The organism is Lihuaxuella thermophila (genome assembly GCF_900110165.1).
In the GTDB taxonomy this organism is placed as follows: Bacteria; Bacillota; Bacilli; order Thermoactinomycetales; family Thermoactinomycetaceae; genus Lihuaxuella; species Lihuaxuella thermophila.
The window spans coordinates 288,358-346,028 of record NZ_FOCQ01000003.1 but is presented as its reverse complement, the minus strand read 5'-3'; the positions used below and the strand labels follow the sequence as shown (position 1 = coordinate 346,028).

The following is a 57,671-nucleotide window of genomic DNA, read 5'->3' as shown; positions in this document are numbered from 1 at the left end:
CAAGAAACATCATTTAGCCCCTCATGCAAAAGCAGCGTGTGTCCAGCAGGCGATCTCCAGCTTAGTTGGGCTACACGCTGCCCGTATCTCTACACCTTTTGTTTCACTTTTTACAAGAATCGAAGGGTTCCAACCTATAGACTTAGAGCAACAAATGAGATCATCTTTAATAAAGCTTCGCTGTATGAGAAAAACGTTACATATTGTCCCGATTCAAGTAGCCCCTATTGTACATCAAGCAACATTAAAACAGCGATTACCCATTTGCACAAGATCTTATAAGAAGATAGGTGTCAATGAACGCGATATTGCCCTATGTAAAGAATATCTCATTGAACTAGTTAGATTAAAACCATATTCGGCTGAAGACATGATACATAACATTCTTGAACAACCGTTTTTTGAACGTATTAAGAAGCAGTTATCAAATCCAATTTATTTACTAAGGAGAATTATTAAGCACTGTTGGGAAGAAGGGACTTTCTGTTACATAAATGATAGTAGCCAGTGGACAAAGGAATCTCGAACCTATGGGTATACCCCAAATATCTATCCTGAACTGAATTTGAGTTCGGTAGAGAAAGAAGAGGCTGAAGAGAAGCTAATTGATCTTTATATTAAACACTATGGACCCGTTTCATTTAAGGATATATGCTGGTGGACTGGTTTGGATAAACGGGTTGTTCAAAAACATCTTTCTGCAAAGGGATATCAAAAGATTCTAATCGATTCTTTCGGTTCTGAACTTTACATCACAAAGGAAAATGCTGAGGAGCTGATTTTGACTAAACCTTTTGATTACCCGTTTTTTTCAATTTGTGCGTATGATGACCCAACATTAAAAGGATATTATGAGTCACGATGGCGTTATGCTGATCAAAAAGCCAAAGAAGTATTTTTGAAAAATGGAGAAATTTCCTCCTGCATCCTTTTAAATGGTAGGATCATTGGAAAGTGGTTATGGAGGAAAGAAGACAAGCGGGTTGAATACAAGATTTTTGAACAGGTAGAAACTCAATTAGTGAATAAGATTGATGAACAACTTATGAGGTTAGAAGCATTTTGGAGAAAGGGGTAACTCCCAATGGAATTAAAAGAGAATGAAATAATGGAGAAAATTATTCGCGATATAGAGTGGAAATTTGAAATACGAGTTTATTCAACGATCCCGGTCTATAGAGGCTGGAAGAATTTCAAGTGGGTATTGGAGACGAATGTTGGAAAATTATTTGCAAAACAATATTCACCTATGCGGTATTCATTGGAGCGGTTGTCTTTAATTGAAGTTTCTTTAACTATTCAAGATAGACTCAACAAAAACGGAATCCCATGTCCGAAGCTTTACCGATTCCGAGATCGGTTTGTTTTACAAACAAACGATGGGATTAACTATACATTAATGGATTACATTGAAGGGGTTTTAGTTAAGCCCGGAGAGGTAAACATTGAACAGATTTATGACTTGGGAAAAGCTATTGGATATATGCATACCCTTTTAAAAAAGATACCAGCTACAAAAACATCATGGTCATTGGATAAAGAAAAAATATTGAAAAGCTGGAGAGATCAATGGGAAAGGGCACAAATATTACAACCGTCAAGCCGCGTTATTCGAGCATTAGAAAATCAGTGGAAGATCGTAAACCAAATACAATTAGATGACTTAAGAAAATGTCATCCTCATTGGATTCATTGGGATTTGTGGGTTGATAATTTCTTGTTTTCTCCTACGAAGTGTATGGCCATATTGGATTTTGATCGGGTAAAAGTAGGTTATTGTGAATTAGACATTGCTCGTGCTCTCTTGTCTTGTACCTTTGATTCCTATTCATCGCAATTGAATTTAGAAACAGTTTCATCATTTGTATCTGGATATAATGAGCATCTTCCATTATCGAAAGAGGATCTAATTCGCTCTTTAAGACTCTTGTGGTGTTATGAATCTCCTAAATGGTGTTGGGCCGATGTTGAGGAGTGGAATCATGAATCGGTTCGCTTTTTTGAGGAGATATTGTGGATAAGTGATTATTGGAATGAGCTAAAGGATGTTGTGGATTTAGTGGTAACAAAGGTTATTGATTAGAGATCCAAGACAGAAATCCCCGATAAGGTACTTCAGACATTAGAAAAAACTATCGATCTTATTGTAGAACCTGATGTAAGGGCGATGGTTAAGTTCAAAAAATGTTCAATAAAAATGGCGCTGTGAAGCAAAAATGGGGGCTCATTTTTGAGGGAATTTGGCCTAATCAGACCTTGATCACATTTTGATCACGCACTACTGATAACTAGGGTGAACCAGAGTAGATTTGGGCTGCGAAGATTCCCGATTTCATGCGGGTTTTTCAACTGAAGTACACTAAAATTCACCAGGATTATCGGGCGGTGTCACACTGGCAGTGTAGAGGTCAGCGGTTCGAGCCCGCTATGCTCCACCAACCAACTCCCTCTCGATAGTTCGAGGGGGTTTTTGTATTATATATTTCAGTATCAAGAGGGGGTAACAAGAATACGTTCTTTTTTGAGCCACTCGTGGAGAGGGCTTTTTTTATGCTTGTTTTTTTTACCGAGCTTGATTCAATTTGCTTGTTCTCAGAATACTTGTAGTACTCTAATTTATGTTGTATAATTTTACTTAGATAAAAACAATTGGATATAACAAAAAGAGTTTACCTCATGCAAAATGAACAGTAAGGCTTTGAGTATGTCTAATTCCATGCCCATATTAGGTACAAGGAGGAGAAATGATGAATGAGGACAGAGATTCAAAAGTTTTACCTGACTATAGTTTAATTCAACCGCTATCCATCCCGGCTGATTCTAAAGTTCCTGATGATATTCATGGATCTTCCACACCAACAGAATATGACTTATACTTTCGTTTGTTGAGAAGCTCGCCAGATCTCATAGAATGGTCAAGGGCTTGCCTCAGCTTATATGAGAAACAAACCAGGGATTTAGATAAGACAAGTCTTGAGGATAAGGATAAATACGAGATTCTTTTGGGATGGTTAGTCGTCTTTCAGGTCACGTTGGAGAGATGGGTGAAGATTTGCGAGGCTTCTGGAAAGGGGACATAAGAATTGAAAGCAGATGCCACCTCGATCCCTTCTGCTTATCAACAGGCAGTACTTCGTTGGAAGCAGGGTCACCAAATTTTTCATGTGCTTTTGGTGGTAATGAATACGGCACTGGAAGTCAGTCTGGACTCGGTAAGACATCGTGATTGGTCTTGTGTATCTTCTTCACTTCAACGTCTTACCGTACTTTTCAACGCTTCTACCGCCGTCATGAAGTATTCAGCAGATTTTCCTCGGCATCTTTACGAAGATTTAATCCGCCCCTCCATGATGCCGCCTTTTCTTAGCCCTGGTTTTAGCGGCCAGTTGAATACCGAGCACCATGTCATGTTGGAAAACTTCCGGAATCTTCGTACCATGCTAATGAAAGAATTAGGAGAAGTACAACAATGGCCTGCTGACTTAGCGAAAGCTTGGACATCTCTTGTAAAGTCCCAGGTTTACAATCGCAAGCATCATGGGTTGGTCTGTCAAAAGTTTGTGGATGGAGGAACCTCACTACTTCGTGAATTTTACGCGAACAAACCGGATTTAAGCAAAGAATAGAGATCTACTGAAAGGAGATTGCCTGTGAATCAACAAGCAGACTTGGGTGATTGGAGTCCCTGGGAGTTTGAAAGAAATGGTCAGAAACTTATGAAACTGATTCGGGGACATTTTGAACAGATTCGTAATATTCCTATTACCACTCATATTTCTCCACAGGAATTAATGAACTTGCTTGACAAACCTCTACCAGAAAAACCTGTACCGTTCGAAGTTACTCTGAATGAGACTTGGAACAAGGTTATCCCTCACTTAACTCATTGGAATCATCCCTCATTTCACGCATACTTCAGTAACTCAGCTAGTTTTCCTGGAATCTTAGCAGATCTTCTGATTTCAGCGTTAAATGTAAATGCAATGGTTTGGAAATCCGCTCCAGCAGCCTCTGCATTGGAAACGATCGTTCTCCGCTGGTTAGCAGAAATGATTGGATACAATCATGAAGCAGATGGAGTACTGGTAAACGGAGCATCCTTAGCTACCTTCTATGCACTGGTAGCTGCACGGGATTCCCTCTCAGATCTCAATGTACGTACAAAGGGATTAACTGGACATTTTGTACCTCGGCTACGGCTTTATACTTCTGATCAGGCTCACAGTTCCGTAGATAAGGCAGCCATTTCCCTGGGGATCGGTACTGATAATGTGGTGCGATTGCCAACAGATGAAAGCTATCGCTTAATTCCAACGAAGCTGGAGGAAGCAATTTGTTTAGACTTAGAAAACGGGTATCGTCCAATGGCAGTTGTTGCAACTGTGGGTACCACCGCTACCGGAGCAGTAGATCCCATCTCTTCTATTTCGGAAATCTGTAAGAAGTACGGGATCTGGTTACACATTGATGCAGCATACGGTGGATTCTGGTATCTGGTACCAGAAGTTAAAGAAAATGCAGAGGATCTGCAATTAGGTGATTCCATTGTGGTGAACCCCCACAAATGTCTTTACACACCACTCGAAGTTACAGCACTCTTCTGTCGCCAAAAAGGGGTTCTTGCGAACAGTTTTCGTCTGATCCCAGAATATCTTAATACGCAAAAGGAAGATGGTAGTGTCGACTATATGGATTATACGTTGCAACTGGGACGTAGCTTTCGTTCTCTTAAGATATGGTGGGTAATTCAAAGTTTTGGTCGTGAGGGACTAGCTAACCGTTTAGGTGAGAGCATTCGTCTTACTCGTTGGTTGACCAAGGAAATTTCTGCTCATCCAAATTTTGTTTGTGCTGCCTCTTCTCCGTTTGCACTAGTCTGTCTGCGGTATGTACCTCAAACTATTCGGACTATATGGCAAAAAGCAGCTCCTGAAAAACAAAGAGTTCTCAGTGAATATTTGAATCGGTTGAACGACGAACTATTGAGACAATTAAATCAGTCTGGAACGGCTTATGCCTCACATGCAGTTATTCGGGGTCGTTATGTGATCCGAATCTCAATCGGAAACATTCATACTACATTCGAGGACATTAAGAGCTTATGGAATAAACTGCAGGAATTGGGACCCAGGGTCGGGGTTTCCATGTCTTCTCCCACGATAGACGGATAAAAAATAGCAGGATCGTTGAGACTTCATTCGACGGAAAGTTGTGTGAAGTCTCAACTATTTGCATTGTATATAAGGAGTGATCTAACTATTTTCGTTCATTTCACTTTTCAACTACACGAATTTTCTGCACAAGCTCCGTCCTTCACCCATTTCCATCTAATAGAAAATTTCCGCGGAATGGTTAACAATATGTATAACTTTTCTAAATATCAAAGAACAGGATATGATCCATGGTTTTCATTTTGTGCAAATCAACACGCCCGTCAGATCGTACCGCAAGTGAGGCCTATAGCTATCTATTGTATCATCAGAATATCGAACCGGTGATCCTCAAAGATTTTGAGGATGAACCTTTATACCAAGAGATCCTGGAGAGAGATTATATCGAAGACAAGAAAAAAGGGGATCAAGCCAGGGAAAAACATAGAAAATATCATTCTGCCGTGCAAACGAAAATCAATGGAAAAATTCCTCTGGATATTGCGATTGAAGCAATAGATGCGCAAAAAAATGAGGATTATAAATGATTAGCTCAATTCATCACTGCTGATTATAAAAAATATATCACGAAAAAAGGAGAGGAAAGTTGGTCAGAAGTAGACTGGAATGATTCCGGGGATGGCAGACTTTACAAGGTAAAGGAAGCGAGAAAGAAAAGGGAGTTATCCATTGAAGAAGCAAAAAAGGGTGAAGATTGTTACATATATGTGATTGGTGGAGCTGGAGTCAATGAAGCAATCACTGTAAAAAGAACCCCACTAGGTTGGAAAGTCGATGTAACTTCCGAACAAGACTGGAATCAATGGAAGGGATGGCGAGAAGGATTAGAAGCGAAAAAGATTCTATACTATTAAGGTGGCTAGGAAACAGCTATGGGAAAGAAGGAAGCTCATGATTGGAGCTTCCTTTCTTTGCAGGTGGGGCGTTGTGGTATGTGATTTTAGATGGTTCAATACTGATATCGTTTTGAACTAACGTGCACTTATCGTTAACAGCGACATATGGGCGATTTCGGGAAACGAGATTGGTTAAACTATCTCCATATTTGGAGGTAGGTTAAAAAATGCTAAAAAGTCTAACTGTGTTGGTAGCTCTCATCTTATCGTATACGGGAACGATTGAGGCACAATCTCTCTCACAAGGATCGAATCTGATCGCCTATGAGCGATTTATTTTATAAAACAAGCCCGGTCCTGCGATAAGAAGAACCGGGCTGCGCTTATTTTTTTACTTGTTTTGACTGAGGTTTTTCCACCCCAGCGGTTCGGCGGTGGAGAACTTTGTTTTGTCAACACCTTGGTCGAATTTGATGTCAGTTACATGGATGCTGTAGACTTCCTTGCCGTTCGCGTCTTTCCCGGACAATTTCAACAATACCCCTGTTTTCGTATCGACCCACATTTTATAGGTTACTGCACCTAATTTTTTGCTCATGTAAGCATCGTGTTTTCCTTCGATAACAGTTACATTGCGTTGCAGGAGCTTTTCATGGCCGACGACTTTATTTTCCGGATTCTTTAACCAGAAAGCATAGTTTTGGGGGAATGTAACCTTGGAAGCGGCATGGGCATCAGCGGGATCTTGACGGTGAACATAGACAGGTTCTCCATGTTGGTTAGTAAAGTGACGCGGACCTTGAACCTTTTGAACGGGGGCTAATGTTTGTTTCCTTAAAGTTTTCGTTTCATGATTTAATTGAATCAATGTCTTTCCATTCGATTTATGTTCCTTCACTGTTCCGTTCTTTGGAGTGATCTTTACATAGCTTCCTGGGGCATGATCTTCAGAAACCATAAAATCAACCCGTTCATCCTGATTGATGTTGGCAAATTTGATTCGAAAACTGCCTTGAATATCCTTATAGTTGTCGATCGCATTCAGCATTTTCTTTTGAATGGATGCCACTTCCGGGTTTGAATGGTAAGCTTTTTCCTGGGTCGTTGATAAAGTTGAAGCTTGTATGATCCTGACTAAGTCTGCACCTGTACCTGACGAAGAAGACGGGGCATTAAAGGCGTTCACTTCTACAAGCGGACTCCCATAAGTAATAAACTTGTTCCAAATGCTATTCCATCCCCATGCGGCACTGTTCTGATCAAAGCATGAATGTATCGCGTCCGTATTTGCGGCATATTCGGCACATGTGTTGGTGAACCGATAGTTTGCTAACCATACATTCAGATTATACTCGCCGGATTGTATATTCCAAAATCTCCAGAAATACTGAGCCCCACTATTTCCTTTGGTTAAACGACTGTCTCTGTTCGCATCCCCGCTGTAGCCAAGGAGTTTTTCCCAAGCTCCATCATAGGTATTATCACAGTAGGGGTACATACTCGCTGCACGATCATTATCACAATAGTAAGTGGCGGCAAATGTATCCCCCGCGGCAAATCCCAAAGACCCTATAGATAACAAAGTAGCGATGAGCAGAACAGCGGAAATTTTCTTGAACATTCCTTGTTCCCCTTTCAATAATAAAGATTTTACAACTCGGATCCGCTTGAGCACCCCCATGCGTGACACTGGTTTTCTTGGGCACCTCATTCCACCGCGGAGATAATGATCAAGGTGGACCGGGATTCTTGATCCTACTCTCCCTTCTTGTATGGTTGTTCAGACCTCTCCTGACTTACATAATAATTATAATTTACAAAGTGTTACCCATGTTTTTAAAAATTCGACAAAATTCGACACGGAAATGCTTGTGAATTCTTGGATTTGCTGTGTCTCGCATTAAATATTTAATCTCACTCTGGGACATGAAAATGAGCGCAAGGGGTTATTTATGTGTCCTTCGCAGCGGCCTGTTTTTCGGCCGTCTCGAGCCACTCTCATCGATTCCGCTTGTTTTCCCGTTCGCTCTGGTTGCTGTACCTATACGAAGATCGCTTCTAGCAAGTGGAGCGCGATGATCGATTGTTCCGTAACCCCGCTTGTATTGTAAATTTTTGAATTATTTTCATTATGGTCATTGACAATCTGTTTCCACTCGCGGATAATAGGAACGTATGTTTTGCTCTTTTTTTTTTTGTTGAAACTACAATGGAAATGATGCTTATACCTTTGATAAAAGGAGGAAGTTTTAAGTGGGGGATACACATCAAAAGATTACTACCTTTTTAATGTTCGATGGTCAGGCGGAAGAAGCGATGAATTTTTACACTTCGTTGTTTAAGAATTCGGGGATCATAAGTATAACCCGGTATGGTCCCGATGAGGGCGGTATGGAGGGAAAAGTGGTGCATGCCACATTTTCACTCAACGGTCAAGTGTTTATGTGTATAGATAGTAACGTTAAGCATGATTTTACGTTTACTCCGGCCATGTCGCTGTACGTAACGTGTGATACAGAAGAAGAAATTGATGACCTTTTTGAGAAGTTATCTCAAGGTGGAGGAGTTCTGATGCCGTTGGCTTCTTATCCATTTAGTGAAAAGTTCGGCTGGGTGAACGACAAATATGGTGTTTCGTGGCAATTAAACCTTGCAAAGAGCTAACTTCACCTCATTACGACCGGTTTAACGTCATCCAGTCAAAAAAGCACCTAACAGACCCGTTAGGTGCTTAAAAATTGCAAAGGGAAATCCATCTCCTTTCGATCAATCAAATCGGAAATTATTGATAGAAATCGAGAGCTGTCAAAAAATCAACATTCTCTGAACAACAACAGCTCATTTAATTTATCGGTGGAATTCCAGCTCTCAGTAAATGAACAAATACAAGCAGACAAATAACTAATATATAAATAAAATATCTAAATTAACATATAATTTTCTTGATTCATTCAAATTTGTTTATTATGATTAAAATAGTCCGAACTTTAATTTTTGTAATGATATTGGTTCAGTACCAGAACGAATGGTTCCGGATCTCTTCATGCGGTGTGGAGGTCAGGACGGGAATGACAGCTTTATTTCGCGGTGACGAATGAGTTTTCCGGAAGACGCATGTGAGGAGGTTGGTATACAAAATTAAGCAACTCCAAAAAAGTTTTGATGAAATGATCGTTTCATCACTGAAGTCGCTTCTGCGCCTCAATGAGAAAAGACTACAGGTGGTTGTGCTGGGAGATCAACGAATTTGAAAACATTCAGCTCCTTGTGTAACTCAGCGGAACCGCTAGGAGGCTGTTAAATGGGAGAGTTATTGCATACGCAACTGCTGCGGCGGGCCGACCTGGTTGCCGGGAAGATCCCGTCGTGGGGGTTGACGGCGTTCAAGGCTTTTGAGCGCGATCTCCTGTCTAAAGAGACTCCATTCCCTTGCATCTTCGGTGTGGAAGCTCTTAAAAAGGACGGTTTGCGCTATCTGTTTGTGGAAGACCACAGCGAATCGGGATGGATGCAACTGAGAAACGGTTTGCTTCAATACACGGAAATCTTCCGCCGGTTGGGGCGGATGACATCCCTGGCCGTCTTTTTTAAGCCGTACCATCAAGAGTTGACAGTGGAACAATATCAGCGGAAATTCTGGAGTGTGCTTCAATTCTTGCATGAACATGATCCGAAGCCGTGGCCGGAAGAAATTCCGGCGGACTGGGACGATCCGCTATGGGAGTTTTGCTTCAACGGGGAACCGATCTTTGTCGTCTGTAATACACCGGCCCACATCAAACGCAGAAGCCGGCACAGTGCCACATTCATGATCACATTTCAACCACGCTGGGTGTTTGAAGAACTTCAGGGTCCAAAAGGAGAAAAAGGGCGTGAAGCGGTTCGCCGACGCTTAGTCAAGTACGACGAGGTAGATGTTCACCCGGCGATGGGTGTTTACGGTGACCCGAAAAACAGAGAATGGAAGCAATACTACATTACAGACAGCAATGAATCCCCCTCCAGATGTCCGTTCCGCTTCCTTCATGGTTTGCTGCGATCAAAAGATAAAAATCTTCATGACGGGGGAAAGGAGTCGAACAGTGATGAATACGATTTTTGATAGACCGAGAGTGCTTCGCGGCGAAGAGGTTACGCTCGAACAGGCGGTGATGGAACTGCTGCCGGTAACCGGTTCGGTGGAGGTACAACGGGATACACCGGGGAGAGAGCATCCGACGCACACACACCCGACGCACGAGACGCTGTTGATTGTCTCGGGCTCGATCACTTTTACGATCGGTGAAGAGTCTTGGAAGTGCACTTCGGGGGACCGTCTGATCCTGCCAAAAGGAACCCTGCATTCGTCTATCGCGGGAGAAGAGGGGTGCGTGTACATTATCAGACTGCACGAGACGGAGTAGAGTAGAATGAGCCAAAAGGCAACTGAACTATCCAAAACACTGACTGTGGGCCAGGCGGTCGGTCTGGCCATTTGCATTGTCGTCGGAAGCGGCTTGCTCGTGCTGCCGGGTCTTGCGTATCAACAGGTCGGCGGCGCGGCGATTTATGCCTGGGTGATTGACGCGCTGTTGGTGATCCCGCTGTTAGTGATCTTCGCATATCTGGGTGCAAACTATCCGGGGGCAGGCGGGATTGCCGGTTTTGTGCAAGAGGCGTTTTCCCGGCCCATGGGCGCCGCAACGGAAGTGCTGTTGCTTGGCACTTTCTCTCTTGGCATCCCGTCGATTGCCGTGACGGGCGGCAACTATTTTGCGATGGCAATCGGCGGCGGCGAAGGGGTCTCTCTCATCGCCTCGCTTGGTCTGCTGATCTTTGCCGGCATGGTGAACTACTTGGGAGCCAAAGTATCCGGGAATGTTCAGCAGGTGTTGTCGTATTCGCTGACGGGATTGTTGTTGTTCACGGCCCTGCTGGCGCTCTGGTTCGGCGACCGTACGATCGGAACGGGTGTGGCACCGATCCAGGATTGGATGCTGTCCGTTCCCGCGCTTGGCATGGTTTTTTTCTCGTACACGGGTTGGGAGATGCTATCCTTCACGACAGAAGAGTATAAAAATCCGAAGCGTGACTTTCCCATTGCCGTCGGAATCAGCTTCGTCACCATCATCCTCGTGTACCTGATGATCGCATTGGCCGTCCAGTACACGCTGCCGCACGGCGATTCACGCTTGGGCACTGCCCCCATTGCGGCGTTGCTCATGTCTGTCTTTGGCCCCCTGAGCGGCAAGTTTGTTGCCGTGGTGGGTGTTGTCATCATCGCCGCCAATCTGATCGGCGCGACATGGGCGGCATCGCGGCTGGTATTTGCCTCTGCCCGCGAAGGTCTGTTGCCGGGATTCCTGAGCCGTGTCGATAAAAAGACCCGGTCCCCACAGATGGCTCTGCTCACTGTCATCCTCGTGTTTAGCGCAGTGATTGCATTGCATTTTAGCGGAGCCGTGTCCCTGGGCATCCTGTTACAAGTAGCGGGCCAAAACTTCTTTATTCTGTACGGGCTGAGCGTCATCGCCTATCTGAAGCTGGTCAGGCGGCCGGTATTCAAAGCGTTTGGCCTGTTCACTTTGGCTGTCGTCATGCTGACGATGGGCACGTTTGGCTGGTGGCTGTTCTATCCGCTTGCCCTGATGCTGTTTGGCAGCTGGATGATGCGAATACGCCGGCGCCGCAATGTGCAGAATCAAACGGTTCACTTAACTGAATAAGCTGAATCCGGGTGTGAAGGCATCTCAAACGATGAGGTGCCTTTTTCCCGCTTCCGGCCTCGAACCGGTATTCAGCTTGCGCTCCATTTTATCGAACATTTGCCTGCTTTTAGTGCGAAAGCCTGCGCGGTTCCTCTTTTTTGCTGCACGGGAGAGGACACGGTTTGTACGGAAGAGAAATTGATAAATACTTTAACGTGAGTAATGGGTGAGCAATGTGACAAAACGTGGAGCCGGTGTTTCATTCATTGCCATCTCTGCATTTTTCATTTCATCCAAATATATCAGTGCTGCCATATACGGTTCCAATCAAGTTAGTTGGAATATCGAGCTGTTTAGCGGATTGTTGGGTATTGTTGGAGATACGCTGACTCATTTGAGTATATTGGCTTTCGTGATCGGAGTTGCATACATCATCTGGGGAGAATATGAGGAGTGGCATTTCCGGAAGGGCAAATCAACAGAATAAAGAAAATGGGTCATGTTACGAATTAAACCCGTTTCTCTGATCACTTGCTTTTGAAAGGGGATGATTCTTGTGCAACTGGAATTAACGAATCTCATCTATCAATTCGTGGTCCTCTCTCTGGTGATCTTATTTTTCATATCCTTTGTGCGTTTTATATATACTCTGTTAACCACTCAGAAGAAATCGGTTGAACACGGAGCGAATATTGAGAAGAAGTTGGACCGGATCATTGAACTTTTGGAGAAAAACCGGACGCATCAATAACTTTTTCAGCCGGGCACAAAATGGGAAATGGTGGCGGCAGGAAGGGAATCGCAGTCCAATTTCTCCGCTGTTTGCAGAGAACGGGATGGTGCAAACTCTGTATGACAAGTGGCGTAAGGCCTATATTTCAGGAAAATTTGACCGGCAGGATCAATTTGATTTCCGATCGGATCCAGTTCAAGATCGGCTGAACAGTATACATATTTTAAGAAATAGCGGGAAAAAACGGCCGATTTCGTCGGTTTCTTCACCGCTCAATTCAAAGCCACTTCTGAAGACCGGTTCAGAAGTGGCTTTACTGCCATTTGAAACTTCAACATCATTGGTTATGGAGCTTCAGACTCGTTTTCAAGCATACACCAGAGAATCCAAAATCTCGCTCAGGCTTAATTCCGCACAGGCCATCGACGAGTCTGCCACGCCATAGTACATCTTGACAGTGTCACCTCTGGCGATGGCGCCGCAAGAAAACACGACATCGCCGAAGAAGCCCTCTTTTTCATACTCCGCTTCCGGTTCCAGGATCGGTTGATCAGACCGGGCAATGACCCGGGTCGGATCATTCAGATCAAGTAATACAGCCCCCATACAATAACGGTTTTCGGGAGTTGCACCGTGATACAGCGCCAGCCAGCCCTTCTCCGTTTTGATGGGAACCGCACCTGCGCCAATGCGGCCACTGTCCCACATCCCCTCCCGTAATCCAAACAGATGTTGGTGATTGCCCCAGTGAAGAAGGTTCTCCGATTCAGCAATCCAAATTTCCGGTTTCCCAATGCTTTTCAGACTGGGGCGGTGCAGGGCATAATACTTTCCGTTCACTTTTTCCGGGAAAATCAATACATCTTTGTTTTCCGGGGCGAACACGAATCCATGATGCCGGGTGTTGATAAAATCTTTGGTGGATACCATCGCTGCTCCGACCCCGACGGGAGAAACAGCTGTATAGCAGATATAATAAGTATCTTCGATCCGGGTGACCCGCGGATCTTCTATGCCGAACGTTTCGTACCGGTTGGAGGGATAAATAAACGGCTTTTCATCGATGGTAAAATGCCGTCCATCCCGGCTCCGGGCAATGCGAATGTAAGACAAGGATGTCAGGCATTCAAAACCATGCGGATGATCCGTACGCCGAATCACGCGGGGATCAGAAAAATCATATCTCTCATCATTCTTGCGAAATGGGATGATCTCCAGTTCATTTTTTTCCGGATTGAAAACCGGTGCTTTTATTAGATTCTTATCATGGGTGACCGGTCGCTCTGCGATGCGCAAGAGCATCAGCACTTCTCCGCGATACTCGGCGATCCCGGCATTAAAGGCGCCGATCACTTCAAAATCTTCACGATGGGGCTTGACGTCTTTCGGCGTAATCAAGGGATTTTGTTCATAACGATATACCTTCATCCTTTACTCTCCTCCTTTCTCAAATATTGTAAAGGGGTCCGGGATGGTGATTCGCTGGGCTTCCGCATCACTAATGCCTGCGTAAAGATCGGCCGTTCCATCGGGTTTCCGAACCAACCCCCCGCTGAACACCACATCCACCAAATCGGAGCGCTTGGCAGGGCCTTTCAAAAAGTCTGCCCGTACGGCAATGAGCCCGATATCCGAACATTCCCCCGTATCGGGATCCAGAGCGAACACCATCGAATAGTAGTGGCGGTTTCCCTGATGGTCAAAACAAGCGATATGGCCGAGGACACCGATCAAGCCATTGGAAAGGAGATGCGCTTCATTGGCCCCGCCCCATTCTTCATCGATAAACTGACCGGGCAGCAAAGGAGCTTCCTCGATCACTTCCAGCGTCAGATGAGCCAGAGACGGAATCCGGGTGAAACCGATTTTTCCCCTTCCTCCTTTCTTGCCCTGAGGGCGGGTCAAAACGCCGATGGAGCGGTCCTTTAATTGAATCAGCCGCAAATCCTTCATGCCGATGGGCCCGGTAAAGAACTTTTGCAGACTGCGGAGATTGGACCCTTTGTAGAAAACGGTTCGCCACTGCAATTGATTTTCAATGGTCGGGTGAGGGAAAATCTCCACTCCTCCAAAAATGAGCTCCCCGTCAATTCTTGTAAAAAAGGGATCCTGCAGTTGAAATGAGGGTAAACCTGCTTTGGGAACCCATGTTTCACCCAGTTGAACGAAAAAATGCACTTCGGAATGCTCGCTGTCGCGAGATTCAACGCGGCCGGCAATGACTTGTTCCCCTTCATCTTCAAAAGGGGCGGTGATATTGTACACATCCTTTCCGCCGACCCCGGCAAACTGCAATTTACTGGGTAGAAACGGCTTCCGATCTGCTTTTCGATATTCATCCAGCAACATGGAACAAGTTTTGACTTCGCCTTTTTTCAGCACCATGGATCATTGCCCCTTGTCTTCATCGTTTGAATGTGTAGGTTTATTTCAAATGAAACTGCATCCCGTTTTTCAACTTACCGGAAAACGATAGGAACAGAAGAATAATCGGAACCGTTAACAATACTCCGGAAGCATACAACGGCCCCGGATATCCGCCGTAAGGACCGAACATTTGTGAAAGGAGCACGTTTAAGGTATACAGGTTGGGGTCGCGAACCACAATCATATCCCATAACAGTTCGGTCCATCTTTCCATAAAGACAAACAGGAAGACCACGACAATAATGGACTTGGACATCGGATAAAATCTGCAGATGATTCGCCCCGTCCAGTTTTGCTGCTTCGATGAACGGATCGGGAATCGCCTTGAAAAAATTAGCGAGCATGAAAATGGCCCAGAGACTCAAAGCTTTAGGCAGAATCATCGCCCAATAGGTATCGTACAAACCGGCCTTTTGGATAATCAGGAATTGCGGAATGAGCAGAATAATCGCCGGAAAAAACATGTGGAACAAAACTGCGTGATTGAGAAATCCCCTGCCTTTAAACGGGATTTTGGCCAAAGCGTAGGCAGCCATCATCCCAAAAACGAGAATCAGGAGAGTAGATGCGCCGGTCACAATCAGGCTGTTTACAAATGCGCGAATCCAGGGCTGGGGAGTAGCAAACTCGCCGCCGGTCAACAGCCACTCATACGATTTCCAGGTAAATTGGGTCGGAATCCATTCCCGATCCACTTGTGACCAATCGGCAAATGAGTGCAAAACCATATAGAGATAAGGAAACACCATGCATAGAAGCAGGAAGGTCGCCAATAAGTAACGAATCCAGATGAATTTTTTCTTAACCCCAACCATGTCGTTTCCCCCACAACTCCAATATTTTGCGAATGATGAAAATCGAGATGAATGTGGCCGCTGACGCGATTAAGGCGATTGCCGACGCGTACCCGGCACGCAGGTTCGTAAAGGATTCGATAAATATGTTCAATTGCCATGTCGTGGTGGCATTGTCCGGACCGCCGCCGGTGAGTTGGTATACCTCCGTGAAGATGCCGAACGTAACACCGACAGCCAGGATCAGCACCGTATAAATGGCTGGATACAGCAGTGGCAACGTAATTTTGCTGAATTGTTGCCAGGATGTGGCTCCATCGATCATCGCTGCTTCATATACCTCTTTGTTGATGCTTTCCAATCCTGCGGTAAGAATTAATGCGTAATAGCCGCTGAACTTCCATGCCAGCATCAGGACGACAACCAGCAGCGCCAAAAAAGGGGAACCGAGCCAGTCGATATCCAACCCCCATTTTTCCCTTAAGAAAACATTGAAAGCGCTGTTGTAAGACAAGAGGCCCTTTGCGATCAGGGAGGAAATGACCCCCGAAGCCAGGTAAGGGAGAAAAAAACCCGCTAAATATATACTTCTGAATCTCGGTAAGCTGTGTACGATCACCGCAATCAGCATGGATAAGGCCAGGGAAACGGGGATAAAGAGCGCCATAAATTTGAAGGTGTTGACAAAAGCGGCAAACACTTCCGGCCTCTTCAGCGCTTTAAGAAAATTTTTCAATCCGACCCAATCATATTCGGGAGAGATGAGATTCCAGTTGGTAAAGGCGAGAAAAACGGAGGCTACCAGAGGGACCAGGAAAAATATGCTCGTGTAGATCAAGTAGGGACCGGAAAACACCCATCCTATGCCGTTTGATCTTTTGTCACTCATCCTCAAGCACCTCTTCGATCTCTTTTTTCATATCAGTCCAAGCCCGGTCCGCTGTTTTTTTGCCTTTCACTACCTGGTTGAATGCTTGCTGTCCAATGATGGTTTGGATATGGTTGTACTTCGGGTTTGCCATTACGGGAACCCCGTCCGGAACCGCTTCGGCATAAGGTTTCAATACCGGATTTTGTTCAAAAAAAGGCCGAAAGGTCTCATTGGACAACAAATCATCCCGCGCCGCAGGCATCAGGGTGGTTTCCATCAGGGTCAGATCATGCTTGTGATCTTTGTACACCCAGTTGAGGAAGCGAATCGCCGCTCTTTTTTCAGCTTCCGATTTTTGGGAGAACAGGACGATCCCTTTGGAATCGGCAAATGTTTTGGGATGTTCTGCTTTCATGCCGTCCGGAACGGGTGGGGGAGCCAGGGTAAAGGTTTCATTTAATTTCATTTCAGGAAACTTTTCCTTCCAATAGCTGAACGTCCATGGTCCCAGATCAGTGAATATGCCGATCCCTGTTTCAAAGGGATCCTTCACCTGTTTGGACAACAACCCCTTTTCCTTGTTCAAGTCAAGCATGAACTGAAACACTTTCATGCCCGCCTCTTTGTCCGCAATGAACCGGTTTCCTTGAACCAAGGCATTGCCGTTTGACGCGGCATGGTAAAGCAAAAAGAAATCAAACCATCTCTTCCAGGCGGTGGGATCCGCCAAATCCGCTTTGGCCCAGAAATATTTGTCCGGATATTTTGCTTTCAGCTTTTTGGTGACCTCGATGATTTCACTGTATGTTTCAGGCGGCTGGTCATAACCGATTTCCCGCAAGATGTCGATTCTCCAGCCAACCAGCATGGAATTGGAATAAACCGGAATCACATATTGATTTCCATCGGGAAATACCCAGGCTTTCATGGTTTTTTCCATTTTTCTGCTTTGAATCACATTCAGATTCCTTAACGAATTGAGTGGCTCCAGCACTCTGCTTTCAGCCAGTTGCGCAGCAAAACCTCTGGAGATGTTCTCAGCAAGGGTAGGCCCTTTTCCGCCGATTAATGCAGAAATCACGTATGCCTCGGAAGAAGGAGTTTCTTTCATCGGAGTGACAACCACTTTGATATCGGGATTCTCTTTTTCAAATTCCCGTGCCATTTGCTCCCAATATTTTTGCTGTGGGGGATTGGGGGCCGTCCAGAACTCGATCGTGGTCACTCCAGTTGCTGAGGTGCCGATTTCTTCATTATCTCTGCATCCTGTCAGGAAAGTGAGGGATACCAAAAAGATCAGAAAGATCATACCCGCTTTTTTAATTCTCATCTCTCCACTTCAGATGATGGGATATGTTTGGGGACTCTTTCTTTGGGATTGTAACGTTACAAATCATCATGAAAGGGATTTCATTAACTTTACCAAAAAAGCTATCACCGATGACAGAATAAAGTCAACCCTTTTTTTATTTTTGCAACTTAACCTATGCACCGGAAGTCCGTTAGAACAACAGAAAGGAACTTTACAAAATAATGATTATTGGTTTATTGTAAAGTTACAAATACCAAACAAAGTTGCTTTGTCTCCTTGCCCAGATCAAAAATGAGAAAGGCAGTGGTCCAAATGTCAAAAAAAAAAGAGTTACCATGCAAGATATCGCAAACAGATTAAATATATCCAAGAATGCCGTTTCGCAGGCATTATCAGGAAAACCCGGAGTGAGTGAAAGAACGCGAAAACTGATTTTTAAAGTCGCGGATGAATTGGGGTATGAATACGCGGTAAAAAAGAAAAGCCCGCAGCGTGTTTTTCAACAGATCGGATTGATCGCTTCCGATTTTGCTTTCTCCCTTACCTTTTTTGGCGAAATTTATCTCAGCATTGAGAAAGAGATTTTAAAACGAGATATGAATCTGGTTATGCAATCCATTGATCAGGAAACAAAAGAGCGGCTCATCCTTCCTTCGTTTATAGAAAACCGCCAAATCGACGGATTGCTGATCCTTTCGCATATCAGTACGGCATATATTCAGAAGGTTGTCGACACAGGGATCCCGACGGTGCTGATCGATCACCATGATCCACGGATCCATGCCGACTGCATTCTCACCAATAACCGGTTTGGTGCTTATACAGCGGTGCAGCATTTAATTGATCTGAACCATCAAGAGATCGGATTTATGGGGAATATATCCTTTTCCCCAAGCTATCAGGAACGCCTGGAAGGATATCTTCTCGCCTTAAGCGAGAACGGAATCGCGGTAAATGAGGAGTATATCCTGAAAAATGCTCAAGAAAAGGAAGATTTTATTCACAAGTGGCTTGAACAGATCCCAAACCAGCCGACAGCTTGGTTTTGCGTGAACGACGGGCTGGGATTTCTGGCCAAAACCTGTCTGCAAAAGATGGGAAAACGGATTCCTGAGGACGTTTCGATCTGCAGTTTTGACAATGGTCAACTCTCCCGGATTTCCAACATCACCAGCATGGATATCGATTTGCAATATTACGGAAGGAAGTCTGTAGAGCAATTGTGTTGGAGAATGCAGAACCGGGATGAACCTTTCGTCGAAATTTTGTTGCCGTCCAAGTTGGTCCGTAGAGAATCGACTTCCTGCAAAACGGACAATGAGGGGAATTGAAAATGGATTGGAAACAGAGATTCATGCGCTGGATTCAATATCCGCTTTTGGATGAAGAATTGAAGCAAACCTTGAACCGGATGAAAAATGATGAAAAAGCACTTGAAGATTGCTTTTATAAAAACCTGGAATTTGGGACTGGCGGCATGCGCGGGGAAATCGGGCCGGGCACCAATCGTCTGAACGTTTACATGGTGCGCAAAGCGACGGAAGGGTTGGCCCGTTATATGGAGAAACACGGGCCTGACGCGATGAAGCGCGGAATTGTCATTGCCTATGATTCGCGTCATAAATCGAGGGAGTTTGCCTTGGAAGTGGCACGAACACTGGGCTTTCACGGCATCCCGGCTTATCTTTTCGATCACTTGCGGCCCACGCCTGAACTGTCATTTGCTGTCCGGTATCTACATGCATTTGGCGGCGTTGTACTGACAGCCAGTCACAACCCGCCGGAATACAACGGTTATAAAGTGTATGGGGAAGATGGCGGACAGCTGACCCCGCAGGCGGCGGATGCGCTGATCCAATTGGTGAACAGTGTGGAGGATGAACTGACCATTCCGGTTGCCGATGAGGAAACCTTAAAAAAGTCCGGATTCTTGAAAGTCATCGGCGAGGAGATCGATCGGGCCTATTTGGAGAAGCTGAAGGGCATTGTACTGAATCCGGAGATCATCGAGCGGAACAAACAAAACTTACACATTGTCTTCACGCCACTACATGGGACATCCTATCAACTGATCCCACAAGGCCTCAAAAACTTGGGTTTTCAGCATGTGACCATTGTAAAAGAGCAGGAATGGCCTGATCCTGGCTTTCCCACTGTTGCATCCCCCAATCCTGAAGAACATGCCGCTTTTGAACTGGCCATCCGGTACGGAGAAAAGATCGATGCGGATTTGCTGCTTGCGACTGACCCGGATGCGGATCGGCTTGGAGTAGCCGTCAAAAATGACGAGGGGACATACGTGGTGTTAACCGGTAATCAAACGGGGGCTTTGATGCTTCACTATATCCTTTCGCAGAGAAGGGAGAAAAATCTCTTGCCGGCTCATGGGGTCCTGTTGAAAACCATCGTTACTTCCGAATTGGGCCGGGCGATCGCCGGGGATTATGGAGTCCATACCGTGGATACATTGACGGGCTTTAAATTCATTGGTGAGAAAATAAAGGAATATGAGCAGACAAAAGAATTTCAGTTTCTGTTCGGTTATGAGGAAAGCTACGGTTATCTGATCGGCGATTTCGTCCGTGACAAAGATGCCGTGCAAGCCGCGCTGTTCATCTGCGAAGTCGCCGCATATCACAAATCCCGGGGCAAATCTTTGTACCAGGCCTTGACAGAATTGTTTGACCGGTACGGAACTTTCTTGGAAGATCTGGTATCCATCACCTTGAAAGGAAAAAAAGGCGCCAAGCGCATCGAAGACATCATGCAAACGTTCAGAACGCATGTGATCCGTGAAATAGCGGGTAGGAAAGTGTTGGCGGTAGAGGACTACTTCCATCGTCAACGGTTAGACTTGAAGGCACTTCAAACGGAACCCATCTCCCTTCCCGTTTCCAATGTAATTAAATATCATCTTGAGAACGGGGCTTGGTTTTGCCTCAGACCTTCAGGAACCGAACCAAAAATAAAATTTTACTTTGGGGTGAAAGAATCCTCCCGGCATGAAGGTCAAACCCAATTGGAAGTTTTAAAGGAAGCGGTATTAAATCTGATGGAGTCAATCTCATCCAAACGGTAGCGTTCTCTGCGCGGGCATTGTTTCCCGATCTGGTCGTCCGGTACTGAAGGAGGTGACGGCTGTCTGCCTATTTGACAAAAATTCAACATTAAACAATGATAGTTGAGTTATAATATCAATATATTATTCATCGACCGGAAGGTCTTATTTTATTTGGGGGAGGAATGTGAGTTGGGGTAATCGTGACCGTTGTAACCGGGTCAAGCAAGCAAGATTGGACCGATTTTGAAATTCCGTCTGACCTGCCGGTAGCCGAAGTAACCCACATGCTGGCGAAGGTCATCACAGAGGAAGAACTCCATGCCCGTGGCGGGCCATATCTATTGGAAGTCAAAACAAAAACCGGTGACTGGCGAAAGCTGGACGAGACTCAAACACTCGATGACTGTATGATTACGGATGGAGCTTATCTGCGGATCCAAACGAAACAAGCCCATGAAGACTGGCATGCTCTCATTGCCGATCAACTGGAGCTACTGTCTAAAGAAAAACTGAAAGAGTCTCTGGAAGCATGGCGGACTTGAGATCAAGGGAGAGAGTAGCGGTGAACGTTTTCTTTCAAAGATCGCCAAGACTGAGGCAAGAGTTGCCGCAAGCGGTGATAGAAATTCACCAACCTCCGAGAAAACCGTATCCACCTACTTTTTCTTATGTTTCTCTTATTATTCCTATACTGATGACGGCAGGTACAATCGGGCTTTATATGTACATAAACTCTTCGGGGAACGGCTATTACAACCCAAGTTGGTTTCTGTTTCAGCTCGTTTCGACCATGATGATGGCCCTCTCCTATCTCATTCCTTTTTTTGTCTACCTGTCTCAAAAGAGAAAATATAAATTACAACTAATCGAACGGGAGCAGAAATACAGGGAAATTCTGCAAAAGCACCGGGAAGAATTGCAAAAGCAATTAGAAAATCAGGCAGAGCTGTTAAGAGAATGGAATCCTTCTCCCAATCGCTGTATGAGCCGTATTCAGCAACGAGAAAGTTCGTTGTGGGAGCGTTCTCCTCATGATCCGGATTTTTTGGCCTTGCGCCTCGGGAATGGCGAGTTGCCTTCGTCCATCAAGGTGTTAACTCCCAAACAAGATGCTTTTGAACAAGATCCCTTGATTGAAGAGGCTGAACAGCTTGCACGGGATTTTCAAAAGGTGTCTGATGTCCCCGTCCTGCTGCCGTTAAACAAGGCTCACGTAGTCGGAGTAGTCGGAGACCGGCCATCCATTTTAAATTCGATGCGCAGCTTGGTGATCCAATTGGCTACGCATCACTCTCCGGATGAGGTAAAAATCGTTTCTTTTTTTCCTGAGGAAGAAGCCGATGAGTGGAATTGGATTCGCTGGCTTCCGCATGTATGGGATGATCAGCGACGGATGAGATTTTTGGCAACCAATCCCGGGGAAGCGCGGGAGCTGGTTGACTATTTGTACGAGATCCTCAAGCGCCGTTACCATAAACGCGAAGCGAACAACAGCCCGGAGCTTCCCTATTGGGTTTTTATTGTTGCCGATCCAGGGCTCATTGAAAATGAACTCCATTTATTACTGAAAGAATCAACCCAGGTAGGGGTACGCACCTTATTTCTGGCAGATTCAAGAGAAGCCCTGCCGATGCAGTGTCATGCTGTTTTGGAAGTTCATGAGAGTGAAGGGTCTCTGAAGGAAACCAATTACCTTCGCAAAGAAGGGCAGGAAAAATGGGACTATTCCTTTCAGCCCGATCGAGTGTCCAAAGAAATGGCCGATCAAACAGCCCGTTCGCTTGCTCCCATCCGTTTGAAAGCAAATAAATCCCGTGACATCCCTGAAGTCTTGACTCTGTTTGATTTACTGGGAGCAGAAAAGGTCGAAGATCTCAATGTCACGCATCGCTGGAAACTGAATCGGTTTCCGAAAATGTTGCCCGTTCCGGTGGGAGCGGGTTTGGCCGGGAAAAAGATTCATTTAAATATCCACGATAAGATAGAAAGAAAAGGACACGGTCCCCACGGGCTGATCGCCGGAACGACGGGATCGGGGAAAAGCGAAGTGATTCAGTCTCTTATTGCTTCTCTGGCTCTTAACTATCATCCTCACGATGTGGTCTTTCTGCTTATTGACTACAAAGGCGGAGGTATGTCAAACACATTCGAGAACTTGCCACACTCCGTCGGTTCGATTACCAATTTGGACGGAAACTTGATCGAGCGGGCCAAAGTTTCCCTGAAAGCCGAATTGATTCGAAGGGAAAAGATCTTAAAAGACGCGGGGAATTTACAGCATATTGATGAGTATTTCAAATCGGCCCGAAGCAAAGAACACCCCCTGCCGCATCTTGTCATCATTATTGACGAGTTTGCCGAACTGAAAAAAGAACAGCCTGATTTTATGAATGAACTGATCTCGATTGCTGCCAAAGGCAGGACATTGGGGGTTCATCTGATTCTGGCCACGCAGAAGCCGAGCGGAGTGGTGGACGATAAAATCTGGAGCAACTCCCGTTTTCGGATCTGTTTGCGCGTCCAAGATGAAACGGATAGCAAGGAAATGATCAAAATTCCCGATGCTGCCTGGATTACCACACCCGGCCGGGGATATTTTCAGGTGGGAAGCAACGAATTGCTGGAGCTGGTTCAGTTTGCGTGGAGCGGGGCTCCTTATCGTCCGGAGGCGGCAGAATCGCAGGAAGCCGTCATCAGGGAAGTGACATTGACCGGTAAGCGCATCAACCGATTCAAACAAGAATTGTCTCCGGAACATGCGGATGATGATGTCAAAAAGCAATTGCATGTCCTGGTCGATGCGCTGTGCAGTCAGGCGAAAGACCTGGGGATTCAACCATTGAGAGGACCTTGGCTTCCTCCTCTTCCTACACAGCTCTTTTTGGACGAACTGCTTCATCCAAACCGGAAGGGCTGGGATGGTCAAACCTGGCATCCGGCAGACCGGTGGCTTGAGCCCGTGGTCGGTTTGCTCGATGATCCCATGAATCAACGCCAGGAACCGCTCTCGATCCCTTTGCATGAAGGTCACCTGTCGGTCTATGGGATGCCCGGAACGGGAAAAACGACGTTCGTACAAACGATGCTGCTCGCTCTAGCCCTGGACCATTCGCCGGAAGACGTGCATATGTATGTGCTTGATTTTGGTGATATGTTCAGAGACTTTGACCATCTTCCGCATATCGGTTCCATTATCCGGGATGATGAGCCGGACCGGATTCGCCGCCTGTTTCGTTTCCTGCTTCAGGAAATGGTGCGGAGGCGGGAGCAAATGGCCCAAACCGGAGCCAAAACTTTTTCCGGATACCGGAAATCTTTATCCGAGCCGATCCCTGCGATTGTGGTTGTGGTCGACGGATACGTAAACTTCAAAAATACCTATGAAGAAGAACACAAAGACCTGGAACAATTACTGCGTGCCGGAAGCAGTTTTGGAATATATTTTGTCATTACGGCCAATCAGATTACCGATATGTATGACCGGGTCCGGAACAATTTCTCCCTCGCGGTTTCCTTTGAATTGGCCGATCCCAGTGACTATTACTTTGCCGTTGGCCGGATGAAAACACCGCCCGTCAATCTGCCGGAAGGCCGCGGATATGTAAAAGGAGATGTTCCTCCCCTGGAGTTTCAGGCCGCTCTGCCGTCTCACGGAAATGATGAAATCGAACGCGCCAGAACGTTGCGCCGCAGGATTCAGACGATCTCTGATTCATGGAGGGGCAAACGCCCGAAAGTAATCGAAACCTTGCCGGAAGCGATTCAATTGGAAACATTGCTGTCCAGGCATGCGAAAGATCCAAACGCAGCCAGACTTCCGACTTTGCAAGTTCCGGTTGCCATCTCCATGGAGGATTTAACTCCCTATTATGTAAGCTTAAAGGACGGCCCTTATTTTGTGGTTGGCAGTCCGATTGAAGGCGGAAAAACATCATTTTTGCAAACCTGGATCTTATCCCTTGCTTATTTCCATTCTCCATCACAAATCGAAATCTATGCGATTGACTTCCGCCCGAGTGCCCGCGGGCTCACCGCGCTAACCGGAATCCCTCATATGAAAGGCTATGCTTCGGATGAGAGCGAACTAGCCGACCTTCTGCAGAAACTGGAGGAACTGTTGAACAGCCGGACCAAGTCAAAAGTGCTGCCTGCGTTTGAAGAGAATACCGAAACGGGGGAACAAGATCCAGCTATTTTCCTGGTTATCGACGATGCCGATTATTTCAGCAAACGGATGACCAATTATGATTTGCAAAATGCCCTTACCCGGATGGTCAGCCAGGGAAGGAATAAAAACTTCTATATGGCGATTGCGGGTACACCATCCAATTTCCCGTACAGCAGCAATGACTGGCTATCCGAAATCAAAGGGATGGAGACAGGATTTTTGTTTGCCAGCCTGGACCCGAGTGATTTGTCGTTCTTTAAGATCCCGAGTTCAGAATCCAGGGTCTATTCCAATTCGCCCATTCCGAAAACATTACGGCCGGGAGAAGGATTTTTTGCGAAGCGGCGTTACGACAAAGTGAAAGGAGCCCTGCCTTTTTCAGAAAATCTCTCACCCTCTAAGTGGACCCGGCTCCTTAAGGAGCGCTGGTTGGCCTTGAAAAGCTGACCGTATGTACAAGATCTGTTGAATCTGAAATGTTACATTTTTTTCAAACAAAATTAATAGTGGAATATTGAAAATAAATTTCTATCTGTGTATAATTTTAGCAGAAATAATTTAATTGAATTTTAGAGGAGGTTTTTCAATGGCTCGTATCCTGATCAATCCGGATGAAGTGGAAGCAGTAGCGAAGGAATTTCAGGCCAAACGCGAGCAAAGCCTGCAAATCATCAATGCTTTGAACCAGAGAATCCAATCGCTTGAGGGTCAATGGGAAGGGATGACCAAACGAAGTTTTTTCCGGGACTTCCAAGAAGCCAAGAAAAATATGGATAACTTCGCTCAGCTTCTGGAAAACATCTCTCAGGCATTAACCCAGATCGCAACCAAATTCCGTCAAACAGACCAGGCTTAAACATCGGGTTCTGTTGCAAACATACCCAGTTCTTGTTTCAAACATACTTTGATCGGACAGAGTTGACCCAGGGTTAACCTGTCCTTTTTTGATTCAACGGATGGTTCCGGTCGGAAGATCTCCATTTACATAGACCGGTCCGGAATAAGGTCTTTTTATCATTTGTTTCTCAGCTCAAAAGCCATCCGGCTGACCGGATCATTTTTGGTAAAGAGAGGTGAAACCGTTGCGGAGAACGAAGAACGCCCGGCCCGGATGTGCAGTCTGATGGCAAAGCCTTGCTTCGAACGCAATCAATATGGTAAAACACGAGCGGAAGCGAAAACTCATTCCGGGAATGTGACCCGTTTTCCGTAATGGTGGATATGGTTCAATGTATGAATCGATTTGTCATCATTTTTCTCCTGACATTGGCAGGAGCGGGCATGCTGGGGAGCGGTACGGCTGATGCCGATGGGGGCAGTTTTCAGGTCCCCCAGGTAAATGACCATTTCAACCAGTTCCAACAAGGCCCGGCCCCGAAGAAAACGGAGCTGGTCACTCCGACGGTAAAGGAAGAGGGCGGGTTCTGGGATCGGACTGCCAAAGCCATATCCGGCGCCTGGGACTGGACCGCCGACAAGCTCTCCGGCCTCTGGGATTGGCTCAAGGGAGCGCTGGCAAAGATTGTTGAATTCGTTGTGGAAAACGTGAAATTCATCGTTGGCGTCGCCGTCTTGTTGCTTGCCGGCGCCGCTTATCTCCTGCCGGGACAACCCGGATTAACCCAGCTGAGGAATTGGGGAACAAGATTGGTAGGTGTCGATACCAGCCGTCCTTACGGCAGGTTAAAACATGTGAGGGTAAGCGATGAAGCCTTGGCTAAGGTTTCACAGTTGGTTTATTCAGACAATATTTCGGGTGATGATCTTGTAGAAGCATTCGGGGAAGAAGGTTGGATAGTTGCAGACAGAACAAATTCACTAAATGGTCTTCAGGCTTATGTATTTGTAAAAGATTCAACAAAGGAAGTTGTCATTGCTTTCAGAGGAACGCAGTTTGAACTTAGGGGAGCTAATGATTTTGCGGCAGATGCCATACTGGCGGCAGGGTTTGACTCTTTTAACCCCCAGGCAGCCTCAGCCAGGGAGTTTGTGGAAAAAACAATCAATAATCCGTATTATAAGGGCTATCAGTTCGTGCTGACCGGCCACTCATTGGGCGGCTACCTGGCCGTCGATTCGTCGGCCCAGTATAAAATTCCGGCCGTCACGTTTAATGCTGCCGGTAAAAATCTGTTCCCGAGCGTAAACGCATCGGCACTGCTCGGCCCGGAAGCGATCCTGGGGGTTTACGGGGTGAACATGCTGGACCCCGATAACCGGAAGCAGACCATCAACGAAGGTCTTGACAACTATGATGATCTGATCCGGAATTATAATTATGATCACGATCTGGTTGGCGGAGTCAATTACCGGCCGGGTGAGACCTACGTGATCGATAAACAGGGACAAGTGACGGAGGATGAAGGACTGGACAACGGCATATTCGATGCCAATCTCGATATTGGGAGCCATTCCATCAGCAACTTTACCGGATATGATGATAAAACAAAGCAACAGGTAGATACGCCGTTACTGGATCAATATGGGGAGGACGGAAATATAGCCCCCCGATAGAGAAGGGTGTGATGAACTTGACAGGAGTATGGAAAAAGTTAGGGGCATGGGCCGGATGCATGGTGATGATCTTTGTTGTCATCATAAGTGGATGCACCACTTCTGGCATTCAAACTGATATGTCAACAATGACTCGCGAAGAAGAAGCCAAGATCAAAGAAGCGGCGGTTCAGTATATGAAGGAGACTTATCAGAAGGACTTCGTGGTCACGGAAATCATTAAAGGCAATGAATTTACTGGTATTCATTATATCCGTGGCTATGTGGAAGATGGGAGGAAAACTTCTGTCTTAATTTCCGGAACTACACCTGAAAACTTTCATGATTCGTATCCCTACGCATTTTGGTCAAATGAATTAAAGCCTCATATGAAAAAGATTGCGAGTAAGACCATGGATCTCAGAAAAATGGAACATCTGACTTATGGTTATAAAGATCCAAAAGCGAAACCAAAATATACAGGGGATCTTCCGTCTGTATTCGAGTTGCTGAAAAAAGGGGACAAAGATCTGTCATTAAATGTGGTGTTAGAAATATATCAACATGGCGGACGGGAAAAAGAAGATATCGCGAGGTTTCTGAACGAGTTAAAAAAGATGAATTTTAATAAGGTTTCAGTAACGGTTTTTGTTCTAGAAGATCAATTGAAATCAGCGCCGAAAGATGAAGATCCCGGCAAATATCTTCTGGTCAGGTACAATATTACAGGTGATGCCCAGACGATCGACCCCACCCACCTGGACCCGTATAAAACGGTGATCAAAGAAAGCAAATAATAAGGGGAACTGAACGGCAAGTAATCATATGAGCCTCCTCAAACCGGGATGGGTTGACCCAGGGCCAACCTGTCCGGGTTCTTTCTGAAGAGCCGCCACGCAGAAAGACAGGCCAGTGGCGGCATTTTTCTGTCAGTTTCTCGGTGCCCAAAGAATTATGACAACGATCTGGTCGGCGGAGTCAATTACCGGCCGGGTGAGACCTACGTGATCGATAAACAGGGAAATGTGACGGAGGATGAAGGGTTGGATAACGGCATCTTCGATGCCAATCTCGATATTGGCGGCAGTCATTCCATCAGCAATTTTACCGGGTATGATGATAAAACAAAGCAACAGGTAGATACGCCAGTGTTGGATCAATATGGGGAGGACGGAAATATAGTTCCCCGATAGAGAAGGGTGTGATGAACTTGGCAGAAGTAGGGAAGAGGCTTGGGACATGGGCCGGATGCATGGTGATGATCCTGGCCCTCATGCTGAGCGGATGTACCACTTCCAGCGTTTCAAATGATCTGGCAACAATGAGTCCCCAAGAAGAAGCCAAGATCAAAGAGGCGGCGGTTCAGTATATGAAGGAGACTTATCAGAAGGACTTCGTGGTCACGGAAATCATTAAAGGTGATGAATTTACGGGTACTTATTTTATACAAGGCTATGCGAAAGACGGAAGGAAAACCCCTGTCTTAATTCTTGGAACTTCACCTAAAGACTTTAATGATTCTTATGCAGATGAATTTTGGTCAAATGAATTAAAGCCTCATATGAAAAAGATTGCGAGTAAGACCATGGATCTCAGAAAATTGGAAAGTATGACCTATGGTTATAAGGATCCAAAAGCGAAACCAAAATATACAGGGGATCTCCCGTCCGTGTTTGAGCTGCTGAAAAAAGGGGACAAAGATTTGTCATTAGATGTGGTGTTAGAAATTTATCAACATGGCGGACGGGAAAAAGAGGATATCGCGAGGTTTCTGAACGAGCTGAAAAAGATGAATTTTAATGAGGTTATAATGGAAATATTTGTCTATGATGACCAATTGAAATCAGCGCCGAAAGATGAAGATCCCGGCAAACATCTTCTGGTCAGGTACAATATTTCAGGTGATGTCCAGACGATCGACCCCACCCGCCTGGACCCGTATAAAACGGTGATCAAAGAAAGCAAATAATAAGGGGAACTGAACGGCAAGTAATCATATGAGCCTCCTCAAACCGGGATGGGTTGACTCAGGGCCAACCTATCCGGGTTCTTTCTGAAGAGCCGCCACGCAGAAAGACAGGCCAGTGGCAGTTTTTTCTGTTAATTTCTGGGTGACCAAAGAATCACAGCTGTTCCAATCAAACAGATACCTGCTCCGATCCAGTCATAAGATCGGGAGTTTTTTATCGATCCCCCAACCCCATAAAACGGAGAGGATGATAAAAACTCCCCCGTAAGCAGCATAAACCCGGCCAAACGAAGGAAAGGACTGCAAAGCCGCGATCACTCCGTATAAACTTAAAACGACTCCGCCGAGTAGTCCCCAATAGAAAGGTTTTTCTTCCCTCAACCAAAGCCAAATCCTTTTGTGCCTCTCCGGAGGTTATTTAAAAAGGATATCTTTTTTATGTCAATTCGGCAAATGGAGCGTGAGTTTATATAAAAATATACATCAAAAAACGAGGATGCAACGAATAAAAAAATAAGTTCCATTTCCTATAAGAAAGTTAAGATTTTCATTGTAAAATAGACATCAGACGCTTATGGAGGGGATCTTCCTCAATCACCCTCCTGATGATCTTTGCTATTATCATCTGCCTGTGGGCACTCGCTGCATAGATACGGGATTTGAGATTCCGTTTCAACAGAGATTGATCTATGCATATGGAGAGGGATTGCAACATGAGAAGGAAAATAGCAAATCTGATTTTCTCCGTCTTTTTTCTCGGGTCGTATCAGAGAAGAGCGGTGGGCGGAACGCTCGGCGTGCTGCTTGGAATCTTGCCGATTGGCCACACGGCATGGATCGTGGGTTTGATCCTCTGTCTGATTTTTCGCCTGAATCTGCTGGCCGTTTATGTGGGGATCTCTGTCTCGCTCTTATTTCCGCTCATTGTCGTGGCTGCTCATTGGTCAGGGATGGATCGTTTCTTTTCCTCTCCTGATTCCACGGCTCTCTACGTCATTGCGGGAATCCTTTTTTTGTTTTTGTGCTATTTGGCATTCCGCTGGATTTATAAAGATGTACATATCAGAGATTTAACCAATGGCGAAAAAATGTTTGTCTTTCATGATTTGGGAAAAAGATGGACGTTTTTGAAGCGAATCTTGCTCATTTTAGGCGTTCTCTCGCTGATCACTCTGACCGTGTTCGGGATCAGTCTGTACGATCATCCGGTCGTTACCCCGCTGGTGCAGAAGACACCCTCCGATCCGTCGATCCAGCCCATCCCCGCTGGGCTTGATCACTCGAAAAAAACAGCCCCCGCGTTTCCGGAGACCGACAGCCGGGAACAGCCAAAAGATTTGACCACGTATGCGTTTTATGTTCCCTGGGATTCAAAGGGCTGGTTTGACTTGAATAGTCTGGGTCATATCAAAGATATCGATGTTCTCATTCCGGAATGGTATTCCCTTCAGTCCGATCTAACCCTTGACATCAGCAGGCAAGAAAATGTGGATCAGCTGGCCAAAAAACATCATGTACAAATCATTCCCAGACTAAATAACTTTACGGAACAAAAATGGGACGGTTCCGCGGTCAGCCGAATGCTGGCTTCCCCGCAAAAGCGGGCCAGCTTGATTCATGAGCTGCATCAAGATGTTAAAAAACATGGATATGCGGGCATTAATATCTATTTTGAAAAGGTCAGACCCCAGGACAAAAAACGATTAACTGCATTTATCAAAGAATTGTCGACGGTTTTCCACCGGGACGGGCTCAAAGTGATCCATAGTGTTCCCGTCGATGATCCTGCTTACGACTATCGGGCTCTGTCTAACTATGCCGATTACCTGGATGTCATCCTGTACGAGGAGCACCATGAGGAAGGCGCCCCGGGCCCCATCGCTTCCTTTAACTGGACGAAAAAGTCGCTGGAGCGCCTGCCCGTCCCTGCCGGCAAACGAATCATCAGTTTGGGTACATACGGGTACGATTGGGCGGTTGGCAGCCGCAAGCCTGCGAAAGCCTTAACCTTTAACCAAGTGATGATGCTGGCCGACCGCTACCAGCTGAAAGTGGAGTGGGACGCGGCCAGCAGTAACCCTTACCTTCGCTATAAAAAAGGGAGCGAAGAGCACATCGTCTGGTTTTTGGACGCCCCTGCCTTTTATAACCAGCTTCGGCTTGTCCATCAATACGGGGCGGAAGGAATTGCGTTTTGGAGGCTGGGCTCGGAAGATAAAGCCATTTGGGATTTGCTCAAAGGAAAGCCCGACGCCGTCTCGGGGATGAGGCAAGTGACCAGCCCGATTCCCGAGTATATCGGAGACGGGGAGATCTTATCTGTCTCAGCTATAGAAAAACAGGGGAGCCGTTCCGTTGAGTTAGAAGAGGGAAACTGGATTAAGGATGTCGGTTACCAATCCCCTTCGGCGCCGCTTCAGGTGCAGCGGTATGGAAAAACAGCAGAGAAGAAAATTGCTCTTACGTTTGACGATGGTCCTGATTCTGCCTATACGGCTCAAATTTTGGATATCTTAAAGAAACACAACATCAAAGCGTCTTTTTACATCACCGGCGAAAATGCCGTTTTACATCCCGGCCTGGTGGAGCGGATGTATGAAGAAGGACATGAGGTCGGAAATCATACCTATTCTCATCCGCACTTGGGGCAAATTTCCCCATTCTTGGTCCGGCTGGAATTACATTCTACCCAGCGTCTGTTTCAAGCGTTTACCGACCACACCCTGACTACCTTCCGTCCGCCTTATCAAGTGGAATCGGAACCCCAGACCCGGGATGAAATTCGGGCGATGGTGCGCGGGAGCCAATACGGTTACACCATGATCAGCAAAAACATCGAGACATTCGACTGGCAGAAGCCGTCCAGCCGCCAAATTACCGAAAGAATCATGGAGCAGCTGAAGCTGGGACATATCGTGCTCTTGCACGATGCCGGCGGCGACCGTTCGGAAACGGTCAAAGCCCTGCCCGAATTGATTGAAAAACTGAAGGCACAAGGCTATCAATTCGTCACGGCAAGTGAGCTGATCGGAAAATCCAAAGATCAGGTGATGCCGGCCATTCAACCGGAAGAAAGGATTTATCTGCCGTTTGCCAAAGCCGTATTTACGGTGACCGGCTTGTTACAACACAGTTTTACATTCCTGATCTACACCGGAATTGGAATTGGATTTGTCCGCGTCGCCTTTTTAATGTACTTTTCCTTCCGGCAGCGAATCAAATTTAAGAGGCGTGTGCGGTGGCTGGACCGGGGGGCGCAACTGCTGGGTTTCAATCCGATGGTGAGTGTCGTCATCGCCGCTTACAATGAGGAAAAAGTGATTAATAAAACCATTCATTCCGTTTTACAAAGCAAATATGCGCCGCTGGAAGTGATTATCGTCAATGACGGCTCCACCGATCAAACCGAAGCGGTGATCAAAAGGGAGTTTGCCGGAAACCCTCAAGTTCGTGTGATCACACAGCCAAACAGCGGAAAAACGGCTGCGATTAACCGGGGATATCGCTTGGCGAGAGGGGAAATCATCGTATCCATCGATGCCGATACCCTGATCGCCGACCATACCATTCCCCTTTTGGTGCGACACTTCCAGGACGAGAAGGTGGCTGCGGTATCAGGCAATGTGAAGGTTGGAAACGTAAGGAATCTGCTCACGCTCTGGCAACATGTGGAATATATAACCGGATTTAATTTGGAAAGACGAGCTTTTGATGATCTCAACTGTATCCCGGTTGTTCCGGGTGCGATCTGTGCCTGGCGCAAAAGTGCAGTGGAAGAAGTCGGTTATTTCAAGCATGATACACTGGCTGAGGATACAGATATTACGATTACCCTCTTGCGCCACGGTTACAAGGTGGAGTTTGAAGTTCTCGCTTTCGCCTATACGGAAGCACCTGAGGACTTGAAAAGCCTCATCAAACAACGAACCCGTTGGATTTACGGAACATTGCAGTGCCTGTGGAAACACAGGGGGGCTCTTTTCTCCAGAAAGCAAAAAGCGCTGGGATTTGTTTCCCTCCCCAATATGTGGATCTTTCAGTACGGGGTGCAGACATTTTCTCTGTTCGTAGACCTGCTTTGTATTTTAAGTTTATTCACCGATCATGCCGTCACCACGATGACTTTCTACATCGGTTTTCTGATGTTTGATCTGTTGGCCGCTTACTTCGCCTTCCGGCTGGAAAAGGAAAGTCCGAAGCCGCTGATCTGGCTGTTTATCCAGCGATTTGTATACAGACAGCTGATGTCCTATGTGGTTGTCCGATCTTTCATCTTTGCATTCAAGGGGATTTCCGTCGGTTGGAACAAGCTGAAGCGAAAGGGACATGTTCAGCTCGAACAAGGCGATCCGTTGAAAGAAGTGGGATGAGCATCGGACATGTCCGGGAAAATGGAGGAGTTTGCAAAGCATCAGTGAATATGCCCGGAACAGAAAGACATACTAAGTCAAAAAGGATTGAATGATCGATGATGGACAAGATCATGAATAAACTGGGTTATGTGGTGATCGGACTGATTGTCTCTGCACTCCTTCTGATTTTAGTGATTGGCGTGAGAATTTAACCTTTCCCCTTGATGCAGAATCATCGCCGAACGAAAGGACAGCTGTTTTTTCCGCTGTCGAATCAATATGCCCCGGTCAAGCCGACCGGGGCATCGCTGTCAGGAAACAGGCGTATGTTTCAACCATTTGTCCAAAAAGTCGTAAGCCATCTGCCGAATCGGAGAAGGGAAATCGTGGCCGCTGTTTCCGATCAACGAGACGAACCGGTCACCCGCGCCGAGCTGATGATAGAGTCGGGTTAAATCCAGCAGGGCTTCCGATGCCGGTTGCCAGTGAGGAAAAATATCATCCAGTTGCCCTGTCCAGTTAAAAAAGGGAACGGGAGCGGCCAGAGCTGCGATCTCATGCCATTCAAACGGAACAGTTCCTTCGTTTAAATCGTCACTCAACCGCGGGATATGGGAATACCAGTCCCTTTTTCCCCAGCGGTGGGGGTCAGGGTCACCGGCAAAAGTACAAAAGCCGCAGCTGGACACGATGGCCCGGATTCTCCGGTCGATTCCGGCCAGAAAGAAGGCATTATACCCGCCCTTTGAATGTCCGATCGCTCCGATTTTTCCGGGGTCGACGAAGGGCAATCGGCACAGGAGGTCGATCCCCTGGCGATGATCCGCCAGCATTTTGCCGACTGCCGTCCAGTCCGGGTGCTTCTCGTAGAAAGGAGCCGTGAAAAAGGGGTCGTGCCCCTCATAGATTCGTTCTCCTGCTGTAATGGAATCAGGTGCAAGCACGACGTATCCTCTTGTCACGAGTTCCAAACCGTATCTTCGGTTTTCTCGCCCTTGCGGTGTCGCGACATCCGCTTTGCCTTCCGCAACGGTTGGGTGAAGAGCCAGTACGGCCGGGAATCCGGCGGAAGCTTTTTGATCAAGAGCGGCGGGAATTAACAAATAGGCAGTCACTTCATCCCCGTCAACCGTATTGTACACAATGTGTTGACGCGTATGATCCGCTTCCGGTGTTTCGGAAAGAATGCGGTACTGTACGGGTACGGGATCGGGCAGGCCGCCCAGATAACGGAGCCATGTCCGCAGGATGCCGTCTCTCTTTTCCTTCCATTGCTCATGGTTTTCGATGTTTTTGAGGAGGGAAGGGATGCCTTTTGCATTCAGCTCGGATAATCGGTAGGTCATTCTCGTTTCTCCTCCGGTTCCGCATTGACTTGATAACTCCATAAGCGGCTGCCGCTCCCGTAATAGATTCGGCCGTTTAGAAAGGCGGCCCCGACGGTGATCGTCCGGGGCGGAACCGCCACCCTCTGTGCTCGGAACGTTTCGGGTTCAATGCGGATAATGGCCTGACTCAGCAAAGCGTAAATGGCTTGATCCGTTCCTTTGCATAAGCCGTTTCTGACGATCAGACCGTAAGGGGACAGATCTTCTTCATAGATCACGTCTTGCGATTCGGGATCAAACACAAAATAGAGGGAATCCGATGTGAGGGCATGTACGTGCTGAAGGTGATCGATTTCCATCACGGAAATCTCTCTCGCCCCGTCGACCGGGATCGAGCGGTAAAGAATTTGTTTCGTCGGCCAGTGCATGCGGTAGATGTTGGCGGCGCGCTCCCGCGGCCGGGCTCCGCCCGGAGTTTCGATGCTGGTGCCTCCGAGCAGGTCGCCGTCCTTCAAAACAACCAGCGAGTGGGTACTCTGGTTGGGAACAATCGCTGTGTCAGGTATGACCTGTTCATCCCGGGTTCGGATGTTGAAGATCACGAGGGAGCCACCGACAGCACCATACCCCGGAAACCCTCCGAAGATCACGTGTTTCCCGTCCGGATGGGCCGCTCCGCAGCGTGGCCGGAAGATTCCCGGATAACTGGCGACCCGTTTCGGATTGCGGTCGTCGGGCTGGTGGATGTTCAGCGGCTTTGAGGTGTCAAACAGATGCAGATGTCCCCCGGCATAAGCGGCTCCCGCGATCACGCCTCCTTGAACGGCGTAAGCGCAAATATTTCCGCCGCCTCCTTCTTCCACAACGGCTCGTCCGTAGTCGAGGAGAAGTCCGGTTTTCGGTTGATAGGTAAAAAAGTGGAGCGGATGATTGGAAGTTCCGTACACGTTGCCGTCCGGTCCCGCCACCAGCGGAGACAGATCGGCTCCTTCAGTATGATAGCGGAGCGGGATCTTCCGGATTTCTCCCGTCGCCGGATGAGAGATCCTTAACTCACGATCAGACAGGCTGAAGTCTTCAATCACCCGGCCATCCGGAAAGGTCCGGTGGATCCGGTTGAAACCCTGACCTGTATAAAGGGAAGGAGAGACCTCGCCTTCTTCTGCCGGGATAGCCCTGCCGGCGAAAAATTTTTTCCACCCCGCTTGTCCGGTTTCCGTCCGGGGTTCATTGCAATGTCCGTACACGTTGCCGTCGATGCCCAGATGAACGTACCCGATCCCCTGTGTCCGTTTTTCCTCAGGGATGAGCGAATGTTTTTCCCCGGTTTTCGGATGAAAAGCGACCAGATTTTTCCGTTCGGTCCCGATTCCGATGTAAACCCATCCGGAACGGTCAACAGCTAAACTTCCCGCATAGTTTTGCTCCTCATCCATTTGCCCGTAATCGATGATCTCCCGGGTCTTAGGATCATAGCGGAGCAAATGGCAATGCGGGTAAGTGGTTGTAAACACAAAGCCGTGCTCATCCTCGGCAAAGCTGAAGCCGACAATGGTTTCATCCGCACACGGCCGGGCTGAAAACACACATGTTTCAGCAAAAGGATCAAAGACCATCAACATGTCTCCGGCCCCGGTGTAAAAGAAACCCTCCGTACTGCTCATGCAGGCAAACGGATAATCGAAAAGCCGGTTCGGAAAGTAGACTTGCCGGCACTTTCCCGTGTCGGGGTCGACAATTAGGATGTAACCTCTGGCCGCGATGACAAACCGGGATTCCCCCTGCCCGTTGGAACAGACGGCGGCAGTGCGGGCCTCGTCCGCGGCGACGGGGATTCCGTGATCGATAAAGCCGGCTCCATCCGTCGGTATCGTAATCACCCCACTTCAACCAATTACTTACAACATACCCGACGTTATAAAAATAGTCAATATATTCAGCCTTCATGCAGTTGTGGGAGTGTGATATTTTAATTTTACAATTATATGGAATAAAACAAAATGATATAATATTCTGTATAAAGGAGGATAAGCGGACGTCAGATGGAATGGTGTCCCTTTCATGGCGGTTCAGTGGTTTGATGCTCCCTTGGTCGCCGGTTCAGGGACGGATCTCCATGTTGCCCGGTGGAGAAGTCCTGCTTTTTTGAGGCGAAATGAAAGTTTGTTTTTCAAACGGGTAAAAACAAGAGAATACAGGGGGGTAACGGCAGATGAAAATTCCACTGAAGGGGTTGGCTTTTTTTGCTGCTGTGATGTTAGCGCTGGTGGCTGTTTTGCCTGTGCCGACAGCCACAGCAAACGAACCGCCGGCAATCGCGTCATCGGAGAATAAGGCTGGCGTTCAGGCGGAAGACTCGCAGCAAACAGGGCACAAACACCGGTCGGAATATGAATTCAGCTTTAATATGCCGGATCGGGTCGGAGTCGGTGAATATGTCAGCGTACCGGTTACGCTGCAAACTGAAGAAACCGGTAAAGAAGGCTACGAAAATGTGCATATACGCGTTGAAAAAACGCTGGGTCCCGGAGATGTCCTCTTTCGCGCAACCGATCACGACCAAAAGATCCATACGTATATCAATCGCGGGGACTGGGGCAAGCCGGGATTTGATTTGCCTCCGGACTACAGGGAAACGACCGAGTGGACATTCAAATTTTCCAAAGTGGGTACCTATCTCATCACGTTTAAACTCGTCAGTCAAAAAGGGGAACTCCTCGCCAAAAAACGGGCAGTTGTTCATGCCCAGCCGGCTTTTGCCGACCTGGGTGTTCAAGTCTCCAGCTTGACGATCATGACCGCCGCGTTCGGTCGGGACGCATCCGGGAACGACGTCATTTACACGGTTGTGGTGGGAAACCCCGGTAAACTGGTGGTGATGGATGCTGAATCGGAAGAGATCTTGAAGGTGCTCGATCTTCCGGGAGCAACAGGAGCGTGGGCGATTACGGTGGCGAGCGATGGAGCCGCTTATGCCGGCACATATCCGAACGGGCATTTGTACAGGTATCAGCTCGGGGCGGACCAGGTGGAAGATTTAGGACAACCCGCCCCCAATACGACGGTGATTTACGGACTGAACCCGGGCAAGGACGGGAAGGTGTACGGCGGTACTTACTGGAGCGGTCGTGCGTTTGAATACGACCCCAAGAAAGGCTTCACCGATTTCGGGCAGATGGCGGAAGGGGAGGAATATGTGAGGAGTTTGGCCTATGATCCTGAGGCACACGTCATCTATGCCGGGATCGGAGCACACGCACACCTGATCAAATACAATATTGCGACAGGTGAAAAAGAAAATATTTTGCCTTCCGAATATGCGAACTACATTTCTGTCTACGACTTGGATTTAGAAGGAGGCAAGCTGTTTATCAAGCTTGAGCCGAACTACCGGACGCTCGTGATGGACATAAAAACCGGGGAAATCGAGGCAGAGCTGACGGTTCACTCAAGGGGGGTCAGTCCGTTATCTCCTGATGGCAAGGTGGTTTACTATACGAACGGTGGAATTTTGCATGCCTACAACCTGGAGACGAAGATGTCCGAAAAAGTGAAAGTCGGCGGGAACGACGTGGATTTTAAAGCGAACGCGATCGGCTGGGACTATGTGCGGTTAGATGATCCGGACTTTCCGGGCGATACGTTGTTTGGTTTTGTCGGCAATTACGAAGGAAAGGCGTTTAAATACAATCCTCTGTCAAACAGTTTGAAAGCGTTCACCATCCCTTTGCCGAAACAGCCCACTGACATTTTTCACGTGGGCTCGGGACCGGACGGGAACATTTACAGCAGCGGTTATATCTCCGGCGGTGTGGGTGTATACTCGCCCGTGACGGCGAAGAAAGTACAGTACACGGGTTTGGGTCAGGTGGAAGGCATGACATCCGTCGGCCAAAAGATGTATTTTGGGGTTTATCCCCGTGCGAGAATTTATGAATACGACCCGGGGAAACCATGGCAACGAAACAGTAACCCGAAACAGTTGTTTGACCTGTACGGCCAGGAGCAGGATCGACCGGTGGCGATGGCCGGTTCGGCAGAAAAAGGGAAACTGTTTATCGGGAGCGTGCCGGATTACGGCCGGCTGGGCGGGGCGCTTTCAGTGTACGATTTTGCCACCGGAAAGCTGGATATTCACCGCCACATAGTGCAAAACCAGAGCGTGGTTTCCCTCGCCTACAAGAACGGCAAAGTATATGCCGGAACAAGTATTTACGGAGGCATTGGGCAAGATCCGGTTGAACAAGAGGCAAAATTGTTTGTCTGGGATGTGGATCGGGGAGAGAAAACATTTGAAACGGTACCTGTTCCAGGAGAAACGGTAATCCGGGCATTGACGGTCGGACCGGACGGAAACATTTGGGGGCTGGCGGAAGGCACGTTGTTTATCTTCGATCCCGAGACGAATACCGTCATCTATAAAGAGGATAAATTTCCGCAGATTCAGGTGTCATTTGAGAGTGCGGCCGCAGATGTTGAAGCTGCCTCCACGCGCGGGGGCGCTCATTTGGAGCTCGGAAAAGACGGTTATCTTTACGGCACCGCGGACGGAAAGTTTTTTAAGATCAATCCCTATACCAAACATGTCACCGTCCTCCGTGAACAAGAATCGTTCCGCCTGGCCCGAGACTGGATGGGTAACTTTTATTTTAAAAACGGGCCTGCGATTTCGTATGGAAATACCTTGTGGCGATACACGATTGAAGACCGTACCGTTTCCGTGACCGGAGTCGTGCTGGACAGGACCGCCTTGCATTTATCCGCCGGAGAAACAACGTCACTCACAGCAACGGTTGAGCCTGTGTTTGCGACCAACAAAGATGTGGCCTGGACATCGAGCAATATCGGGGTGGCGACGGTTGACCCGAATGGCCGGGTGATTGCGGTGGGGCCGGGAACAGCCGTGATCACCGTGACAACGGATGACGGAAGTAAAAAAGCGACCTGTGTGGTTCAGGTCCAATAAACGTGTTCGGGAGAAGCGGGAGAGGCGGCAAACCCTCTCTCGCCTTCATCATCGTGCGTTGCAAAAGGGGATTTCGGATGGGTGAATCAAAGATGGGGAAATGGAAAGCACGTTTGTGGAGGGACCGGTATCTGTTCTTGCTGCTTTTCCCGGGCCTGCTGTATTACATCGTGTACAAGTATATCCCGATGTTGGGAAGTGTGATCGCCTTTCAAAAATACAGTCCGTTTCTGGGGTTCTTTGACAGTCCCTGGGTGGGCTTGGCCAACTTTGAAAGAATCTTCGAAGATGCCGAAGTGGTGCGCGTCTTGTGGAATACATTGCTTTTGTCGTTCCTGCAAATTGTTTTTGCTTTTCCTGTTCCGATTTTGCTCGCTCTGATGTTGAATGAACTGCGGAATAAACTGTATAAGCGGCTCATTCAGTCGCTCGTCTACTTGCCCCACTTTTTGTCATGGGTAGTCGTGATCGGCATTGTCACGATCTTTTTGCGCAGTGAAGGAATGGTCAATCATGTGTTAAGCAGTTTGGGAATTCAGCCCATTCCCTTTTTAAACGATCCGGACTATTTCATGCCGCTCGTTGTGCTGGAGGTGATCTGGAAGGAGTCCGGCTGGGGGACCGTTATTTTCCTGGCGGCTCTGGCAGGCGTCAATCCACATCTTTATGAGGCCGCGATTGTGGACGGGGCGAACCGATGGCGGCAAATTTGGCACATTACCCTGCCTGCGCTCCGCAGCACGATTGTCATTTTGTTCATCCTGAGGTTAGGGACTGTACTCGACAGCGGATTCGAGCAGATCTTTCTCATGTTAAATCCGTTTAACATGGAGGTTGGCAACGTACTCGACACCTATGTTTACTTCAAAGGGATTCAACAGGGAGATTACAGTTTTGCAGCGGCTGTCGGGTTGTTCAAAGGAGTGGTGGGGCTTGTCCTCGTCGTCATCGCCAACCGTCTGGCCAAACGGTTCGGTGAAGAAGGGCTTTATTAGTCATGCGGAGAGGAGGGAAAAGGCATGCATCACCGGACACTCCCCGACCGCGTTGTCGACATCCTCAATGCGGCTGTATTGGCTGTGATCGCGTTTACCATGTTGTTTCCGTTTATTTACATCTTTGCCGTTTCGTTTTCATCCCTGTCTGCCTTTTCGCAAAGCGACCTGATCTTGTGGCCCGAAAAATGGGTCACGGATGCTTACGAGTATATCCTGGAATCTGAAGCGTTTATCCGCTCGCTGTATGTGACGGCATTCGTTACGGTGGCCGGGACTTTTGTCAATCTCACCGTTACCTCCATGATGGCGTATGCGTTGTCCCGGCCGATCACCGGCGGACGTATGTTCCAGTTCATGGTGCTGTTTACCTTTTTATTCACCCCCGGCATGATTCCGACTTACCTGATCGTCAAAGCGACGGGTCTCATTGATTCTGTTTGGTCGCTGATTCTGCCGGCGGCCGTCAACTCCTTTAATTTGATCGTCATGCGGCAATTTTTCCTGAACATTCCCAACGAACTGAACGAGGCGGCGGTCATCGACGGTGCAAACGATCTGCAAATTTTCTTCCGCATCATTCTCCCCTTATCCAAACCGGCGCTGGCAGCTTTTGGTTTGTTCTATGCCGTGTCGCACTGGAACAACTATTTTGCCGGCCTGCTCTATCTGAATGACCCCGCCAAATGGCCGATTCAAGTGGTTCTCAGACAAATTGTGGTTGTAGGGGAGCCGACCGCCACGCTGGGGGGACAGCATTTGCTGGAGAATCCGCCTCCCCCGGAGACGGTTCAAATGGCGGCCATTCTGCTCGCCACTCTCCCCATCCTGATCATTTATCCGTTTCTGCAAAAGCATTTTGCAAAGGGAGTGATGCTGGGGTCGATCAAGGGGTAGCATCGCGGGTTCTTGCCCGCAGGCGCCATTCAGTCACTTTCACAAGCAAATGGAGGGGGATCATGAAGTTCAAACGTTTTATGACAGCAGGGCTCACTTTATGCCTTGCCGCAAGCGTGGCCGGATGTTCGGATAACGGCGAAAAGTCGGCGGAGAACGGGAAAATGACGATTACGGCGATGAAATATATTTACGGTGATCCTCCGCCCATCGACGGTCCGGGACTCAAAAAAATCAACGAGAAATTCAAAGTGGATTATCAACCCCGATTTATTCCGGAAGCCGACTACGACGAAAAGCTGACAGCCGTCATGGCTTCCGGCGATGTGCCCGACATCGTCGGCTTTAAGGGCTTCGGCGTGAATGAGATGAAATTTTATACTTGGGCGAAACAGGGAGCTTTTCTGCCGTTAGACGAGTACATCAAAGATTACCCGACCTTCAAAATGGTGCCGGATTATGCGTGGGATGCGATGAAAGTGGATGGCAAAATATACGGGATTCCGGAGTACTCCCCGGTTTCCGAGGTTACCCCCGTGATCCGGAAAGACTGGCTTGACAAACTGGGGCTGAAGATGCCGACCAATTACGAAGAGCTTAAAAAAGTTGCGATCGCTTTCACCAAACAGGACCCCGACGGGAACGGCAAAGATGATACGTACGGAATCGCCATGGGCCAAAATATCGATCCCGATTATAATATGGGGGCCTACTGGGATTATACGGCCTGGTACCACAAGAACGAACAAGGGCGGTACATCCCGGGCATCATCTCCGATGCGCGCAAACAGCTGATTCAGTTTTACGCCGATCTGTACAAAGAAGGGGCCCTTACGCGCGATTTTGCTTTGATGAGTTGGGGGGACGTCAACTCCAAGGAATTTTATGCAGGAAAGGCCGGGATTTTTATCGCTGCCCCGCAAGGCATGTCGGAACCGTATATGCAGAGTTTATTACAGGTGCATCCTGAAGCGGAACTCGTACCCATTCCTCCGTTCCAGGCTCCCGACGGTTCGAAAGGTTTCAGGGCCCGAAAACCGTATTTTGGCATGACCGCTTTGTCGGCAAAACTGGCCGATCAACCTGAAAAAGTGAAGCGCATTCTGGAAATGATCGATTTCGGGCGAAAGTTTTATCCGTGGGAAGAGCGAACCCCGGACAACAAAGATTTCGACTGGCTGTGGGGGCATCAGGGAGAAGGGTATGTGATGAAAGGCGGGAAGCCCGTTGCCCAAAAACCGGAGTCGCAGCCCAGAACCTATCTGCCCGATAAAAAAGGATGGGCTCCCAGTCTGGAAGCCAACCGGTATTCCATGGAATACAATGTACCCCAACTGGCCAATTTGACCCGACAACTGGAACAAATGCATGTGCAGACCAAGCATTACTTCAATCCCGTGAACGGAATCATACCGGAAATTGAACAACAGAAAGGCGAAGAGCTCAGGCAGTTTCTCATTAATGAACAGACGAAAATGATCGTCGGACAGCGACCGATTGACGAATGGGATCAAATGGTACAAGAGTTTTTGAACAAAGGCGGAGCCCAATGGATCAAAGAGATGAATGAAGCGATCCAAGCCGGTAACAGACAGGGATTTTGGAAATAAAAATGGCACGAATGCTTCCGTGTTTCAAAAAAATACAGGGAACCCGTTGGTCGATTCCCTGCTTGGTTGAAACCCGGCCCCCCTCGCAGGGAACGCCGGGTTTTTCCCGTCCGTTAGAGAACCCAGTGCCGGATCGCCTGAGCCACTCCATCTTCCTGATTTGTAGCGGTAATCCAGTCGGCTGCCTCTTTCACCACAGGCTGGGCATTCCCCATCGCTACGCCCAGACCGGCTTCTTTGATCATGGCCAAATCATTCAGGCTGTCACCGAGCGCCATGACGTTTTCCATGGAAATGCCGATTCGACGGCAAACGCTCTTCAGCCCTTGCGCTTTATTGACTCCTTTTGCATTCACTTCAATGTTGGTCGGGCTGGAGTTGGTGATTTCCACGCGGTCCCGCTCGGTCTCCAGTTCCTGTAAAATCTTTTCCCGTGCCGCTTGATCGTCGGTATCAAACCCGAATTTCAGCCACTGATGAGCAAGAATATCCGCGGGAATATCATTCCGCCACACCTGGTCGATGGTGACACACCAGAAATAGGTAGAATACTTCTGCGACAATTCCCACATCCACCGGACAAGGTCCGCTTCGATCAGGTTTCTTTCCAGCAATTCTCCCGACCCGGTCCAAATTTCAGCACCGTTTACGGTCACCAGGTAAGATGACAGCTGAAGGGATTCGGCGTAGTCGCGGCAAGTCATCATCGTCCGGCCCGTGCTGAATACCACCGAGATCCCTTTTTCCTGGGCTTCCTTAATCGCCTGGCGGTTCGCCGGCGATATATTTCCGTGGTTGTCCAATAAAGTCCCGTCCATGTCCAGTGCGATCAGTTTAATCTCCTTCATTCTTTCCTTCCTCTCTCCAGTCAACCATGACCGTAATTGGTTCCCTGTTTTTATCATCCATATCTATTGTTACACAAATTCTTCGTTTTCGGAAATGTTGAAGATGACCCTGAATGTGGCGAACGTTCTTTTTTGTTACAATAGTATGAGAACGATTCGGCGGTGGAGGGGGATTTTACGATGACGATCAAAAATAAAATCTTCCTCAGCTATGTTCTGTTATTGATTGTACCGCTTTTGGTCATTACACTGATCAATTATTGGACGAGCAAGGATATGATCGAAAAGAAATCGGTCGACCAATTTTATACGGTTTCCCAGCTCGCCAACCGGCAATTTGATCAGTATTTCATGGATATTGAGAATCTTTCCATGAATATTTTTCAAGGGAAGATCGTGCAAAAAAAATTAAGCCAACCCCTCTATTCGCATCGTGAGCCGACCATCGATGATTTTGAGCAGGAAAAGGAAATGACCCATTTTTTGCGGGGGATTTACAAGTTGAAGCCCGGAATCTCCAGTATTCTCATTTACGGGTACAACGGCCGGAATTACTATTACCACCCTAAGAGAAGCTGGAATGCGGCGTATGACGCTACCCGTGAACCGTGGTTCAAACACACGGTTGCGAAGGGGGGTGCATGGGTCTTAAGCGGCCGAAGGGAAGAAAAGCAATTATACAATAAATTTGACCGGCGTCCCGAGGAAGTAGTCACCTTCAGCCGCGTCATTAAAAGCCTGCAATCGTTCGAGCCGATCGGGGTGCTGGCGATTAACGTAAAAATAGAAACATTGGAGAACCTGGCGGGCGTCAACACAGGCCCAAATAAATTAATCATTTATGACCAGGACGGAAAACCGGTCGTAGCCAGTACCGGATTCGATCCCCGGCTGCAGGGAAACGAGTTTCTTCAGGTAAGCACCGTCTCGCCGTATACCCGCTGGAAATCGGCCTATTTTGCTTCAAAGGATGTCTTGATCAAAGAATCCAGGCAGATGCGGAACTTCATGATGTTCATCACCGTTCTGCTGCTGGTCCTTGCCTCCGTGCTCGCGCACTTCATCTCTGCCGGCATCGTGAAGCCGCTCCGCCGGTTAAAAGCAAAAATGAAAGCGGTGGAACGCGGTGAATTTAACAGCCGGGAAGAGGGCGCTTCCGTGAGAAATGACGAGATTGGGGAACTGACTTACGGATTTAACCATATGCTCGAGCGGATTGAAATGCTGGTAGAGGAAATACGCAGGCAGGAGCAGCAAAAACGGGAGGCCGAATTGAGTGCATTGCAGGCGCGGATTAACCCTCACTTTATGTACAACACCTTAAACGGGCTGCGCTGGGCAGCCATGATGGAAGGGAATCACCGCATTGCCGGCTGGATTACTTCGTTTGTCTATCTGTTAAAATTCAGCGCCAAAAACCAGGATGCCCTGATTACCTTACAGCAGGAGCTGGAGTTGCTCCGGCACTATGTTGAGTTGATGAAAATGCGCAACGACCAGTTCGATTTCCGACTCCAGGTGGATGACAACATCCGCCATCATCTGGTTGTTCCCTTTTTATTGCAACCCATTGTGGAAAACGCCATCTTTCACGGCATCGTGCCGTCGGAACGCAAGGGAGTCATCGAAGTGAATGTGTATTGCCGCGACCGGATGAATGTCGCCGTGATCCGGGACAACGGGGTGGGGATCGAAGAAGAGAAATTAAAAACGCTCCTGTTACCGGCGAGTCCATCAGACCAGGGAGAAAACTTCAATAAGATCGGATTGAGCAATGTCTCCGATCGCTTGCGGCTCAAGTTTGGACTTTCAGCGGATTTACAGGTGAAAAGCAGGTTGAATGAGGGAACAGAGGTGATCGTTGTGTGGCCGGTCATCGGAAATGAGAAGGAGGAACAGCCGGATGAGGAAAGTTTTGCTGGTCGAAGATGAGCTGCTGGCCCGCTCGGGGATGAAGGCGTTGATCGACTGGGAAGAGAACGGTTTTCATCTGGTCGCCGATGTTTCGCACGGGCAGGAAGCGCTCAGGGTTTTACAGCAACATCCGGTCGACATTGTCTTGACGGACATCCGCATGCCTGTCATGGACGGCCTGACCCTGATTGAAACGATTCGGCAGCAAGAACTTCCGTGTGAAGTCATCGTCTTGAGCAGTTATGACGATTTCCGGTATGTCCGCAAGGCGATGCAATTCGGAGTCCGCGATTATATCCATAAGCCGACGATGACCCCGGACGAACTGATCGAAACATTAAAAAAGGCGGCCGAGGAGCTGGATAAAAAAAGATCGGCCGAAAAGTTCCGGCAGATGGTGGCCGATTTCGCCCGGGAAAGCCGTGATATGTTCTTGAAGAAGTTAGTCAAACAGCTGATTGACAGCGGCTCTTCGGCGTTGGACCCGCACATCACCCACCTATTGGACAGTGCAGATGTCCTTGATCAACCGTTTTATCTCTGCCTTTTCCGCATTTTCTTTCCCCAGGTCCCCGGGACGGAAAGAACTCTCTTTCTTTCAGAGGAACAAATCGTTCACTCGTTTATGGATCAACAGGTGGGAGATCTCCGTTACGCCCTTCTTGACCTGCGCGAAAAGGATGAATGGTTGTTTCTTTCCCCGGTTCATCCCGGACCAATCCTTGGCGGGTTCGGACCCTATGCGGATCGTTTCGGATGTCAGCTGGTGTGGGAAGCGGCAGACGAGCCAACCGATATTTTTCATGTGAGTGACATCTACCGCAAGCTAAGCCGGGCTGTTTCCGAGAAATGGGAGGCGGCGCAACAACACAAGTACCGTCACCCGCTGATTCAGAAGGCGATTTCTTACATGCATGAACATTACATGAATCCGCTCACATTGGAAAAAGTAAGCGGACATATTCACATCAACCCCTCGTACTTCAGCCGGCTGTTTTACAAAGAGACCGGAGAGTCGTTTACGGATTACTTAACCGCTTACCGCTTAAAGCGGGCAAAGCAGTTATTGTTGCAAACGAACTTACCCGTTTATCTGATCGCCCATCGGGTCGGCTACTGCAACAGCAAATACTTCCTGAAAGTATTCAGAAAGCGGTTCGGGATGACACCGGGGGAATTCCGGCGAAAAAACACGGTCAGTGGTCAATAAAGGTTACCATTTGGGGCAAAAAAAGAGACCTGCAGATGAACATGTAAAAATAGTATACTCCTTTGTCATCAAAGCGTCCTTTTGGGCTGGTTTTTATTTTTATAAGATTTAAACAAAACGGAAAACTGTCATCTGAAACGGCTTTTCTGGAACAACGGGAGTGGTTGCAGGTGGAACTTGCCATTAACGGCGGAAAACCGGCCCGGAGTAAGCCTTTGCCCCCCAACTATCCGGGAGCGATGATGATGGGGGCGGAGGAGGCGGAACTGGCGGCCCGGACTATCCTGGCCCAATCGCCTTTTCGCTACTACGGGCCGCGTGTGCAGGGAGCGGTGCGGGCGTTTGAAGATGCCATGGCCCAACAGCTGGGCATTCCTTACGTACTCGCCGTTTCATCCGGTACGGCCGCATTGATCGTGGCGCTAAAAGCACTTGGGATCGGATACGGAGATAAGGTCATCGTTCCCGCCAACACATTTATCGCAACGGTCGGGGCCGTGATCTGTTGCAACGCAGTCCCTGTCTTTTGTGATGTGGACGAGAGTTTGAACTTGGATCCGTCCGACCTGCCCCGCGTCATGGATGACGAAGTCAAGGCGATCATTGCCGTGCCGATCCTGGGGAACCCGTGTGAGATGGACGCGATCATGAGGTTCGCCGAACAGCACCATCTTTATGTCATCGAGGATGTGGCCCAGTCTTGCGGTACGAAATATAAGGGCAACTATTCAGGGACGATCGGACATATCGGAGCGTTTAGTTTTCAGTTAAACAAAATATTGACCGCCGGCGAAGGCGGGGCGGTGGTAACCCGGTCCGGGGAGTGGTTTGAACGCTCGGTCCGTTACCACGATCAGGGGATGTTCCGGGAAAAACACCGGTACGGACTGGATTCACCCGATGAAACGAACGCCTTTATCGGACAAAATTACCGGATGAGTGAACTCACGGGGGCGGTACTCCGGGCTCAGTGGGACAAATGGCAGCAGATCACTTCCAGCATGAAAAAACATTACCGGACCATCCGCGATGCGTTAACAGCGGAAATCCCGAACGTGCAGTTTCGAAAAACGGTGGATGAAGACGGAGAACTGGGGTCCAACTTGGGGATCATCCTTCCTTCCGGCGAGATCGCCGGGAAGTTTGTGCAGGCACTTCAGGCGGAAAACATTTCCGTTTCACCGTTGTATGGAGGAAAGCCCGTCTATATGATGCCGCAAATCCTCTACCGGCGAACGGTTGACCTGAGCGGTTTTCCGTTTGATTATCCCTTCAAGCGACCGGTCGTCTATTCTGAACACATGTGCCCGCGCGCGTCCGATCTCATGCCGCGAACCGTTTATCTGCCGGTCAGTCCGCTGTTAACCGATCAGGATACGCAGGAAATCATTGACGGTCTGGTTAAAGTCTATCGCGGCTTGGGCCTGTAGTTCCTAGGCAGAAAGGGGGGATCGCTGGCATGACCCGTCACGCGGCAACAGAAACAGGAATGGATGCTCTCACACACAAGCAGACCAAACTCGCTCGTCTTGCGCGAAGAGTTTACCGGTATCGGTGGTATTATTTGATGATGCTTCCCGGTCTCGTCTACTTCCTCATTTATCATTATCTCCCCATGGTGGGTGTTGTGATCGCCTTTAAGGATTTCAATTTGATCAAAGGGATCTGGCACAGCCCCTGGGTCGGCCTCAAGCATTTTGAGGAGATCTTCACCTCCCCCGACATCTACAGAACGATCCGAAACACGTTGATGATCAGCACGTACCGGATCATTTTCGGTATGTTGCCCGATCTGTTGCTGGCACTGATCCTGAACGAAATCAGGGTCCGCTGGTTTAAGCGGACCGTGCAGACGATTACTTACGGACCCTATTTTTTGTCCTGGGTGATCGTATATGCGCTTGCTTTTTCCTTTTTGGCTCCCGAATCGGGGCTGGTAAACACGCTGCTTCGCCATTTGGGAATGAATCCGATCGACTTTTTGACCAATCAGGAATATTTCCGGACCATTCTCGTGACTACGGACATCTGGAAAAACACCGGCTTTGGAGCGGTGATTTATCTGGCGTCGCTGGCGGCCATCAATCCCCAGCTGTACGAAGCGGCGGTGGTCGATGGCGCCGGCCGCTGGCGGCAATTGTGGCACATTACCTTGCCCGGCATCCGCAATGTGTTTCTCCTGCTGTTGATTCTTCGCATCGGCCATATTATGGATGCTGGCTTTGAGCAAGTATATATTTTCCTCAACGCCAGAGTGTATGAAACAGGTGATATTATCGACACGTGGGTATTCAGAAGAGGCCTGGAAAACCTCGAGTTCAGCATGGCAACGGCGGTAGGCTTCTTCAAAGGAGTCGTCGGACTGGTTCTGGTGATCGGGGCGAACAAGCTGGCCAAACGCTTCGGGGGTTCAGGTATTTGGTAGGGGGTGAACACCATACTGTACAAAACAAAAAGCGACCGGATCGTTGACGCCATTTTGTACCTCATTTTAACCCTTTTCGCCCTTGCCGCACTCTTTCCCATTTACTACGTGTTTGTCATGTCGGTCACCCCGATCGATGTCGTCCTGAAAAACGGCGGGTTTGTCATTTTCCCGGAAAAAGTGACCTGGGAAGGGTATAAGGCGATTTTTGAAAGCCCTGTCATCCCGCGGGCGCTTCAGGTGACCGTTTTTGTGACGGTTGTGGGGACGGCGCTCAACTTGATTGTAACGACTCTGCTCGCTTATCCGCTTTCCAAGAAACAACTGCCGGGCCGGAACTTCTTCCTGTTTATGATCGTGTTTACGATGCTTTTTTCCGGAGGCTTAATTCCGCTCTACCTCGTGGTGCGGGCCACGGGTCTCTTAAATACCGTTTGGGCACTGATTATTCCGGGGCTGGTCTCCGCCTTTAATATGCTGATCATGAAAACCTTTTTTGAGAATCTTCCCGAGGAGATTGAGGAGGCGGCCAAAGTGGACGGTTGCGGGGAGCTGGCTGCTCTGTTCCGGATCGTCCTGCCGCTCTCCAAGCCGATTATGGCGACCATGGCCCTGTTTTACGGCATCCAACACTGGAACGCCTATTTCCAGGGGATTATGTACATTACGGATAAATCCCTCTATCCGATGCAGGTGGTACTCCGAAATATGCTGCAGGCGCAAAGCGTCAGCCAGGAGCTGTTGACGCAGAATCCGACGCTAATCCAGCAGCTTCCCCCGGAAACCTTGCAAATGGCCGCGGTGGTCGTCACGATTTTGCCGGTTCTGGTGATTTATCCGTTTGTGCAAAAATATTTCGTCAAAGGGTTTTTGCTCGGGTCTGTGAAGGAATGAAACCGGATTCGCTCGCGTTCCCGCGTTCAGCGCTTGAAATGATAAAAAGGGAGGAAAAAGCCATGAAGGTTCAGCGTCTGGCGATTTGGCTGCTCATTTTTACCCTTGTGCTCAGCGGCTGTTCGTTTATTACCGGGGAAAAGCCAAGTGAAAATGAAAAAGGGGGCAGCGGGGGAAAACTGGAGCTGAAGTGGTTTACCATGGTGGATCAGGCGACCACGGTTTTGCCGGATGTGCAGAACGATTTTGTGAAAAAGAAGATCGAAGAAAAGTTTAATGTGAAATTAACCATCGAGTTTATGCCGTTTGGACCGGACCGGGATAATCAGTTGAACGTCAAAGTGGCCAGCGGTGATGCGCCCGATATGTTTTTGTCGACCGGCATCATGAGCCAAACCCTGGCTCTCAACGGAGTATTGGCGGATCTGACCCCGTTTGTCTCTCCGAAGACGATGCCCAACTATTTCAAATGGGTCAAAGAAGAGGAGTTAAAGCGATATGCCATACAAAACCAGTTTGTGCGCGCTCCGATTCCGTTTGCGCGGAATGTGTACCGTTCCTACTATATCCGCAAAGACTGGCTGGACAAACTGGGGCTTCAAGTACCGACCAACTATGACGAAATGATCAACGTCATGCGCGCATTTACGAATAATGATCCCGACGGCAACGGCAAGAAGGACACGTACGGCATGTCGGCATCCGGCAACGGAAAAGGGCTGTCCATCGATTTGCCCCAGTATCTCCATAACGGTTTGATCGGGATGTTTATGATCGAAAACGGCAAATTTATCGATGTGCAATCCGACCCGCGCGTAGAAAATGTGATTGATGAAACGGTGCAGATGATCAAAGAAGGAATTCTCGATCCCGATTGGTATTTAAATGAAGGAGAAGCGCACATTGACCGGGCGGCCCAGGGAAAAGTGGGCATTGTAGCCAGTCATACGCGCGACTTGATTTGGGATGCCAACCCGCAAAGTCTGCAAAATAAGTCGAAGGCCATTGATCCGAAGGCCGACTGGATTCCGTTTAACCCCTTTAAGGATCAGCCCGGAATCTGGACGGAAACACTTCCTGAAACAGCCTTTCTCTTCCCCAAATCTGTCGCAGAGAACGAACCGGAGAAAGTGAAGCGCTCCGTGCAAATTTTGGATTGGCTGGCCAGCGAAGAAGGGTATCTCCTCACCCATTATGGTGTGGAAGGAAAACATTATACGCGCAGCGGCAACAAAATCACGCTGAAACCGGATGCCATCCAGAAAGAGATTGTGGAGAAAGGCAATTTTCTCGATGTGTATGATTTCTTCACCCCGGCTGAACCGGAAGTGCTCGGCCTGGAAGTGATCGACCCGCGCATGACGGAGCGCGACCGGAAAATCGATGAAACCGTGAAATCCTATCCCAAAATTCCGTCGATCGGCACCAATGTGGCCCCGCCGAAAGGGTTAAACCTCGCCGACTTCCGGGCGAAGATGCACGAGTACCATTCCAAAATGCTGTTTGACGAAAAATCGGGCAAAAACTGGCCGAAATACCGCCAGGAGTTAATGACCAAGTACAAAGGCCAGGACGTGTTTCAGGCCTATGTCGAGCAAGTCCGGGCGACAGGTACCAAAGTGGAAGATTTTAAATAAAGCATGAGGTCATGCTCTGAGAATAGGGGTAAAAAAATGAAGCAGCTGCAGACAAGTCCTGCAGCTGCTTCATCTTTGTTGCGGGTTGGGCCATGCTCACAGTGGGGGGAGAAATTGATCGCTCCAGGTGATTGAATCATCATATAAAATAGAACGAGAGATTGGAAGGAAGCCATTCGACTCATCAAGCCGTATGTGTGGGCCGGACTGCAAGACTGCCAAAAATCTCATGTTTTCAATAGATTATCAAACAACGGGATTATTGATAAGATGAAGGGTCCGGCGATCGGTTCTAAAAAAATATTTCTATTTCGGGCGAATGGAGATGCAAGAGTTTCCTTTCCATCATATTCTATATTGATTTTTATTCAAGATGGAAAGGGAGGAATCGAGTTTGGGCAATTTACAGCGGCTATGCAACCAGTTTGCCAGAATTGTCGGGGGTCAGCCCAGTGTGATGAATGGGGTTTGTTTTGTGCAAAAGTTCAGGAACATCCCGGTAACGATTTTGGGGCGTCGCAGCCGGTCTCCTCTGGTGTTGCCAACCTTCTTTACTTTTGAATCGATCGACAGACAAGGCCGGGCCTTAAACCTGGGAGAAACCGTGATCTTACCTGCAGAAGTGAACCCGTTTATTTCAGAGTTGCGCAAAAAAGGGATCATTGTGGCATCCCTGCATAACCACTGGTTATTCGAGAAGCCGCGTCTGATGTATATTCACTTTGAATCCGTGGAAAATCCGATTAGCTTTGCGAGGAAAGCTGCGCAAGCTTTACGCGTGTTAAGGGATTAGAGAGTGAATCAAAGGAGTCTCTGTTTACAGGAAGATAGAACCGACTGGCAAGCTTCGGCTTGCTTTTTCTTGTCGCCGCACAGACGGAAATCTTGTTCAGCCAGGATAATAAAAGACGGGGCCTCATATACATAAAGCATGTCCTCTGTTTCGGAGATGAACGTAAATCATGTCGCTTTCAAGAGTATGGATCATTATGGCAGCCAGTGCGGTGTTGGCAATCGGAATCAATTGCTTTTTGGCTCCTTACCGGGTGCTGGACGGGGGAATGATTGGGATCGGTTTGATTTGCAAGTATTTGTGGGGAGTGAAAGCCGGTTTCACCATCCTTTTATTGAGCGTTCCGATTTTTGCGCTGGCCTGGTTTTATGATCGTGATTATTTCTACAACAGTGTGTACGGCATGTTGATTTCTTCGTTTTTCATTGATCTTCTCCAACCGCTGCAATTTAAATTCCTTGCCTGTGTCCGGTTGGATCCTTTATCCAGTTCCATAGTCGGGGGGATCCTTGTCGGATGGGGAATCGGTATGATGCTCAGACATGAAACAAGCACGGGTGGCACAGACCTGCTGGCCCAACTTCTAGCCTCTGTTTTTCGGATCAATGTAGGGGTTCTTATTTTTATGATTGATGCCATGGTCATCAGCCTTGGCGGCTGGCTGATTTCCAAAGAGACTTTATTGCTTTCCCTTATCACCATTACGGCGGTGGGATTGACGACCAGTCTGTGTACCTGGAAAATCAGTGAGAATGCCTGATCCCGGAACGAAGGGAGATCAGGCACTGTCATGGCTCAAAAATAAAGTTATACTCGTACTTTTGTAGAGTAAACCGATTTGATTTATAATATTTTATAGAAAAGTATTGCAGCAGAGAAATAAGAACTTGGCGTTTGATCCAGACTACATCCCATACAGATCCAAAACAGATGCGAAGAGAGGATGCTGGAAAGTGGCTCATTTATTTACTCCGTTTACTTTTAAAGGGTTGGAACTGAAGAACCGAATCGTCATGCCTCCCATGTGCCAATACTCCGTGGAAGCCAGAGACGGGAAGCCGAATGAGTGGCATTTTGTACATTATACCAGCAGGGCGGTTGGCGGAGCGGGATTGATCATCATAGAAATGACAGACGTCGAACCGGATGGCCGGATTACAGATTTTGACCTTGGCATATGGTCAGATGATCACATTCCGGCTTTTGCGCGGATCATTGAGTCGTGCCACCGACATGGTGCAAAAATGGGAATTCAAATCGCACATGCCGGCCGGAAAGCTGAAGATGCAAAGACGCCTGTCGCGCCGTCAGCGATCCCTTTTAATTCCAAATTTAAAACACCAAGGGCGCTGTCCACCGATGAAGTGAAAAGGATGGTGGAAAAGTTCAGGGATGCCGCTGTGCGGGCCATTCAGGCGGGCGTGGATACGATCGAGCTTCATGGCGCCCACGGCTATCTGATCCATCAATTCCATTCGCCGTTAACCAACCGAAGAGAAGACGAATACGGTCAAGACCCAGCCAGGTTCGGGGTCGAAGTGATTCAGGCGGTCAAAAGTGTCATGCCGAGCCGGATGCCGCTCCTGATGCGCGTTTCCGCTGTTGAATATGCCGATGGCGGGTATGACCTGGAATATATCATTGAGGTTTGCAAGCGATATAAAGAGGCGGGGGTCGATCTGTTCCATATCTCTTCCGGTGGGGAAGGACCGGCCGGCTCCAACAGAAAACCGGGCAATTTCCCCGGCTATCAAGTGCCGATGGCCCGGGCGGTGAAACAAGCGCTCGATGTACCCGTCATTGCCGTCGGAATGCTGGATGATCCTGTCTTGGCGGAATCGGTGATCGCCAATCGCGACGCGGACCTTGTTGCCGTGGGGCGGGGAATGTTAAAAGATCCGTATTGGGCCATTCATGCCGCAGAAGCTTTAGGACATAAAGCAGAGCCTCCCAGACAATATGTGCGTGCATTTTGATTTTTAGGGCGATTGGAGATGTGAAAAGACGGGAAAACAGGAAGCCAGCCTAAGAACCAAGAAGGAAGCGCAGAAACTTCTTCTTTGTCATCGGAGGCGGAAGGTTTCCCGGTTCGGGTTGCCAACTGTTCAGAATCCATCAACGTTCAAGCTTGGAACAGATTTCGGCACCATTTTTCATGTTGATTTTCATCCACGGAGGGAAAACGATGAAACTGGGGTTGAGCACGTACAGTTTGTCAAAGGCAATGGCTTCAGGTGAAATGACGGTATTGGACGCCATGGATTGGATGAAGCAGCAAGGTGCCCGGCATGTTGAGATTGTGCCTCACGGATTCAGCCTGGAAGATCACTCTTCTCTGGTTGATGAAATAAAGGGAAAAGCAGAGGAGCTCGGGCTGGAGATTTCGAACTATGCCATCGGTGCAAACTTTATTGGGCTGGATGAAGCCGGTTATCGGAATGAGATCGAACGGGTGATGAGGCATGTGGATATCGCCCATCGCTTAGGTGCCGGACGGATGCGGCACGATGTCGCCTCCCGTCCGAAACATGAAACGGACATCCATCGATTTGAAGCGGATTTGCCCCTGATCGTTTCCGCTTGCCGGCAAATTGCCGATTATGCCAAACAATACGGAATCATCACCAGTGTTGAAAATCATGGCTATTACGTTCAGGCCAGTGACCGGATCCAGAGGTTGTTATATCTGGTGGATCGGGACAATTTTAAAACGACGCTGGATATTGGTAATTTTTGGTGTGTGGATGAGGATCCGGTTCAGGCGGTTGAAAAGAATCTGCCGTATGCATCAATGATCCATTGGAAAGATTTTTACCTTCGCCCCAGACATCAAGATCCGGGAGAAGGATGGTTTCAAACATTGTCCGGAAACTTCCTGCGAGGTTCCATTTTCGGCCACGGGGATCTGGATGTCCGCACTATCCTGAAAATCATTAAAGACTCCGGTTACGACGGTTTTATTTCGATTGAATTTGAAGGCATGGAAGATTGCCGACTGGGTTCAAAGATCAGTATGGACAATGCCCGGCGGATCTGGGAGGAGGTTTGATAGGGAAAGAAACGGAAATTGTCTTTGACGGGAGAAAAATGACAATATTGACAGTATAAAAACGTTTCATTACAATAGAAAATCCAGGGTCAAAAGCACATGGGTGATCGTTCGGAAAAATGGTCCCTTCAATCACTTACCCTTACATGTCGAGAGGGCCGAAGATCAAGGGTTATCGTCTGTGGCCAAAGGCGGGGAAACTCGTCACGTGGGTTCGAATCCCACCGTCCCTTGATCAATCCTTGCCCTCTTTTTTATGTCAGCGAGATGTCTCGGGTGGAGACGCCAAGTGAGTGATCCCTTTTCCATCCCTTGCCCCCATCCGGGCCGAAGGAATGAGGGTTATCGAGGGGCTTGGTGGTCGTGAGACCAGCGGGTTCGACTCCCGCCTCGTTGCGTTCTTTTGAAATGCGGCGGATAGCTCAGTGGCCAGAGCGCCAATTCCTTGTTCCGCTCTCTTGTCCGACAGGGCCGACGGGCGTGGATTATCGCCGCCAATTCAAGCGTGGATCGGGACACGGTCGGCGTGCATGAGGGTTCGAGTCCCTCCCAACTGGCGTACCACGCAAATCCTTGCCCACTCCTTGCCCTGGAAGGCCGAAGGATCAAGGTTATCGCCTTTAAGCGGGAGGTCGAGGGTTCGAGTCCCTCTCCGCCGCAACATGGACAGGTAGCCAAAAAGGTTAAGGCACCAGACTGACTTTTTAAGTCCGTTTCCCTGGTCCGACTCCTTACCCTCACGGGTCGAAGGACAGTAGGGTTATCGTTGAATCTGGGGATTGCAGGTTCGAGTCCTGCCCTGTCCTCAAACAAGGGCCGAGGGATCAAGGTTATCGTATCGGAATGTGGCTCCGACCAGCGCCCTTGATCCGATTCCTTGCCCTCTTTTAATAATGTTAACCTGCGGCAGCTCTCACCGCTTATTTTGATTATTTAAAAATCAATGTCACTAAAATGAGTACCATGATTCGAAGGGTGAACATCCAGCTCCTTGTCCACTTGTTGAACTGCCAGAGTTTCTTGATGATCCGCTAAAGGTGTACTGTTTGCTGTTGCTTGATTTGCAATCATCCCTGTCATCGGTGGAATTTTCGTAAATTTCTTCACGCTCATATTGTCACATGCTGATCTGTAGAGTAGTAAACAATTTTAGCATTGCAATTCTTTAACCTTATTTATTGCCCGAAAGGGCCGGAGGTGTTTACAGATGTACAAGTTCTTCACCGATCTG

At 48.0% G+C, this 57,671-nt stretch carries 47 protein-coding genes, 2 tRNA genes and 2 pseudogenes (2 of these 51 only partly in view); 39 read left to right on the top strand and 12 right to left on the bottom strand.

Going from position 1 to position 57,671, the window contains the following annotated elements:
* The 6 genes from BMW55_RS05160 to BMW55_RS05135 all read left to right on the top strand — a co-directional run.
* Positions 1-1,078, top strand: partial view of a DNA glycosylase AlkZ-like family protein gene (locus tag BMW55_RS05160; protein WP_089965991.1) — the 3' portion only. The gene continues 44 nt to the left of window position 1, outside the view; 1,078 of the gene's 1,122 nt are visible here — the last part of the coding sequence; the start codon falls outside the window, past its left edge; the stop codon is at positions 1,076-1,078.
* A gap of 6 nt (positions 1,079-1,084) precedes the next feature.
* On the top strand, positions 1,085-2,083 hold the full coding sequence (locus tag BMW55_RS05155; RefSeq protein WP_089965989.1) for a phosphotransferase: 999 nt from the start codon (positions 1,085-1,087) through the stop codon (positions 2,081-2,083).
* A 664-nt stretch (positions 2,084-2,747) separates the two neighbouring features.
* Positions 2,748-3,080: a hypothetical protein gene (locus BMW55_RS05150; protein WP_089965987.1), complete on the top strand. Its 333-nt coding sequence runs from the start codon at positions 2,748-2,750 to the stop codon at positions 3,078-3,080.
* Positions 3,081-3,083: 3 nt separating this feature from the next.
* Positions 3,084-3,626, top strand: a complete 543-nt coding sequence (locus BMW55_RS05145; protein ID WP_089965985.1) for a hypothetical protein — start codon at positions 3,084-3,086, stop codon at positions 3,624-3,626.
* Between the two features lie 24 nt (positions 3,627-3,650).
* Positions 3,651-5,171: a pyridoxal phosphate-dependent decarboxylase family protein gene (locus BMW55_RS05140; protein WP_089965983.1), complete on the top strand. Its 1,521-nt coding sequence runs from the start codon at positions 3,651-3,653 to the stop codon at positions 5,169-5,171.
* A 230-nt stretch (positions 5,172-5,401) separates the two neighbouring features.
* Positions 5,402-5,698 (top strand): hypothetical protein, encoded by a 297-nt coding sequence (locus tag BMW55_RS05135; protein ID WP_139179444.1) that lies wholly within the window; start codon positions 5,402-5,404, stop codon positions 5,696-5,698.
* 700 nt (positions 5,699-6,398) lie between these two features.
* Here BMW55_RS05135 and BMW55_RS05130 read toward each other — a convergent pair.
* The gene (locus tag BMW55_RS05130; RefSeq protein ID WP_139179443.1) at positions 6,399-7,628 is read right to left on the bottom strand and encodes a hypothetical protein; all 1,230 of its coding nucleotides are present in this window, start codon (positions 7,626-7,628) and stop codon (positions 6,399-6,401) included.
* 632 nt (positions 7,629-8,260) lie between these two features.
* Here BMW55_RS05130 and BMW55_RS05125 point away from each other — a divergent pair.
* The 6 genes from BMW55_RS05125 (at position 8,261) to BMW55_RS05100 (ending at position 12,445) form a co-directional block, all read left to right on the top strand.
* Positions 8,261-8,671, top strand: a complete 411-nt coding sequence (locus BMW55_RS05125; protein WP_089965977.1) for a VOC family protein — start codon at positions 8,261-8,263, stop codon at positions 8,669-8,671.
* Between the two features lie 637 nt (positions 8,672-9,308).
* On the top strand, positions 9,309-10,109 hold the full coding sequence (locus tag BMW55_RS05120; RefSeq protein ID WP_244527441.1) for a YqcI/YcgG family protein: 801 nt from the start codon (positions 9,309-9,311) through the stop codon (positions 10,107-10,109).
* The gene (locus BMW55_RS05115) at positions 10,093-10,410 is read left to right on the top strand and encodes a cupin domain-containing protein (RefSeq protein WP_089965975.1); all 318 of its coding nucleotides are present in this window, start codon (positions 10,093-10,095) and stop codon (positions 10,408-10,410) included. Before BMW55_RS05120 ends, BMW55_RS05115 begins: the two co-directional genes overlap by 17 nt.
* 6 nt (positions 10,411-10,416) lie before the next feature.
* Entirely contained in the window at positions 10,417-11,712 is a 1,296-nt protein-coding gene (locus BMW55_RS05110) for an APC family permease (RefSeq protein ID WP_089965973.1), read from the top strand.
* 217 nt (positions 11,713-11,929) lie between these two features.
* Positions 11,930-12,181, top strand: coding sequence for a hypothetical protein (locus BMW55_RS05105; RefSeq protein ID WP_089966044.1), 252 nt, complete (start codon positions 11,930-11,932; stop codon positions 12,179-12,181).
* A gap of 69 nt (positions 12,182-12,250) precedes the next feature.
* Positions 12,251-12,445, top strand: a complete 195-nt coding sequence (locus tag BMW55_RS05100; protein ID WP_244527440.1) for a DUF4083 family protein — start codon at positions 12,251-12,253, stop codon at positions 12,443-12,445.
* A 5-nt stretch (positions 12,446-12,450) separates the two neighbouring features.
* Here the strand turns inward: BMW55_RS05100 and BMW55_RS05095 are convergent, their stop codons facing one another.
* The 6 genes and pseudogenes from BMW55_RS05095 to BMW55_RS05070 all read right to left on the bottom strand — a co-directional run bounded on the left by BMW55_RS05095 (position 12,451) and on the right by BMW55_RS05070 (position 17,849).
* Positions 12,451-12,696 carry a hypothetical protein gene (locus BMW55_RS05095; protein ID WP_089965969.1) on the bottom strand — a complete coding sequence of 82 codons (246 nt, stop codon included), beginning with the start codon at positions 12,694-12,696 and terminating at the stop codon, positions 12,451-12,453.
* A gap of 97 nt (positions 12,697-12,793) precedes the next feature.
* A complete protein-coding gene (locus tag BMW55_RS05090) occupies positions 12,794-13,855 on the bottom strand; it encodes a BtaManbiosPhlase (RefSeq protein WP_089965967.1) in 1,062 nt (353 codons plus the stop codon).
* Between the two features lie 3 nt (positions 13,856-13,858).
* The gene (locus tag BMW55_RS05085) at positions 13,859-14,812 is read right to left on the bottom strand and encodes an MTP-1 family protein (protein ID WP_089965965.1); all 954 of its coding nucleotides are present in this window, start codon (positions 14,810-14,812) and stop codon (positions 13,859-13,861) included.
* A gap of 40 nt (positions 14,813-14,852) precedes the next feature.
* Positions 14,853-15,669 (bottom strand): annotated as a pseudogene (locus tag BMW55_RS05080) (carbohydrate ABC transporter permease).
* On the bottom strand, positions 15,656-16,537 hold the full coding sequence (locus tag BMW55_RS05075; protein WP_089965963.1) for a carbohydrate ABC transporter permease: 882 nt from the start codon (positions 16,535-16,537) through the stop codon (positions 15,656-15,658). Before BMW55_RS05075 ends, BMW55_RS05080 begins: the two are co-directional and overlap by 14 nt.
* On the bottom strand, positions 16,530-17,849 hold the full coding sequence (locus BMW55_RS05070) for an ABC transporter substrate-binding protein (protein WP_089965960.1): 1,320 nt from the start codon (positions 17,847-17,849) through the stop codon (positions 16,530-16,532). The genes BMW55_RS05075 and BMW55_RS05070 overlap by 8 nt, the downstream gene beginning before the upstream one ends.
* Before the next feature lie 317 nt (positions 17,850-18,166).
* Here BMW55_RS05070 and BMW55_RS05065 point away from each other — a divergent pair, with 317 nt between their 5' ends.
* The 9 genes from BMW55_RS05065 to BMW55_RS05020 all read left to right on the top strand — a co-directional run bounded on the left by BMW55_RS05065 (position 18,167) and on the right by BMW55_RS05020 (position 29,522).
* Positions 18,167-19,162: a LacI family DNA-binding transcriptional regulator gene (locus BMW55_RS05065; RefSeq protein ID WP_089965958.1), complete on the top strand. Its 996-nt coding sequence runs from the start codon at positions 18,167-18,169 to the stop codon at positions 19,160-19,162.
* 2 nt (positions 19,163-19,164) lie between these two features.
* Entirely contained in the window at positions 19,165-20,910 is a 1,746-nt protein-coding gene (locus BMW55_RS05060; RefSeq protein ID WP_089965956.1) for a phospho-sugar mutase, read from the top strand.
* A 182-nt stretch (positions 20,911-21,092) separates the two neighbouring features.
* Positions 21,093-21,434: an EsaB/YukD family protein gene (locus tag BMW55_RS05055; protein ID WP_170839747.1), complete on the top strand. Its 342-nt coding sequence runs from the start codon at positions 21,093-21,095 to the stop codon at positions 21,432-21,434.
* 20 nt (positions 21,435-21,454) lie between these two features.
* A complete protein-coding gene (gene essC / locus BMW55_RS05050) occupies positions 21,455-25,507 on the top strand; it encodes a type VII secretion protein EssC (protein ID WP_089965952.1) in 4,053 nt (1,350 codons plus the stop codon).
* 139 nt (positions 25,508-25,646) lie between these two features.
* Positions 25,647-25,916, top strand: a complete 270-nt coding sequence (locus BMW55_RS05045; RefSeq protein ID WP_089965950.1) for a WXG100 family type VII secretion target — start codon at positions 25,647-25,649, stop codon at positions 25,914-25,916.
* Positions 25,917-26,293: 377 nt separating this feature from the next.
* On the top strand, positions 26,294-27,574 hold the full coding sequence (locus tag BMW55_RS05035) for a Tle-like phospholipase domain-containing protein (RefSeq protein ID WP_089965946.1): 1,281 nt from the start codon (positions 26,294-26,296) through the stop codon (positions 27,572-27,574).
* Between the two features lie 65 nt (positions 27,575-27,639).
* Positions 27,640-28,350 (top strand): hypothetical protein, encoded by a 711-nt coding sequence (locus BMW55_RS05030; RefSeq protein ID WP_139179441.1) that lies wholly within the window; start codon positions 27,640-27,642, stop codon positions 28,348-28,350.
* Positions 28,351-28,557: 207 nt separating this feature from the next.
* A complete protein-coding gene (locus BMW55_RS05025) occupies positions 28,558-28,746 on the top strand; it encodes a hypothetical protein (protein ID WP_089965942.1) in 189 nt (62 codons plus the stop codon).
* Positions 28,747-28,757: 11 nt separating this feature from the next.
* Positions 28,758-29,522 (top strand): hypothetical protein, encoded by a 765-nt coding sequence (locus BMW55_RS05020; RefSeq protein WP_089965940.1) that lies wholly within the window; start codon positions 28,758-28,760, stop codon positions 29,520-29,522.
* Positions 29,523-29,653: 131 nt separating this feature from the next.
* On the opposite strand, the pseudogene BMW55_RS05015 reads toward BMW55_RS05020, so the two are convergent.
* Positions 29,654-29,915, bottom strand: a pseudogene (locus BMW55_RS05015) (YnfA family protein).
* Positions 29,916-30,235: 320 nt separating this feature from the next.
* Here BMW55_RS05015 and BMW55_RS05010 point away from each other — a divergent pair.
* A complete protein-coding gene (locus BMW55_RS05010) occupies positions 30,236-33,892 on the top strand; it encodes a glycosyltransferase (RefSeq protein WP_170839746.1) in 3,657 nt (1,218 codons plus the stop codon).
* Between the two features lie 293 nt (positions 33,893-34,185).
* On the opposite strand, the gene BMW55_RS05005 is transcribed toward BMW55_RS05010, so the two are convergent.
* Entirely contained in the window at positions 34,186-35,220 is a 1,035-nt protein-coding gene (locus tag BMW55_RS05005; RefSeq protein WP_089965936.1) for a dienelactone hydrolase family protein, read from the bottom strand.
* Positions 35,217-37,082, bottom strand: coding sequence for a hypothetical protein (locus tag BMW55_RS05000; RefSeq protein WP_089965934.1), 1,866 nt, complete (start codon positions 37,080-37,082; stop codon positions 35,217-35,219). The genes BMW55_RS05005 and BMW55_RS05000 overlap by 4 nt, the downstream gene beginning before the upstream one ends.
* A gap of 332 nt (positions 37,083-37,414) precedes the next feature.
* On the opposite strand from BMW55_RS05000, the gene BMW55_RS04995 reads away from it, so the two are divergent.
* From BMW55_RS04995 to BMW55_RS04980, 4 genes are all read left to right on the top strand, one after another.
* Entirely contained in the window at positions 37,415-40,168 is a 2,754-nt protein-coding gene (locus BMW55_RS04995) for an Ig-like domain-containing protein (protein ID WP_089965932.1), read from the top strand.
* 77 nt (positions 40,169-40,245) lie between these two features.
* Positions 40,246-41,163, top strand: a complete 918-nt coding sequence (locus BMW55_RS04990; RefSeq protein WP_244527439.1) for an ABC transporter permease — start codon at positions 40,246-40,248, stop codon at positions 41,161-41,163.
* A gap of 24 nt (positions 41,164-41,187) precedes the next feature.
* Positions 41,188-42,060, top strand: coding sequence for a carbohydrate ABC transporter permease (locus BMW55_RS04985; RefSeq protein WP_089965930.1), 873 nt, complete (start codon positions 41,188-41,190; stop codon positions 42,058-42,060).
* A gap of 62 nt (positions 42,061-42,122) precedes the next feature.
* Positions 42,123-43,670, top strand: a complete 1,548-nt coding sequence (locus tag BMW55_RS04980) for an extracellular solute-binding protein (RefSeq protein ID WP_244527438.1) — start codon at positions 42,123-42,125, stop codon at positions 43,668-43,670.
* A gap of 113 nt (positions 43,671-43,783) precedes the next feature.
* On the opposite strand, the gene BMW55_RS04975 is transcribed toward BMW55_RS04980, so the two are convergent.
* The gene (locus BMW55_RS04975) at positions 43,784-44,518 is read right to left on the bottom strand and encodes a Cof-type HAD-IIB family hydrolase (protein ID WP_089965928.1); all 735 of its coding nucleotides are present in this window, start codon (positions 44,516-44,518) and stop codon (positions 43,784-43,786) included.
* 180 nt (positions 44,519-44,698) lie between these two features.
* Here BMW55_RS04975 and BMW55_RS04970 point away from each other — a divergent pair, with 180 nt between their 5' ends.
* From BMW55_RS04970 to BMW55_RS19240, 12 genes are all read left to right on the top strand, one after another.
* Positions 44,699-46,450: a cache domain-containing sensor histidine kinase gene (locus BMW55_RS04970; protein ID WP_089965926.1), complete on the top strand. Its 1,752-nt coding sequence runs from the start codon at positions 44,699-44,701 to the stop codon at positions 46,448-46,450.
* Positions 46,422-47,642, top strand: a complete 1,221-nt coding sequence (locus tag BMW55_RS04965; protein ID WP_170839745.1) for a response regulator transcription factor — start codon at positions 46,422-46,424, stop codon at positions 47,640-47,642. The genes BMW55_RS04970 and BMW55_RS04965 overlap by 29 nt, the downstream gene beginning before the upstream one ends.
* 170 nt (positions 47,643-47,812) lie before the next feature.
* Positions 47,813-49,072, top strand: a complete 1,260-nt coding sequence (locus BMW55_RS04960; protein ID WP_139179440.1) for a DegT/DnrJ/EryC1/StrS family aminotransferase — start codon at positions 47,813-47,815, stop codon at positions 49,070-49,072.
* A gap of 29 nt (positions 49,073-49,101) precedes the next feature.
* Positions 49,102-50,067: an ABC transporter permease gene (locus BMW55_RS04955; RefSeq protein WP_089965920.1), complete on the top strand. Its 966-nt coding sequence runs from the start codon at positions 49,102-49,104 to the stop codon at positions 50,065-50,067.
* Positions 50,068-50,070: 3 nt separating this feature from the next.
* Positions 50,071-50,961, top strand: a complete 891-nt coding sequence (locus BMW55_RS04950) for a carbohydrate ABC transporter permease (RefSeq protein ID WP_089965918.1) — start codon at positions 50,071-50,073, stop codon at positions 50,959-50,961.
* 62 nt (positions 50,962-51,023) lie between these two features.
* The gene (locus tag BMW55_RS04945) at positions 51,024-52,598 is read left to right on the top strand and encodes an extracellular solute-binding protein (RefSeq protein WP_170839744.1); all 1,575 of its coding nucleotides are present in this window, start codon (positions 51,024-51,026) and stop codon (positions 52,596-52,598) included.
* A gap of 394 nt (positions 52,599-52,992) precedes the next feature.
* Positions 52,993-53,391 carry a DUF1259 domain-containing protein gene (locus tag BMW55_RS04940; protein WP_425283817.1) on the top strand — a complete coding sequence of 133 codons (399 nt, stop codon included), beginning with the start codon at positions 52,993-52,995 and terminating at the stop codon, positions 53,389-53,391.
* 169 nt (positions 53,392-53,560) lie between these two features.
* Entirely contained in the window at positions 53,561-54,151 is a 591-nt protein-coding gene (locus BMW55_RS04935; RefSeq protein ID WP_089965913.1) for a YitT family protein, read from the top strand.
* Between the two features lie 193 nt (positions 54,152-54,344).
* Positions 54,345-55,367: an NADH:flavin oxidoreductase/NADH oxidase gene (locus BMW55_RS04930; protein WP_089965911.1), complete on the top strand. Its 1,023-nt coding sequence runs from the start codon at positions 54,345-54,347 to the stop codon at positions 55,365-55,367.
* Between the two features lie 209 nt (positions 55,368-55,576).
* Positions 55,577-56,440, top strand: a complete 864-nt coding sequence (locus BMW55_RS04925; protein ID WP_089965908.1) for a sugar phosphate isomerase/epimerase family protein — start codon at positions 55,577-55,579, stop codon at positions 56,438-56,440.
* Between the two features lie 154 nt (positions 56,441-56,594).
* Positions 56,595-56,673, top strand: a tRNA-OTHER gene (locus BMW55_RS19245).
* A 431-nt stretch (positions 56,674-57,104) separates the two neighbouring features.
* Positions 57,105-57,246, top strand: a tRNA-OTHER gene (locus tag BMW55_RS19240).
* Positions 57,247-57,373: 127 nt separating this feature from the next.
* Here the strand turns inward: BMW55_RS19240 and BMW55_RS18955 are convergent.
* Complete coding sequence (locus BMW55_RS18955) at positions 57,374-57,553, bottom strand: hypothetical protein (protein WP_139179439.1); 180 nt, start codon at positions 57,551-57,553, stop codon at positions 57,374-57,376.
* 94 nt (positions 57,554-57,647) lie between these two features.
* Between BMW55_RS18955 and BMW55_RS04920 the strand changes: the two genes are divergently transcribed.
* Positions 57,648-57,671: the 5' portion of a TROVE domain-containing protein gene (locus BMW55_RS04920; protein ID WP_089965906.1), read on the top strand. It continues 1,572 nt past the right edge of the window; the window shows 24 of its 1,596 coding nt (coding positions 1-24); the start codon lies at positions 57,648-57,650; its stop codon lies beyond the right edge, outside the window.

Bases quoted from the DNA above. Each gene is read 5' to 3' on its own strand.
- BMW55_RS05150 (WP_089965987.1), top strand. From the start codon at position 2,748: ATGAATGAGGACAGAGATTCAAAAGTTTTACCTGACTATAGTTTAATT.
- BMW55_RS05130 (WP_139179443.1), bottom strand. From the start codon at position 7,628: ATGTTCAAGAAAATTTCCGCTGTTCTGCTCATCGCTACTTTGTTATCT.
- BMW55_RS05090 (WP_089965967.1), bottom strand. From the start codon at position 13,855: ATGAAGGTATATCGTTATGAACAAAATCCCTTGATTACGCCGAAAGAC.
- BMW55_RS04995 (WP_089965932.1), top strand. From the start codon at position 37,415: ATGAAAATTCCACTGAAGGGGTTGGCTTTTTTTGCTGCTGTGATGTTA.
- BMW55_RS05135 (WP_139179444.1), top strand. From the start codon at position 5,402: ATGGTTTTCATTTTGTGCAAATCAACACGCCCGTCAGATCGTACCGCA.
- BMW55_RS04935 (WP_089965913.1), top strand. From the start codon at position 53,561: ATGTCGCTTTCAAGAGTATGGATCATTATGGCAGCCAGTGCGGTGTTG.
- BMW55_RS05035 (WP_089965946.1), top strand. From the start codon at position 26,294: ATGAATCGATTTGTCATCATTTTTCTCCTGACATTGGCAGGAGCGGGC.
- BMW55_RS04970 (WP_089965926.1), top strand. From the start codon at position 44,699: ATGACGATCAAAAATAAAATCTTCCTCAGCTATGTTCTGTTATTGATT.
- BMW55_RS05155 (WP_089965989.1), top strand. From the start codon at position 1,085: ATGGAATTAAAAGAGAATGAAATAATGGAGAAAATTATTCGCGATATA.
- BMW55_RS04965 (WP_170839745.1), top strand. From the start codon at position 46,422: ATGAGGAAAGTTTTGCTGGTCGAAGATGAGCTGCTGGCCCGCTCGGGG.
- BMW55_RS05065 (WP_089965958.1), top strand. From the start codon at position 18,167: ATGCAAGATATCGCAAACAGATTAAATATATCCAAGAATGCCGTTTCG.
- BMW55_RS04975 (WP_089965928.1), bottom strand. From the start codon at position 44,518: ATGAAGGAGATTAAACTGATCGCACTGGACATGGACGGGACTTTATTG.
- BMW55_RS05070 (WP_089965960.1), bottom strand. From the start codon at position 17,849: ATGAGAATTAAAAAAGCGGGTATGATCTTTCTGATCTTTTTGGTATCC.
- BMW55_RS05030 (WP_139179441.1), top strand. From the start codon at position 27,640: ATGATCTTTGTTGTCATCATAAGTGGATGCACCACTTCTGGCATTCAA.
- BMW55_RS05110 (WP_089965973.1), top strand. From the start codon at position 10,417: ATGAGCCAAAAGGCAACTGAACTATCCAAAACACTGACTGTGGGCCAG.
- BMW55_RS05115 (WP_089965975.1), top strand. From the start codon at position 10,093: ATGAATACGATTTTTGATAGACCGAGAGTGCTTCGCGGCGAAGAGGTT.
- BMW55_RS05085 (WP_089965965.1), bottom strand. From the start codon at position 14,812: ATGGTGCTGAAAAAAGGCGAAGTCAAAACTTGTTCCATGTTGCTGGAT.
- BMW55_RS05045 (WP_089965950.1), top strand. From the start codon at position 25,647: ATGGCTCGTATCCTGATCAATCCGGATGAAGTGGAAGCAGTAGCGAAG.
- BMW55_RS18955 (WP_139179439.1), bottom strand. From the start codon at position 57,553: ATGAGCGTGAAGAAATTTACGAAAATTCCACCGATGACAGGGATGATT.
- BMW55_RS05020 (WP_089965940.1), top strand. From the start codon at position 28,758: ATGAACTTGGCAGAAGTAGGGAAGAGGCTTGGGACATGGGCCGGATGC.
- BMW55_RS05005 (WP_089965936.1), bottom strand. From the start codon at position 35,220: ATGACCTACCGATTATCCGAGCTGAATGCAAAAGGCATCCCTTCCCTC.
- BMW55_RS04955 (WP_089965920.1), top strand. From the start codon at position 49,102: ATGACCCGTCACGCGGCAACAGAAACAGGAATGGATGCTCTCACACAC.
- BMW55_RS04925 (WP_089965908.1), top strand. From the start codon at position 55,577: ATGAAACTGGGGTTGAGCACGTACAGTTTGTCAAAGGCAATGGCTTCA.
- BMW55_RS04985 (WP_089965930.1), top strand. From the start codon at position 41,188: ATGCATCACCGGACACTCCCCGACCGCGTTGTCGACATCCTCAATGCG.
- BMW55_RS05075 (WP_089965963.1), bottom strand. From the start codon at position 16,537: ATGAGTGACAAAAGATCAAACGGCATAGGATGGGTGTTTTCCGGTCCC.
- BMW55_RS05060 (WP_089965956.1), top strand. From the start codon at position 19,165: ATGGATTGGAAACAGAGATTCATGCGCTGGATTCAATATCCGCTTTTG.
- BMW55_RS04945 (WP_170839744.1), top strand. From the start codon at position 51,024: ATGAAGGTTCAGCGTCTGGCGATTTGGCTGCTCATTTTTACCCTTGTG.
- BMW55_RS05120 (WP_244527441.1), top strand. From the start codon at position 9,309: ATGGGAGAGTTATTGCATACGCAACTGCTGCGGCGGGCCGACCTGGTT.
- BMW55_RS04980 (WP_244527438.1), top strand. From the start codon at position 42,123: ATGAAGTTCAAACGTTTTATGACAGCAGGGCTCACTTTATGCCTTGCC.
- BMW55_RS05010 (WP_170839746.1), top strand. From the start codon at position 30,236: ATGAGAAGGAAAATAGCAAATCTGATTTTCTCCGTCTTTTTTCTCGGG.
- BMW55_RS04990 (WP_244527439.1), top strand. From the start codon at position 40,246: ATGGGTGAATCAAAGATGGGGAAATGGAAAGCACGTTTGTGGAGGGAC.